48 protein-coding genes (1 of these 48 cut by a window edge) are annotated in these 57142 nt (G+C 64.8%); 29 read left to right on the top strand and 19 right to left on the bottom strand.

Features of this window, described 5'->3' with window-relative positions:
• The 4 genes from ACQRCJ_RS02930 to ACQRCJ_RS02945 all read right to left on the bottom strand — a co-directional run.
• A partial coding sequence (locus tag ACQRCJ_RS02930; protein WP_427799338.1) for a helix-turn-helix domain-containing protein occupies positions 1 to 204 on the bottom strand: 204 nt, incomplete at its 3' end.
• 319 nt (positions 205 to 523) lie between these two features.
• Complete coding sequence (locus ACQRCJ_RS02935) at positions 524 to 1741, bottom strand: hypothetical protein (protein ID WP_304028905.1); 1218 nt, start codon at positions 1739 to 1741, stop codon at positions 524 to 526.
• 11 nt (positions 1742 to 1752) lie between these two features.
• Positions 1753 to 3243, bottom strand: coding sequence for an MBOAT family O-acyltransferase (locus ACQRCJ_RS02940; protein ID WP_427799339.1), 1491 nt, complete (start codon positions 3241 to 3243; stop codon positions 1753 to 1755).
• Between the two features lie 95 nt (positions 3244 to 3338).
• Entirely contained in the window at positions 3339 to 3626 is a 288-nt protein-coding gene (locus ACQRCJ_RS02945) for an integration host factor subunit alpha (protein WP_072335293.1), read from the bottom strand.
• A gap of 133 nt (positions 3627 to 3759) precedes the next feature.
• On the opposite strand from ACQRCJ_RS02945, the gene ACQRCJ_RS02950 reads away from it, so the two are divergent.
• The 4 genes from ACQRCJ_RS02950 to ACQRCJ_RS02965 all read left to right on the top strand — a co-directional run bounded on the left by ACQRCJ_RS02950 (position 3760) and on the right by ACQRCJ_RS02965 (position 8649).
• On the top strand, positions 3760 to 4881 hold the full coding sequence (locus tag ACQRCJ_RS02950; RefSeq protein WP_427799340.1) for a radical SAM protein: 1122 nt from the start codon (positions 3760 to 3762) through the stop codon (positions 4879 to 4881).
• Between the two features lie 53 nt (positions 4882 to 4934).
• Positions 4935 to 5615, top strand: a complete 681-nt coding sequence (locus ACQRCJ_RS02955) for a helix-turn-helix transcriptional regulator (protein ID WP_204625694.1) — start codon at positions 4935 to 4937, stop codon at positions 5613 to 5615.
• A gap of 188 nt (positions 5616 to 5803) precedes the next feature.
• Positions 5804 to 7210 (top strand): L-serine ammonia-lyase, encoded by a 1407-nt coding sequence (locus ACQRCJ_RS02960; RefSeq protein WP_204625693.1) that lies wholly within the window; start codon positions 5804 to 5806, stop codon positions 7208 to 7210.
• Positions 7211 to 7389: 179 nt separating this feature from the next.
• Entirely contained in the window at positions 7390 to 8649 is a 1260-nt protein-coding gene (locus ACQRCJ_RS02965) for an HAAAP family serine/threonine permease (RefSeq protein ID WP_168934679.1), read from the top strand.
• A gap of 958 nt (positions 8650 to 9607) precedes the next feature.
• Here the strand turns inward: ACQRCJ_RS02965 and ACQRCJ_RS02970 are convergent.
• Both ACQRCJ_RS02970 and ACQRCJ_RS02975 read right to left on the bottom strand, forming a co-directional pair.
• The gene (locus ACQRCJ_RS02970) at positions 9608 to 10183 is read right to left on the bottom strand and encodes a Spy/CpxP family protein refolding chaperone (RefSeq protein ID WP_204625692.1); all 576 of its coding nucleotides are present in this window, start codon (positions 10181 to 10183) and stop codon (positions 9608 to 9610) included.
• 332 nt (positions 10184 to 10515) lie between these two features.
• Positions 10516 to 10992, bottom strand: a complete 477-nt coding sequence (locus tag ACQRCJ_RS02975) for a periplasmic heavy metal sensor (protein ID WP_168934681.1) — start codon at positions 10990 to 10992, stop codon at positions 10516 to 10518.
• A gap of 181 nt (positions 10993 to 11173) precedes the next feature.
• Between ACQRCJ_RS02975 and zraS the strand changes: the two genes are divergently transcribed.
• The 3 genes from zraS (at position 11174) to ACQRCJ_RS02990 (ending at position 15091) form a co-directional block, all read left to right on the top strand.
• Positions 11174 to 12814, top strand: a complete 1641-nt coding sequence (gene zraS, locus ACQRCJ_RS02980) for a two-component system sensor histidine kinase ZraS (RefSeq protein ID WP_168934682.1) — start codon at positions 11174 to 11176, stop codon at positions 12812 to 12814.
• Positions 12815 to 14179, top strand: coding sequence for a sigma 54-interacting transcriptional regulator (locus ACQRCJ_RS02985; RefSeq protein ID WP_168934683.1), 1365 nt, complete (start codon positions 12815 to 12817; stop codon positions 14177 to 14179). It abuts the gene before it with no gap.
• Between the two features lie 282 nt (positions 14180 to 14461).
• Positions 14462 to 15091 (top strand): HD domain-containing protein, encoded by a 630-nt coding sequence (locus tag ACQRCJ_RS02990; protein ID WP_168934684.1) that lies wholly within the window; start codon positions 14462 to 14464, stop codon positions 15089 to 15091.
• 344 nt (positions 15092 to 15435) lie between these two features.
• Here the strand turns inward: ACQRCJ_RS02990 and nth are convergent, their stop codons facing one another.
• On the bottom strand, positions 15436 to 16104 hold the full coding sequence (gene nth / locus ACQRCJ_RS02995; RefSeq protein WP_204626418.1) for an endonuclease III: 669 nt from the start codon (positions 16102 to 16104) through the stop codon (positions 15436 to 15438).
• Between the two features lie 113 nt (positions 16105 to 16217).
• Here nth and cutA point away from each other — a divergent pair, with 113 nt between their 5' ends.
• The 3 genes from cutA (at position 16218) to ACQRCJ_RS03010 (ending at position 18112) form a co-directional block, all read left to right on the top strand.
• The gene (gene cutA, locus ACQRCJ_RS03000) at positions 16218 to 16550 is read left to right on the top strand and encodes a divalent-cation tolerance protein CutA (RefSeq protein WP_168934686.1); all 333 of its coding nucleotides are present in this window, start codon (positions 16218 to 16220) and stop codon (positions 16548 to 16550) included.
• Positions 16551 to 16561: 11 nt separating this feature from the next.
• Positions 16562 to 17509 carry a carbohydrate kinase family protein gene (locus tag ACQRCJ_RS03005; protein WP_168934687.1) on the top strand — a complete coding sequence of 316 codons (948 nt, stop codon included), beginning with the start codon at positions 16562 to 16564 and terminating at the stop codon, positions 17507 to 17509.
• A gap of 126 nt (positions 17510 to 17635) precedes the next feature.
• Complete coding sequence (locus tag ACQRCJ_RS03010) at positions 17636 to 18112, top strand: YbaK/EbsC family protein (RefSeq protein WP_204626421.1); 477 nt, start codon at positions 17636 to 17638, stop codon at positions 18110 to 18112.
• Positions 18113 to 18281: 169 nt separating this feature from the next.
• Here ACQRCJ_RS03010 and ACQRCJ_RS03015 read toward each other — a convergent pair whose 3' ends face one another.
• Entirely contained in the window at positions 18282 to 20090 is a 1809-nt protein-coding gene (locus tag ACQRCJ_RS03015) for a 3-phosphoshikimate 1-carboxyvinyltransferase (RefSeq protein WP_320861487.1), read from the bottom strand.
• Here ACQRCJ_RS03015 and ACQRCJ_RS03020 point away from each other — a divergent pair.
• From ACQRCJ_RS03020 to ACQRCJ_RS03050, 7 genes are all read left to right on the top strand, one after another.
• A complete protein-coding gene (locus ACQRCJ_RS03020) occupies positions 20089 to 20592 on the top strand; it encodes a hypothetical protein (protein WP_303933477.1) in 504 nt (167 codons plus the stop codon). The genes ACQRCJ_RS03015 and ACQRCJ_RS03020 overlap by 2 nt on opposite strands.
• Positions 20593 to 20840: 248 nt before the next feature.
• Entirely contained in the window at positions 20841 to 21329 is a 489-nt protein-coding gene (aprB, locus tag ACQRCJ_RS03025; RefSeq protein WP_006008678.1) for an adenylyl-sulfate reductase subunit beta, read from the top strand.
• Between the two features lie 37 nt (positions 21330 to 21366).
• Positions 21367 to 23355, top strand: a complete 1989-nt coding sequence (gene aprA / locus ACQRCJ_RS03030) for an adenylyl-sulfate reductase subunit alpha (protein WP_168934691.1) — start codon at positions 21367 to 21369, stop codon at positions 23353 to 23355.
• 221 nt (positions 23356 to 23576) lie between these two features.
• A complete protein-coding gene (locus ACQRCJ_RS03035; RefSeq protein WP_006008672.1) occupies positions 23577 to 24812 on the top strand; it encodes a CoB--CoM heterodisulfide reductase iron-sulfur subunit A family protein in 1236 nt (411 codons plus the stop codon).
• A 5-nt stretch (positions 24813 to 24817) separates the two neighbouring features.
• Positions 24818 to 27076 (top strand): FAD-dependent oxidoreductase, encoded by a 2259-nt coding sequence (locus ACQRCJ_RS03040; RefSeq protein WP_303876660.1) that lies wholly within the window; start codon positions 24818 to 24820, stop codon positions 27074 to 27076.
• Positions 27077 to 27089: 13 nt separating this feature from the next.
• A complete protein-coding gene (qmoC, locus tag ACQRCJ_RS03045; protein WP_168934693.1) occupies positions 27090 to 28274 on the top strand; it encodes a quinone-interacting membrane-bound oxidoreductase complex subunit QmoC in 1185 nt (394 codons plus the stop codon).
• An 85-nt stretch (positions 28275 to 28359) separates the two neighbouring features.
• The gene (locus ACQRCJ_RS03050; protein ID WP_168934694.1) at positions 28360 to 29079 is read left to right on the top strand and encodes a hypothetical protein; all 720 of its coding nucleotides are present in this window, start codon (positions 28360 to 28362) and stop codon (positions 29077 to 29079) included.
• Positions 29080 to 29761: 682 nt separating this feature from the next.
• Here ACQRCJ_RS03050 and ACQRCJ_RS03055 read toward each other — a convergent pair.
• Together ACQRCJ_RS03055 and ilvD are read right to left on the bottom strand one after the other, a co-directional pair.
• Positions 29762 to 30703: an AEC family transporter gene (locus ACQRCJ_RS03055; protein WP_168934695.1), complete on the bottom strand. Its 942-nt coding sequence runs from the start codon at positions 30701 to 30703 to the stop codon at positions 29762 to 29764.
• A 223-nt stretch (positions 30704 to 30926) separates the two neighbouring features.
• Positions 30927 to 32606, bottom strand: a complete 1680-nt coding sequence (gene ilvD / locus ACQRCJ_RS03060) for a dihydroxy-acid dehydratase (protein ID WP_427799341.1) — start codon at positions 32604 to 32606, stop codon at positions 30927 to 30929.
• Between the two features lie 340 nt (positions 32607 to 32946).
• Here ilvD and ACQRCJ_RS03065 point away from each other — a divergent pair, with 340 nt between their 5' ends.
• From ACQRCJ_RS03065 to thiF, 5 genes are all read left to right on the top strand, one after another.
• Positions 32947 to 34518, top strand: coding sequence for a lipopolysaccharide biosynthesis protein (locus tag ACQRCJ_RS03065; protein ID WP_427799342.1), 1572 nt, complete (start codon positions 32947 to 32949; stop codon positions 34516 to 34518).
• Positions 34519 to 34938: 420 nt separating this feature from the next.
• Positions 34939 to 35139 carry a sulfur carrier protein ThiS gene (gene thiS, locus ACQRCJ_RS03070; RefSeq protein WP_168934698.1) on the top strand — a complete coding sequence of 67 codons (201 nt, stop codon included), beginning with the start codon at positions 34939 to 34941 and terminating at the stop codon, positions 35137 to 35139.
• Between the two features lie 78 nt (positions 35140 to 35217).
• Positions 35218 to 36003: a thiazole synthase gene (locus tag ACQRCJ_RS03075; protein ID WP_168934699.1), complete on the top strand. Its 786-nt coding sequence runs from the start codon at positions 35218 to 35220 to the stop codon at positions 36001 to 36003.
• Positions 36004 to 36016: 13 nt separating this feature from the next.
• Positions 36017 to 37141 carry a 2-iminoacetate synthase ThiH gene (gene thiH, locus ACQRCJ_RS03080; RefSeq protein ID WP_168934700.1) on the top strand — a complete coding sequence of 375 codons (1125 nt, stop codon included), beginning with the start codon at positions 36017 to 36019 and terminating at the stop codon, positions 37139 to 37141.
• 242 nt (positions 37142 to 37383) lie between these two features.
• Positions 37384 to 37995, top strand: a complete 612-nt coding sequence (thiF, locus tag ACQRCJ_RS03085) for a sulfur carrier protein ThiS adenylyltransferase ThiF (RefSeq protein WP_168934701.1) — start codon at positions 37384 to 37386, stop codon at positions 37993 to 37995.
• Positions 37996 to 38416: 421 nt separating this feature from the next.
• Here the strand turns inward: thiF and ACQRCJ_RS03090 are convergent, their stop codons facing one another.
• Genes ACQRCJ_RS03090 through ACQRCJ_RS03100 form a run of 3 tightly spaced genes read right to left on the bottom strand, consistent with a single transcriptional unit; the run spans position 38417 to position 42478 of the window.
• The gene (locus ACQRCJ_RS03090) at positions 38417 to 39067 is read right to left on the bottom strand and encodes a class II aldolase/adducin family protein (protein ID WP_168934702.1); all 651 of its coding nucleotides are present in this window, start codon (positions 39065 to 39067) and stop codon (positions 38417 to 38419) included.
• Positions 39068 to 39069: 2 nt separating this feature from the next.
• Entirely contained in the window at positions 39070 to 40119 is a 1050-nt protein-coding gene (thiL, locus tag ACQRCJ_RS03095) for a thiamine-phosphate kinase (protein WP_304015008.1), read from the bottom strand.
• Position 40120: 1 nt separating this feature from the next.
• Positions 40121 to 42478 carry an ATP-dependent helicase gene (locus ACQRCJ_RS03100; RefSeq protein ID WP_427799343.1) on the bottom strand — a complete coding sequence of 786 codons (2358 nt, stop codon included), beginning with the start codon at positions 42476 to 42478 and terminating at the stop codon, positions 40121 to 40123.
• A gap of 224 nt (positions 42479 to 42702) precedes the next feature.
• Here ACQRCJ_RS03100 and ACQRCJ_RS03105 point away from each other — a divergent pair, with 224 nt between their 5' ends.
• The 6 genes from ACQRCJ_RS03105 (at position 42703) to ACQRCJ_RS03130 (ending at position 49340) form a co-directional block, all read left to right on the top strand.
• A complete protein-coding gene (locus tag ACQRCJ_RS03105) occupies positions 42703 to 43224 on the top strand; it encodes a hypothetical protein (RefSeq protein WP_168934705.1) in 522 nt (173 codons plus the stop codon).
• 2 nt (positions 43225 to 43226) lie between these two features.
• The gene (locus ACQRCJ_RS03110) at positions 43227 to 43976 is read left to right on the top strand and encodes a class I SAM-dependent methyltransferase (protein ID WP_300706061.1); all 750 of its coding nucleotides are present in this window, start codon (positions 43227 to 43229) and stop codon (positions 43974 to 43976) included.
• A gap of 299 nt (positions 43977 to 44275) precedes the next feature.
• A complete protein-coding gene (locus tag ACQRCJ_RS03115; protein ID WP_006008626.1) occupies positions 44276 to 45910 on the top strand; it encodes an L-lactate permease in 1635 nt (544 codons plus the stop codon).
• Between the two features lie 683 nt (positions 45911 to 46593).
• A complete protein-coding gene (gene speB, locus ACQRCJ_RS03120; protein WP_168934707.1) occupies positions 46594 to 47514 on the top strand; it encodes an agmatinase in 921 nt (306 codons plus the stop codon).
• Between the two features lie 667 nt (positions 47515 to 48181).
• Complete coding sequence (gene catB / locus ACQRCJ_RS03125; RefSeq protein ID WP_297139449.1) at positions 48182 to 48823, top strand: type B chloramphenicol O-acetyltransferase; 642 nt, start codon at positions 48182 to 48184, stop codon at positions 48821 to 48823.
• Positions 48824 to 49187: 364 nt separating this feature from the next.
• Complete coding sequence (locus ACQRCJ_RS03130) at positions 49188 to 49340, top strand: hypothetical protein (RefSeq protein WP_168934709.1); 153 nt, start codon at positions 49188 to 49190, stop codon at positions 49338 to 49340.
• Positions 49341 to 49730: 390 nt separating this feature from the next.
• On the opposite strand, the gene cysK is transcribed toward ACQRCJ_RS03130, so the two are convergent.
• Complete coding sequence (gene cysK / locus ACQRCJ_RS03135) at positions 49731 to 50648, bottom strand: cysteine synthase A (RefSeq protein ID WP_006008613.1); 918 nt, start codon at positions 50646 to 50648, stop codon at positions 49731 to 49733.
• Between the two features lie 179 nt (positions 50649 to 50827).
• Here cysK and ACQRCJ_RS03140 point away from each other — a divergent pair, with 179 nt between their 5' ends.
• Positions 50828 to 51286: a nuclear transport factor 2 family protein gene (locus tag ACQRCJ_RS03140; RefSeq protein ID WP_168934710.1), complete on the top strand. Its 459-nt coding sequence runs from the start codon at positions 50828 to 50830 to the stop codon at positions 51284 to 51286.
• Between the two features lie 248 nt (positions 51287 to 51534).
• On the opposite strand, the gene ACQRCJ_RS03145 is transcribed toward ACQRCJ_RS03140, so the two are convergent.
• The 5 genes from ACQRCJ_RS03145 to ACQRCJ_RS03165 all read right to left on the bottom strand — a co-directional run.
• Entirely contained in the window at positions 51535 to 51963 is a 429-nt protein-coding gene (locus ACQRCJ_RS03145) for a TOBE domain-containing protein (RefSeq protein ID WP_006008602.1), read from the bottom strand.
• A 413-nt stretch (positions 51964 to 52376) separates the two neighbouring features.
• Complete coding sequence (locus ACQRCJ_RS03150; protein WP_297139429.1) at positions 52377 to 53237, bottom strand: FAD/NAD(P)-binding protein; 861 nt, start codon at positions 53235 to 53237, stop codon at positions 52377 to 52379.
• Between the two features lie 412 nt (positions 53238 to 53649).
• Positions 53650 to 54702, bottom strand: coding sequence for a 4Fe-4S dicluster domain-containing protein (locus ACQRCJ_RS03155; protein ID WP_320861552.1), 1053 nt, complete (start codon positions 54700 to 54702; stop codon positions 53650 to 53652).
• Positions 54699 to 56147, bottom strand: coding sequence for a hydrogenase iron-sulfur subunit (locus ACQRCJ_RS03160; RefSeq protein WP_303995199.1), 1449 nt, complete (start codon positions 56145 to 56147; stop codon positions 54699 to 54701). Before ACQRCJ_RS03160 ends, ACQRCJ_RS03155 begins: the two co-directional genes overlap by 4 nt.
• Positions 56135 to 57142: the 3' portion of a CoB--CoM heterodisulfide reductase iron-sulfur subunit A family protein gene (locus tag ACQRCJ_RS03165; RefSeq protein WP_006008592.1), read on the bottom strand. It continues 954 nt past the right edge of the window; the window shows 1008 of its 1962 coding nt (coding positions 955-1962); its start codon lies off the right edge, out of view — the gene reads right to left on this strand; it ends in the stop codon at positions 56135 to 56137. Before ACQRCJ_RS03165 ends, ACQRCJ_RS03160 begins: the two co-directional genes overlap by 13 nt.

A 57142-nucleotide genomic window follows, 5' to 3' on the forward strand; every position in this document is an offset into this window, starting at 1 on the left:
ATCCTTCGTGTTCCGCCAGACAGCCTTGCGTTGCGCCATATCCGCCTGATATTTCCCGTCTTTCCCGCTGTTGCGTTTCAGCTCCCTGCTGATGCTGGAAGGCGCGTAGCCCAAGATCCCCGCTATTCTCCGAATGGAAAGATTCCCGGCAATGAGGCTGGCCAGTATTTCCCGATGTGTTTGTGTAAGCTGGTGATGACCCACGACAGTCTCCTCATTGTGAGGTTTGTTTTTTTCCAACCTTGACTGTTGTGGGTCTTCCTGTTTTACGCAAGCCCCGTGTTGCGTTTCAATTTACAATCTGCCAGTTCCCGGCAGTATCCGGCTACGACCCAGCAAAAAAGCCGCGCCATGACAGCGCGGCTTTTTCTGTTGCAAGAAAACTGCGGAAAAGGGCAGCCCAACATACGCCAAACGGCTACCGCCATCGCCTCTCTCAGACCTTGCGTCCAGTGACGGGGCAGCAGTACGGCGCGGCCCTTGGTCCCTTTCCTATCGCTCTCCAATTTGTGCGCCTTCGCGCCTAAAACCGGGGCGTGGCCTCGCCGCGACGCTTTTTGGCGCAATGCAGGCCCAGAAAATCCGCTTCGGGCAGGGCGGTCAGGCGCTCGTCAGGCACGGCCGCCAGACCGCGCCGCTCGCGCAGCACATGGCTCAGGTATTCCCGGTGCAGCATGTCCCGCAGCCAGGGCTGCCGGTCGCCCATGTCGCGCACCAGGCTGGCCCCGATGACGTCCCCGCCGTGCAGGCCGTCCATCATCTCGCAATCGCCGGAGCCGTAGACGCGGGGATCCGAAAAATCCATGCTCTCCACACCGCAGTCCAGCAGGCCCTGCCGCAGGGCCGACAACCAGCCGGCATCACCGCCGTTCCTGTCGGCAAGGGCGCCCAGTACGGGCGTGGCCAGGGGCGGCAGGAAGACGATGGTGCGGATGCCGCGCGAACGCAGGCGGCAGCAGATCTCGGCAAAGGCTTCCAGGCGTTCCCTGTCCGGCGCAAGGCTCCCGGCCCAGACGCCGCTGCCGCTTTCCAGCTCGCGCAGCGTGCGGGCAAAGGCATGGTCCGGCGCAGGCCGGCGGCCATCCAGCACCGCGCCTTCATAGAGCGAGCCGTCCGGTCCGTAGCCCGTATCGCGGAGCTGGGCCTCCAGCCCGTAGCGGTCGGCACGCAGACGATGCTGCAGGGGAGCCAACATGTCCGCCGGGGCGATGCGTCCCTGTACCAGCCAGCGCCAGGGGGCCCGCAGGGTGGACGCATCCAGCAAAGAAGGCTGCACTATCCGCTCAGGGTGCCCGGCCGGAGCGCCTGCCGTCAGCCACCAGAAGTCCAGGCCCAGCAGCACGACCTTGGGCCTGTGGACGGCCAGCATCCTGTCCACCAGAAGGCGCAGGCTCTCCAGATCCGTAGCGGCCCCGGCCATGTTCACGAAGGGGCGCTCGAAAAAGGCCGCGCGCACGTTCCCCGCCCGCGACGAGCCCAGCACCACCACTTCCGGCTTCACGGCCGCATACAGGGCCAGCTTGTAGGCCATGATGTCCTGCGCCAGCCCCGGCCCGAACAGGACGAATTCCCCCTGTGCCTGCCGTGCCACGACTTCTTCCTGATCCAGTTCGCCGCTGGCCGTCAGCCAGCAGACGGCCCAGGGGACCAGCAGCAGCCCCGCCAGCAGGGCCAGGATCACCAGAGAAAGGAAAAAACGTTTCAGCCAGCCGTCAGGGGCCGGATGCGCTATCTCGGACATGAGGGCCTCCGTCAAAAGCGGAAAGAAAGGAAGGCATGGCCCTGCATCAGCAGCAGGGAGACCAGCGCAGGCAGGGCCAGAGCCACGGCCCAGAGCAGGTTCGGCTGCCAGTGCAGCCAGGGACGGCTGCCGTCGGCGCGGCCCAGCATCACATGCTGGCTGCAGGGCAGGGCCCAGACGATGACGGCGCAGACGGCCAGCAGCGGCAGCAACAGCCGGGGCTCCAAGAGGCCGCCGGGCAGCAGGGCCTCCAGCCCCTGTTGCAGGGGCAGGGGATGGCCGTCGCTCCAGAGGAACATGCTCTGCCAGACATGCAGGGCCGTGCCCGTATCCCCGGCGCGGAACAGCACCCAGGCCACGGTCAGGCACAAAAAGGTCACCAGCACGCACAGGGCCCGCAGGGGCGGCAGGGCCAGCACGCGCTCGGCCAGGCTGCCGCGCAGCAGATGCCGGAAGGCGTGGTTGACCAGCAGGAGCAGGCCGTGCAGGGCCCCCCAGAGGAGGAAGGTCAGCCCGGCCCCGTGCCAGACACCGCAGACCAGCATGGTCAGCAGCAAATTGGCGTACTGCCGCGCCCGGCCGTGACGGCTGCCGCCCAGGGGCTGGTACAGGCAGTCATGCAGCCAGCGGCCCAGGGTCATGTGCCAGCGGCGCCAGAAGTCCACGATACCCGTGGCCTTGTAGGGCGCGGCAAAATTCTCCGGCAGGCGCAGGCCCAGCATGAGGGCGGCCCCCACGGCCATGTCCGTATAGCCGGAAAAATCGAAATAGATCTGGAAGGTGTAGCTCAGGGCCCCCAGCCAGGCCTCGGCCGTGCTCAGGGGCAGGCCCTGGGCGGCGGCGTGGAACACGGCATCCGCCGCCGGAGCCAGACTGTCGGCCAGCAGCACCTTCTTGGCCAGGCCCAGCACCATCAGCCCCAGGCCCCGCGCCAGATCCTCGGCCTGCGGCACCTCCAGGGCGTCCAGCTGCGGGCCCATCTCCTCATAACGGACCAGCGGGCCGGACAGGGCATAGGGGAAGCAGGTGGTGAACAGGGCCTGCCGCACGATACCTTCGGGCCGGATGCGGCGCTGGTAGACGCCCAGCAGCCAGGCCAGCTGGATGAGCACGGCAAAGGAGAAGCCCGCGGGCATGGCCGCGGGCGCCAAAACGGGCAGGATGTCCTGCCATTGCGCCAGCCAGGCCGACAGGGCTGGCAGATGGCGGAAACGGCACCAGACCAGCACGTTGGGCAGCACGGCCAGAAGCAGCAGGCCCCGACGGCCCAGTCGACGGCGGCGGTGCCCCTCATCGGCCAGCAGCAGGCCGAACAGATAGTTGACCACGGTCAGGCCCAGCAGGAGCAGCAGGGCCTCCAGCCCCTGGCAGGCCCCAAAGAGCAGCGAGGCCCCCAGCAGGAGCACGGACAGTCGGGCCTTGTCTTCTCCGGCAGTCAGTTTCCAGAGCCAGACGAGGATGGGAAGAAAAAGGAACAGGAAGGGGAAGGAAGCGAAAAGCATAAAAAGAATCTCCCGGCGCGGCACATCTCAAGACGGCCACCCCGGGAGAAAACGAGGAGACTGATACGTGGGATCGTCCCGAATGCCGCGCGATCTCAGGAATTGAGCTCGGCTCTGAACTTGCGGGACAGGCGGAAGACGACGACCTTGCGCGGAGGCAGCGTGATGGCCTCATCCGTTTGCGGATTGCGGCCTTTGCGCGACGCTTTGTCGTAAGCCTCAAACTTGCCGAACCCACTGATCAGAAGAGCATTGTCCTTTTTGATGGCATTCTTCATGATCTCCAGCAGTTTTTCGACCACATTCTTCACGTCAACCCGATTTTTGTCTGTACTCTCGTAGATCCGCTCGACGATGTCAGCTTTGGTCAATGTTTTCTTCATGTCCAATCCTTATGCCACAGGCACGCTTCACATATGCACAACTTTTTTGTAGGATATACTCAACTTGCATTTCCGGCAAGATTTTTGTCTCCGCGCGAAGCCTGCCAAGCCTTGCTACTCCTCGCTTTCTGCCATGTCTCGTGTTTCGCTTACTTTTTTATGGGAGACTCCTGCAAGGGCAATCCCGGTCTTCAGCGTTTTCATCCCGTTTTTCGGCTGCCCCCGCCGCTGTGTTTTTTGTTCCCAGCATGACCAGACAGGCCAGCAGGCCAGTCCTCTGGACGAGATACTGGCCCGTGCGGCCGCCGATCTGCACGCCCGGCGTGCACAGGGCAGGCCGCCGGTAGAGCTGGCCTTTTACGGCGGCACCTTCACGGCCCTGGCGCCCCGCGACCTGGACGCCTGTCTGGACATGGCCGACAGCCTCCGGCGTGACGGCTGCATCACCCGCTTCCGCTGCTCCACCCGCCCCGACCGTCTGGATGCGGCCCTGCTGGCGCGCCTGCGCCGCCACGGCTGCCGCACGGTGGAGCTGGGCATCCAGAGCTTTTCCGATACGGCCCTGCAGGCCAGTGAACGCCATTACAGCGGCCGGCAGGGCACCGAAGCCTGCCGTCTGGTGCGGGACGCAGGCCTTGCCCTGGGCGTGCAGCTGCTGCCCGGCATGCCGGGCCACCAGCCGGAAGACTTTTTGGCCGATGTGCGCCGGGCCCTGGATCTGGGGGCCGACATGCTGCGCTTTTATCCCTGCCTGGTGCTGGCGGGCACGGAACTGGCCCGCCGCTGGCAGCAGGGCCTCTACGCGCCCTGGCCCCTGCCGCGGACCCTGTCCCTGCTGGCGCGCGGCTGGCTGTACGCCCGTCGCGCCGGGGTGCCCGTCATCCGTATGGGCCTTGCCCCCGAACCCGGCATGGAAGCGGCCCTGCTGGCCGGTCCCGCCGACAGGAACCTGGGCGGGCGCGTGCTGGGACGGGCCCTGTGGCTGCATGTCTGCGCCTGCCTGCTGCGGACGCGGGGGGATGATGCCGCCCGCAGCGAGGTACGGGCCGCGGCCCTGCTGGACGCCCTGCTGGCGGGCGGGGAAGCCCCCGCCGGACTGCCCCGGGCACAGGCGCTGTATCTGCCGCGCTCCTGCCAGGGCTTCTTCCGCGGGCCGGGCGACGAGCTGGGCACGGCCTGGGCGGCCCTGGGCATCACGCGCCGCAACCTTGTCTGGACAGCGGGACAGGCCGCCAGCCTGCATCTTGATGCCTGATCCGATCTTTCCTCCAACCTGCGGCACAGCCCGCATCCGACCATGAGGTGACCATGTCCGCCGCCCCTTCCGGGTCCCTGCCGCCGCTCAGTGAAGAAGAACGCGCCATCTTTGCCAATGCCATCCGGCAGGCCCGCATGCTGCAGCGGACCCTGGGGCCGCTGTGCGAGGTCGCCATCCATGATTTCCGCGATCTCGAGCACTCCCTCATCCATCTGGAAGGCAGCCTTACCGGCCGCAAGCTGGGCGCGCCCATCACCAACATCGTGGTCAAGGCCTGGCGCCAGCAGGGCGACGATGTGGCGGACATCGTGGGCTATCCCTCGTCCACGCCGGGCGGCAAATCCCTCAAGTCCTCCACCTCGTTCCTGCGCAGGGCCGACGGCCGGGTCATCGGCGCCTTCTGCATGAACATCGACCTTTCCGACCTGCTGCACTTCCAGGCCGTGCTGCACCCCCTGCTGCACGTGGATCCGCTGGAACGCGACGTGAGCGAGACCTTTGCCGCCTGCACCGGCGATACCAGCCTTGCCATCCTCGAGGCGGCCATCCGGCGCGCAGGCAAACACCCCTCCCTCATGAACCGCGAGGAAAAAAAAGACTTCATCCGCATTCTCGACGAGGAAGGCGCCTTTCTCATCAAGGGCGTGGTCCAGCATGTGGCCAAGGAGATGCAGGTCTCCATCTACACGGTGTACAATTATATGCGACAAATCAAGAAAAATAATGACTAGTCTTACTATTTAAAATATTTTTTAAATTAAAAAATATTGACACATCCCCGTACTCAAGGCAAAAGGGGATGTGCTGCAATGGGGCGCAGCTCCTGTTTCCTTCCTCTCCCTCCCCGGCGCGCTCCGCGCCCGCCCCGCGTCAGGCCTGCGCCTGCGGCCAGCACAGTCATCCCACACAAGGAGACACCATGACTCCCACGCACAAGCCCCTGACGGCCCTGCATGTCCGTCCGGCCATCGAGACCTCGCTCTTCGACTTTTTCAAGATCGGCCCCGGCCCTTCCAGCTCCCATACCATCGGCCCCATGCGCGCCGGTCATGACTTCGTCCAGCGCTGCGATGCCCTCGACCCCGATCTGGTACGCCGCGCCGCCCGCATCCATGTGGTGCTGCTGGGCTCGCTGAGCGCCACGGGCATGGGCCACGGCACCAATACCGCCGTGCTGGCCGGTCTGCTGCGCACCAGCCCCGAGACCTGTCCCGCGGGCCTGCTGGACAGGCTGGGCCGCGAAGCCGACGCCCGGCACGAGCTGCGCATCCACGACGTCCTTTTGCAGGTGGGCCTTGCCGACATCGAACACGGCCCCATCATCCACGACGCCCCCTACAGCAACACCCTGCTCGTCAGCCTTGAGGATGCCGACGGCCAGGCCCTGTTCAGCATGGAATACTATTCCGTGGGCGGCGGCTTCATCCAGTGGAAGGGCTGGACCCCGCCCGAACGCGGCAAGCCCGTGCACCCCTACGGCACCATGCGCCAGCTGCGCGAGCAGCTGGCCAAGACCGGCCTGACCCTGCACGAGCTGATCCTGGACAACGAAAGCGCCATCACCGGCATGTCGCGCCCGGACATCTTCCAGAACCTGGAACAGATCATGGAATCCATGTACGCCAGCGTGCGCCGCGGCCTTGAGGCCGAAGGGCAGCTGCCCGGCACCCTGGGCGTGTGGCGCAAGGGCCATACCCTGCTGGAACGCGCCCGCGAGATGCCCCTGGCCGTGGACCGCTTCCTGGGCCAGGTCAACGCCTATGCCTTTGCCGTGGCCGAAGAGAACGCCTCGGGCGGCGTCATCGTCACCGCGCCCACCTGTGGGGCCGCGGGCGTCATGCCCGCCCTGCTCTACGCCATGCGCTACAACATGAACATCGGTGACCGGGCCCTGCGCGAAGGCGTGCTGGCCTCGGCGGCCGTGGGCTTCCTGGCCAAGCACAACGCCGGTATCGCCGGTGCCGAAGTGGGCTGTCAGGGCGAAGTGGGCGTGGCCTCCAGCATGGCCGCCGCCATGCTGGCCCATGCGCGCGGCTATGCCGTGGATGTGGTGGAGAACGCCGCCGAAGTGGCCCTGGAACACCATCTGGGCCTGACCTGCGACCCCGTGGGCGGCTATGTGCAGATCCCCTGCATCGAGCGCAACGCCGTGGGTGCCATCAAGGCCTACAATGCCTGCCTGCTGGCCACCTGCGAGAAGTCCTCGCAGCATATGGTCAGCCTGGACGCCGTCATCATGGCCATGAACGAGACCGGCCGCGAGATGAACGCCAAATTCAAGGAAACCAGCGAAGGCGGCCTGGCCGTCAGCCTGGTGGAATGCTGATCGGGAGCCGTGCGCTCCCGCGGGGCCGTCTTCGTCCATCCGGCGAAGGCGGCCCCTTCCGTCCCCGGACAGGAACAGGGACGGCATCCGCCGCTGCCGGACGCCCCGCACAGGGCCCTGCCACGGGCCCGGGACCTGTTCCCCTGCCTTTCCAACCCTTTCACCTTCAAGGAACCTTCATGGCACAGACCCCTGAAACCGGCCATGCCGCCTCCGGCCGCTGGACGAAATTCGACGTCGTCTGGATGCTCAACCTCTTCGGCACCGCGGTGGGCGCGGGCATCCTCTTCCTGCCCATCAATGCGGGCATGTCCGGCATCTGGCCCCTGGTCGTCATCACCCTGCTGGTGGGCCCCATGACCTATTTCGCCCACCGGGGCCTGGCCCGCTTCGTGCTGTCCTCCTCCCGCGCCGACAGCGACATCACCGCCGTGGTGGAGGAACACTTCGGCCTTTCCGCAGGCAAGCTCATCACCCTGCTCTATTTCTTCGCCATCTATCCCATCCTGCTCATCTATGCCGTGGGCATCACCAACACGGTGGAATCCTTCATCGTCAACCAGCTGCAGATGGCCGCGCCGCCGCGCCTGCTGCTTTCCGGCGTGCTGGTGGCGGCCCTGATGGCCGTCATCCTGGTGGGCGAGAACTTCATGCTCAAATTCAACGAGTGGCTGGTCTACCCCCTGTGCGGCATCCTCTTCTGCCTGTCGCTCTATCTCATCCCGCACTGGAACACCTCCTCGCTGGGCCAGATGCCTGATGCCGGCAGCTTCCTGGGCACCCTCTGGCTCACCCTGCCGGTGCTGGTCTTCGCCTTCAACCATTCGCCCGCCATCTCGTCCTTTGCCCTGGCCCAGCGCCGCCATTACGGCGACATGGCCGAACAGAAGGCCTCCCAGACCCTGCGCGGCACGGCCTGTATCCTGGTGCTCTTCGTCATGGCCTTCGTCTTCAGCTGCGTGCTCAGCCTCAGCCCCGCCCAGCTGGTGGAGGCCAAGGCCCAGAACATCCCCGTGCTCTCCTATCTGGCCAACCAGTTCGACAATCCCTTCATCTCCTGGTTCGGCCCGCTCATCGCCTTCCTGGCCATCGGCAGCTCCTTCTTCGGCCACTATCTGGGCGCCCGCGAAGGCCTGCACGGCATCCTGATCCAGATGTCCTCCAACCCCGAAGCCACGGCCACCTCGCGCAGCGTGCGCACCGGCATCGCCCTGTTCTTCTTCGTGACCCTCTGGCTGGCCGGCTGGCTCAATCCCGGCATCCTGGACATCATCGAATCCCTCAGCGGCCCGGTCATCGCCATGATCCTGTTCATCATGCCCATGTACGCCGTGCACAAGATCCCGGCCATGAGCCGCTACCGTGGCCAGTGGAGCAATGCCTTCGTGCTGGCCGCCGGTTGCGTGGCCATCTCTTCCCTGCTCTACAAGCTGTTCTGATCCCGCGCGCCGCATCCGTAAAACGACTCCAGACGTCCGCCGGTCTCCATGCCGGTGGGCGTCTTTTTTTGTGCCGCCGGATTACCGCGGGCGATGCGGCCCGTGTGAGCCTTGCCGCTCCCCTGCCGCACAGCAGGCGGACAGCGCACGGCGTCTCCATGATAAGAAAGGAGGATGAAGAAGAGAGGAACGGCGAATTTCCGCGAGCAGACGTGCGCCGTGCCATCTGTGATGGCCGGGCTGCACGAGCATCCTGGCCAAGAGCGGGGAGCGTACGGAGGAGCAAGGCGGCGACACCGGGCCTGCCAAAGCCTGCCGGACAGCGGGCGCATCGCAGAGCGCCGCACACGAAGGCCGTTCTTCCCTGATGGCCGGGGCTCCGTGACCGGACAGGCCGGAGAGCTGCCGCGCCCTCGAAGACCGGGACTCGGAAGGGGAAAAAACTCTCCCCTGTCTCGTGCCCGGCAGAGCGGGCCGCATGGACCACGGTACGGGGCTGTCCCGCCCCTCCCCACCTTGGACAGACCATGCCGTCGGAGAAAAGAAAGGCAGGCCGGACGGACGCCGGACAGCGGACAAAAAAAGACGACCGGCTGCCCAGGGGGAGGAGCAGCCGGCCAAAGAGGGAGGATGTTCTGATGGTTAGAGGTTATGGTGAAGGAGGAGGATGCTCTCGTGAGCCCCGGCAGGACCAAGGGGGATTGCCCTGCCGGATATGTTGTCCGCCTAAGGCGGGGAGGGACGATCTCAGGAGTAAAATCCGTCGTTCTCAGGAAGGCCCGGCCGGGGCCAGGGGAATCCCCGGCCGGGGTAGAAGTTCCAGAGGACTGCATTTTGTAGAGCGGGAGCTCCGGTTAAAGGTGCCTGTCAAAGGAGGTTGCTGTTTTCGGGAGCCTGGCCGGAAGGAGGAGGAGCTTCCGGCCAGATATTTCTTTCTGCCGTTGGCAGGGATCAGCTCTTAGTAGTGGCCGCGATGGGGACCGTCGTAGTAACCGGCGTCACCGCGGGGGCCGTCGCCACGGGGGCAATCCATGGCGGGGCCGCGATCGCCACGGGGACCACGAGGACCGCGGGGGGCATCCTTGAAGCCTTCCGGCACGCCCACTTCGGCAGCCAGCTTGTCGCCCAGGGCGTCATGCAGGTCGGCCATCTCGTTGCGCAGACGGGCCATTTCGGTAGCGGCCTCACGCACGGCCTTCACATCGGGGTTGGTGGCGTTTTCCAAAGCCCGCAGTTCCTGGCGCTTGACGTAGATGCTGTCGCGCAGCTGCTCCATGCGGGGAGCGAATTCTTCCATGATTTTGTCGAACTTGGCACGCTGCGCGTCCGACATGGCCCGGTAACCCCAGCCACGGGCGTGGCCGTGATGTCCCCAGCCGCCTTCCCAGCAGCCGCCGTCGCCGTAACCGTAGCAGGGACCATAACCGTTGCCCTGGCCGCGATGATGGGGGCCGGCGAAAGCGTCAGAGGTCATGGTTCCGCCGATGAGGGCTGCAGCCAGCAGGGCAGGGATCATAACGCGGGAAGTATTCATATATATGCTCCTTTATCTCTTCTCAGAGTGGGTTATCTTTGGGCTTTGGGTCTTGCCCTTTGTGCCCTGTATATAGCAACCCGCGTGCCAAACATTATTTTTCAATATAAATCAATATATTATATTTTTATCCCGGCAAACAGCCCTCCTCCGGCTGCCCTGTGTTCCCCCCGGATGTCCAGTTTTTATGCAGCGGGCCGGCGGACCTGGTCAAAAATTATACAGCAGACAAATTTTCATACACCCCTGACGCTCGGCCCCCAAAGCCGGAGCCGGATACAAAAAAAGCCCCGCCTGAGCGGGGCCTGGATGTTTCGTGCGGGCTGCAGAAGTTACGGGCAGGGTTCGAGGGTCTCCTGCAGGGAATACGTATGGATCACGTCCTGCCGGATCATGCTGTTGCAGCCCCGGCTCTTGCCGGCGCGGCGAAAACTCACGCCCACCTCGTCCAGCAGGCGGCCTTCCAGCTGCGCCAGCTGCAGGCGCAGACGGTCGCGCAGGTCCTGCAGCTCCCAGCCAAGACGGGAGAGCGTTTCGGCGGACGAGTCCTCCGCGTAGTCGAAATGGGCCAGTTCTTCCCGCTTCTGGCGAATGCGCCAGCGGGTGTCTTCGATGGCAGGACGGGCTTCTTCAAGGATGGCGCGGGCCTTGACCTGCTGTTCTTCGGGCAGGCTCTGGAGCCACTGGTCGACATTGCGGTAGCCGCGCGGCCCGTGACCGCCGCCGTGATGCCCCCCGGCAGCCGCCATGAGCGGCAGCAGCAGGAGCGATGTCATGACCAGACCACTGACAACTATATTCTTCCACATAGGCAAACCTTGTTCTGTTGGGCCATGCTTCTGGCATATCAAGCCTGTGTCCGCGGCGCAAGGAAAGGCCGCCGGCAGGCCGTGGCATTTTTTTCGTCTTTCCTCGTTCTTGCAAAAAACATGCAAGCCAAATATCCGACGGCAAGGTGACAGGTGCCCCAACCATGCTTATAGTGCAGGCATGAACTTTATCCGACGCTGCCTTTCCGCTGCTGCCGCCCTGCTGGACCCCCGCCGCCACCGGCTGGCCCGCGCCGCCAACCGGCCCTGCCAGACACCGGGGTCTGCCGCGTCCGGCCGGAACACCGGCGGCATGGTGGCCAATGACCAGGCCGCGCGCGAGAACGACTGCTCCCAGGCCCGTTCACAGCTGGCGCAGCAGCAGAACACCCCGCTGGGCCTGCTGCTGGGCGGGACGGCCTTCGTCCTCATCCTGCTGGTCACCCTGCTGGCCCTGGCCTCCATCGAGCGTAACGAACGGGCCATGTCACGCCTGCTGGCCGAAAAAGGCAGCTCCCTGATCATGGCCTTCGAGAGCATGCTGCGCACCAGCATGCGCGGCGAGGCGCGCGTGCGCCTGCAGATCCTGCTCAAGGAGATGGCCAGCACCTCGGACGTGCAGTTCATCGCCGTCACCATGCCCGACGGCACCATCCTGGCCCACAGCAACGGCAACCGCCTGGGCGAGATCCTGCGCATCAACGGCGAAGAGGCCGACGAAAAGACCATGAAGCTCCTGGCCCCCGGCAGCCAGACACGTTCTGCCATCCTCAATATGGAAGGCCAGCGCGTGTTCGTGGTCTACCGCTATTTCATGCAGCCCCCGCCGGGGCAGGAGCTGCCGCCGGGCCTGCCGCAGCCCATCATCTTCCTGGGCCTCGACCTCTCACCGTTCGAGATCACCCGCGGCCAGGACAGGGACCACGTCTTCATGCTGGCCGGGGTGGCCATGCTGGTGGGCCTGGCCTGTCTGCTGGCCCTGTACTACGCGCAGCGCGCCCGCGAATCCCGCCGCCGCCAGCGCCGGGCCGAAGGCGAGATCCGCCGCCTGGAAGAAGAGATCCGCCGCAAGGAAAAGCTGGCTGCCGTGGGCACGCTGGCCGCCGGGGTGGCCCACGAGATCCGCAACCCGCTCAGTTCCATCAAGGGCTACGCCACCTATTTCGGCATGCGCTTCCCCGAAGGCAGCGAAGACCGCAAGGCCGCGGGCGTCATGGTGCGCGAGGTGGAACGCCTCAACCGCGTCATCAGCGAGCTCATCGGGCTCTCGCGTCCCAGTGACGTGCGTCCCGTGGCCGCCCCGCTGGAAGACAGCGTGGCCCATGTGCTGCGCCTCATCGCCCAGGATGCCGAAAAACGCGGCGTCCGGCTGGTGAACAGCCTTCCGGCCGCCCTGCCCCCGGCCCGCATGGATCCCGACAGGCTGGGGCAGGCCCTGCTCAACATCTGCCTCAACGCCCTGGACGCCATGCCCGACGGCGGCACCCTGACCCTGGGCTGTACGGTGGAGAAGCAGCATCTTGTCCTCTCGGTCACGGACACCGGGCAGGGCATCGCGCCCGAGAACCTCAACCACATCTTCGACCCCTATTTCACCACCAAGGGGCACGGCACGGGCCTGGGACTGGCCACCGTCCACAAGATCGTGGAGGCGCTCGAAGGCGAAGTCTATGTGCAATCCCGTCAGGCCACGGCGGACACGCCCGGCCGGACCACGTTTTTCATACGCCTGCCGCAGGCCGGCAAGGCAGCGGGCCATCCGGCGGACGGCCCGGACAGGCAGGCGGGGGAGCCTGCCGACAGGCAAAAGGGGGAGGATTAGGTGAATACCAGCATTCTCGTGGTTGACGACGACGATGCCCACCGCGGCATGTTGCGCATGATGCTCCAGGCCTGGGGCTACAGCGTGGACGAGGCGGCCGACGGCGATCTGGCCGTGGAGGCCGTGCGCGCCAAGCCCTACGACGTGGTGCTGACCGACGTGCGCATGGGACGCATGGACGGCATCCACGCCCTGCGGGGCATCCTGGACTACAATCCGGCCCTGCCCGTGGTGCTGATGACGGCCTACTCCTCCGTGGAGACCGCCGTGGATGCCCTGCGCCTGGGCGCCTACGATTATCTGACCAAGCCGCTGGACTTCGACGCCCTGCGCGAGACCCTGCAACGGGCCGTGGACCACTCCCGCATGAGCGTGGAGAACCGCGAGCTGCGCCGCCAGCTCAGCGAGGCCGCCGCCGGGCCCGAGATCCTGGGCCGCAGCCCTGCCGTCAGCGCCATGCGCGAGATCATCGCCACCGTGGCGCCCACCGAGGCCACGGTGCTCATCACCGGGGAATCCGGCACCGGCAAGGAACTGGTGGCCCGCGCCGTCCACGGTGCCAGCGCCCGTGCCAACAAGCCCCTGGTCACGGTCAACTGCGCCGCCCTGGCCGAGAACCTGCTGGAATCCGAGCTGTTCGGCCATGAGCGCGGGGCCTTCACCGGCGCCGACCGCCGCCGCGAGGGCCGCTTTCTGCAGGCCGACGGCGGCACCCTCTTCCTGGACGAGATCGGCGAGATGCCCCTTTCGCTCCAGGCCAAGCTGCTGCGCGCCCTGCAGCAGGGCGAGGTGCAACGCGTGGGCTCGGACTCGCCCATCACCGTGGACGTGCGCGTCATCGCCGCCACCAACCGTAACCTGCGCGAAGAGGTGGAGCAGAAGCGCTTCCGCGAGGACCTGTTCTTCCGCCTCAACGTCATCAGCATCGAAGTGCCCGCCCTGCGTGAACGCAGCGAGGACATCCCCCTGCTGGCGGCCCATTTCCTGGAAAAATTCGCGGCCCGCAACCGCAAGAGCGTCAAGGGCTTCGCCCCGCAGGCCCTGGACATGCTGCGCCGCTACTCCTGGCCCGGCAACGTGCGCGAGCTCCAGAACGCCGTGGAGCGCGCCGTGATCCTCTGCACCGGCGACCTCATCACCGGCCCGGAACTGCCCGCCAGCGTCACCGGTGCCGCCGAGCAGGCCGCCCCGGTACCGGAGACCGCCGAGGCCTCCCTGGCCGGTCTGTCTCTGGAAGCTCTGGAGCGCCGCGCCATCGAGGACACCCTGCGCCAGACCGAGGACAACAAGAGCGAGGCTGCCCGCCGCCTGGGCATCACCCGCGCCACCCTGCACAACAAATTGCGCAAGTACGGGCTGGAATAAGAGCGGGCAGGGATTTTCCGGGGGGAAGGGGACCCCCTTGCGCGCGAGCCAAGGGGGGTCCCTTCCCCCCGGCCCCTCATCCCTCCCCCAACGCGCTTTGTTCAGGAGGATGGCGAGGCCCGGAAAAGCCACGGCCTTGCCTGGATGACCGTCCCCCGAACAAACACCGCCCGCCGGCGGTTGGGCAAAGACGGAAAAGAGCAATCAATGGCGTGCGCCGGACAGTTTTCGTACAAATCAGCAACGGAGGGGGCACCGCGCTCCCTCCATGAGGAAACACACATGGCACAGGACAGCCCAAACAAAAGCACGCCCGCAGCGGGCCTGCCTGATGAACAGCAGCTGGAACGCATCACGGACTTTTTCCACGAGGCGGGACATCTGCGCCACACGCCGCGCAGCGGCTATGCCTTCCTGGGCTCCGGCAGCGAGAACGTGGCCGAGCATTCCTACCGTACCAGCGTCATCGGCTACACCCTGGCCAAACTGGCGGGGGCCGATGCCGCCCGCGTGACCTTCCTCTGCCTTTTCCACGATCTGCATGAAGCACGTACCGGCGATTTCAACTATGTGAACCACCGCTACGACACCTGCCGCGACCGCGATGCCCTGCAGGATGCCGTGGACGGCACCGGACTGGAGCAGGACATCCTCGAGGGCTGGGACGAACTGCAGGAGCGCCAGAGCCTGGAGGCACGCCTGGCCCACGATGCCGACCAGCTGGACCTGATCTGCAACCTCAAGGCCGAGCTGGACAAGGGCAACAAATTTGCCGCCGACTGGCTGGAAAGCGCGGTCAAACGCCTGCGCAGCCCGCAGGCCCAGGCCCTGTGCGAGGTCATCCTGCGCACGGACCATAACCGCTGGTGGTACGGCCGCGTGGACAAAAAATGGTGGGTGGACCGCAAGTGAGCCTGTCCCGGCTCTCTCCGGGAACAGCCCTTTCCCGATAACGACAACAGCCCGGTCTCCATGGAGGCCGGGCTGTTTTTTTGTCACGGAGCCGAACGCCCTGCCTTCCCTGCCCCGCTCACCTCAGGCCGGCCAAGACGCTCCAGGAAAAGAAGGCCCCGCGGACCGGGAACTGCTGACATGCGCGAGAGGAGAAGCCGAGGGACTCCGCAAGAGCCGTGTTCGGCGATGATGGAGAGGAACGAATAAAGCGCGTTTGAAGGAGGATGGGGGTGTGGGGGAAGGGGGGAACTTTGTGCGCTAGCCAAAGTTCCCCCCTTCCCCCGCGTTCTTTTCCCCAACAGCTATTTTCCCTTGGGCGGTTCGCGGCGGGGGCAGAAGTCGGCCATCTCGCATTCCGCGCAGCGGGGGCTGCGGGCGTGGCAGACATCGCGGCCGAACCAGACCATGCGGTGATTGACGTCGCCCCATTCGGCACGGGGGAAGAGGCGCATCAGATCCTGTTCGATGTCCACGGGATCGGTGTGGGAGGTAAGACCCAGACGATAGCTGATGCGCTTGACGTGGGTATCCACGGCCAGGCCCTCGTTGATGCCGAAGGCGCCGAACAGCACCACATTGGCCGTCTTGCGGGCCACGCCGGGCAGGGTGATGAGCTCGTCCAGACGGGGCGGCACCTCGCCGCCATAGACGGAGACCACGCGCTGCGCCGCGCCCAGCAGGTTGCGGGCCTTGCTGTGATAGAAGCCCGTGGAACGGATGACGCTTTCCAGCTCTTCCTGCGTGGCCAGGGCCAGCTCGGCCGGGCCGGGCCAGCGCCGGAACAGCTCCGGGGTCACGGTGTTGACGCGGGCGTCGGTACACTGGGCGGCCAGCACCGTGGCCACCAGCAGTTCCCAGGCGTTGTCGGCTTCAAGATGGGTCGCGGGACGGGGATAGCGGGCCTGAAGGGCCGCCAGGACTTTTTCAGCGCGGGCCAGGGCACCGCGCGGCAGGGATTTTTTTACGCTCATGGGCCTGCTATGCCACAGGAAGACAGGGGGAGCAAGGCGGGGCACGCTTGGTTTTTACGGCCCGCTGGTGTATCTTCTGTCCGCTTTTCCCACTTCCCGAACAGGAGGACGCCATGAGCCTGCTTGCCTGTGTCACTGTGCCCGACGGAGCGACTGCCCGAACCCTGGCCCATCTGGTGGTGGAACGACGGCTGGCCGCCGGGGTGAACATCCTGCCCGGAGCCCTTTCCATCTATCGCTGGGAAGGCAAGGTCCGCGAAAGCCGCGAATGCCTGCTGCTGGCCCAGGTCAGCCGGGCAGCGTGGGAAGATTTTCGTGCCGCCGTGGAGGCGGCCCATCCCTATGAAGTGCCCTGTATCGTGGGCATGCCGCTGGAGAAGGGCAACGCGCCCTTCCTGGACTGGATCGCCCAAAACAGCCTGCCCGCAGGGCAGCTCAACGAATAAAAGGAACGAAGATGGCCATTTATGTTTCCGGTTCCCTGGCTTTTGACCGCATCATGACCTTTGGCGGCAACCTGCAGGACCATGTGCTCATGGACAAGCTGCACATGCTGAGCGTCAGCTTCATGGTGGACAGCATGGACGAACGCCGCGGCGGCTGCGCGGGCAACATCGCCTACACGCTGGCCCTGCTGGGCGAAAAACCCATCGTCGTCTCCGCCGCCGGCCGTGACTTCACCGGTTACGCGGCGGCCTGGGAAAAGCTGGGCCTGTCGCTGGAAGGCATCCGGCGCGATTCCGACGTGTTCACGGCCCTGTGCTACATCACCACGGACCAGAACAACAACCAGATCACGGGCTTCTACCCCGGCGCCATGAGCCAGCCCGCCACCTACACCTTCCCCAACCTCGATCCCGCCAAGGACTGGGCCATCGTCTCCCCCGGCAGCGTGGACGACATGCGCCGCCTGCCCGGCTTCTTCCGTGAAAAGGGCGTGCGCTACATCTTCGACCCCGGCCAGCAGCTGCCCGTGCTTTCGGGCGATGACCTCTGCGACGCCATCCGCGGTTCCTATGCCTGCGTGACCAACGATTACGAGCTGGGCATGGTCTGCAAGAAGACGGGCAAGAGCGAGGAAGAACTGGTGGCCATGACCGGCTGGCTGGTGACCACGCTGGGCGGCGACGGCCAGCGCATCCGCAATGCCCAAGGCGTGGACGTGCATGTGCCCGCCATCCCCTGCGACGGCGTCAAGGATCCCACCGGCGCGGGCGACTCCCACCGCGCGGGCCTGCTCAAGGGCCTGGTCTGCGGCCTGGAGATGCCCGAAGCCGCCAAGCTGGGCGCGGTGAGCGCCTGCTACGCCATCGAGCAGCTGGGCACGCAGGAACACCACTTCAGCAAGGACGAGTTCCGCAAGCGCTACGAGGCCAGCTTCGGCCCCCTGCCCATCACCCTGTAACCATACCGGAGGGGCCTGCCCGACAGGCCCCTTTTTTCATCCCCGCCCGGACGGGGAGATCCCGCCTCCGGCATGCTGCCATCACCGGCAACAACGGAGCATGTTTCAGCCAAGGAGCATCCAGCCATGCGCACCGAAGCCGTCAGGGCCCAACTGGCCGCCCACGGTCTGGGCGACCGCTACCGCGAGTTCACCGTCTCCAGCGCCACCGTGGCGCTGGCGGCCGAAGCCCTGCACTGCGAGGCGGGCCGTATCGCCAAGACGCTGTCCATCCTCACCTCCACCGGTCCCGTGCTGGTGGTGGCCATGGGACTGGCCCGTCTGGACAACCGCAAGTTCAAGGATCTGTTCCACGAAAAGGCCCGCTTCATCCCCGTGGAGGACGTGGAGCGCCTGACCGGCCATCCCCAGGGCGGGGTCTGCCCCTTTGCCCTGCCGGAAGGGGTGCGCGTGTTCCTGGACGAGAGCCTCAAGCGCTATGACGTGGTCTACCCTGCCGCCGGTGCGCCCAACAACGCCGTGCAGCTGACCCCGGACGAGCTGGCCGCCGTCACCGGCGGGCAATGGGTCGACCTTTGCAAGCTCCCTGAAGAGCTGGCCTGACGGGCCTATCCTGCAGGCAGGGACGGGCGGCAGACGCTCCGACCGCCGCTTCCCGCAAATGAAAAAGGGCGTCCATCCGCGAAGGATGGGCGCCCTTTTCGTCTTCGATACCGGAAGCCGCCACGGCCCGGCCCTCACGGCCAAGCCGGACGGCGGGAGCTGCCCGGTCCTAGTAATCTTCCTCTTCCAGCGGAGGCGGCACGGCCACGGCGCTGGTGATGACGCGGCGGCGGCTCTTCACCGGCTCGGCGGGCACTTCCTTGTTCTCACGCGTCATGTGCGGTTCGGGCAGGTTGTTGTACAGCACCCAGAAAGGCGGATAGAGCTCGGTCAGTACGCCGGGGTTGCCCAGCTTGAAGCCTTCCTGCTTGCCGCGGGCACAGGCCGCCAGGGCCAGGGCCACGGCCCAGGGAGCGTCGGGGGCGTTCCAGCCGCGGGCCTGCAGAGCGGGACGGGACTTGCGCACGGGGCGGCCTTCCTCGTCCTGTTCTTCGGCTTCTTCCATGTCGTCACCGGGCTTCCAAGCCACCAGGCAGCCTTCGGCATCCAGAGCCAGACCGGCAGCGTGCAGGTAGCTTTCCACCACGTTCTCTTCGGCTTCCAGGCCGGCGGGCAGCACGGCACGACCGCCGCGCAGGGCCGTCATGGTGCTCAGGGCCACGGCCAGCGGACGCCAGGAGGCGGGCAGGCCTTCGGGCAGGGCAAAGGCGGCGGGCAGTTCGGCCAGCGGCTTCAGGCTGCGGGCCAGGATCTCGGTGGCCGAGCATTCGACCTTGGCACCGGTCTGGCGCAGCAGGTCCAGACCGGCTTCGGTGCCGGGCCAGGTGGGCCACTGGCCTTCCAGGCGCACTTCACCGCCCAGTGCGGGGGCGAGGCCCATCAGGAACACGGCCAGTTCCGGTTCCACGGGCAGGGTGGGCTCGGAGGGGATGCTCAGGGCGCAGGGCTGGAAGTGGAGCACGTCGCCTTCGCGGCGCACGTCGGCACCGGCAGCGTTCAGCACGGGCAGGATGCGGGCAAAGGCCAGCGCACGCTCGGGCATGGCGGAAAGGTCCAGGGTGATGGCGCGCTCATAGGAAGGCGCGGCCAGCATGATGCCTTCGGCCAGTTCCACCGGGGCATCGGCGGGGAAGACCACCTTGCCGGGCAGCACGCCGGAGCATTCGATGCGCACCGGGAAGCCGTCGGACTTGGGCACCACATGCACCAGACGCGCGCCCATGAGGGGCAGGAAGCGGCGGGTGGCGCTGAGGTCGGCCAGCTTGAGGGCCGCGCCGCCGGTGAACTTGGTACGCGAAGGACGGCCCAGGTAATGGCCCAGGGCCAGATAGAAGTTCCAGGAGCTGTCGCCCACATGCAGCACCTTGTCCGGGGTGCCCAGGGGCGTGCCGGCGGCCACATGCACGGCACCGTCGTCACGGTTGGCATGGGCGCCCAGCTGGTTGAGCAGCTTGACGCAATCCACGACGGGATCGTTCATCAGGGCGGGGGCGATGCGCACGGCCTGGCCGGTGCAGGCGGCCAGCGTGGCCCAGGCCCGGGTCAGGCGACAGGAACGCGGGGCGGGCATGGACAGGCGCACGGGCATGTCGGCGGGGGCAAGATTGAAGGCGGGGCGCTGGGCTTCGCCGTCTTCACCGGGACGGGGCAGGAATTCCACTTCCTGCATCAGGGTGAAGAAACGGCCGCTCAGGCGCGGGTCGCGGCTGACGCGGGAAACGGCGGCTTCCCAGGACTCGCGGATGCTCTTTTCTTCCGCGGGCTCCAGGAAACCCTTGGCATTGTACATGCGCTTGATGAGATTGTGGCGGCGCATGAGCATGCGCAGGATATCGCGGTCGATGTCACAGACGGTCTCGCGCAGGCTGCGGCGCGGACGCTCGGGCTTGCCGTCGGTTCTGGCCTCGAAACGTCCTTCGGGGCGGTCGCTGCGTTTGTCCGGCCTCTGGGCAGGTCGGAATTCGTGGTGCTCGTTCATGCTGGATGCTCCTCTCGACCGCCGGACGGCGCGTCGCTCTATGAATTTGTGGGGGATGCTGTATCCCGAAACGTCCTCACTGGCAAGCCCCCGGAAAAGACTTTTCCGCCCCCATGTGAAAGAGAGTGCAAGCTCCGGCGAGCACTGGAGGGAGCCTCAAAGAGCGTACCGGATGCCTTACGACGTATTTTTGATAAAAAACCAACTATTCCCAATAGATACAATCAACCATTTGATTTTATTGGATAATTGTTTCAACTTTTGCTTCTTTTTCTCATCAAGATCAGGGCGACACCGGAACGTCATAAAAAAGCCGCCCGTCCGGCATGGAAAGCATCGATATATTAACTATTTGAAATTAAATGATTTTACTAAAGCGTTTCATGAGCAGGAACAGGGAAATATTCAGGATAACCGGCTGATAAACATGCCTTTTCCTGGCCCAACACAAATCTTGGACATGGAAGCCGTCCAAAACGCGGAGCATCTTTACACAGCATAAAAATTATGCTAGGAAGAATGTGAAAGGATTATAGTGGCTTGTGCCGTTTTCCACCGAGAGTTTCCACGAATTTTTCAAAAGGGGGCTTGACGTGAAGAGGGGTAGCTTGTTACTAAATACACAAGCGCACGACCTGAGCGCTGTTGCCCAGGGTCGTGACCCCAATCAAGACGGCACTCGGGCGGCCCGAGTGGCTGCCCATACGGTCAAAATTGACCTGAAACACTTTAAGAGTTGGAGGATACGTTATGCCTACGTTTGTCGATCCGTCCAAATGCGACGGCTGCAAGGGTGGCGAAAAGACGGCCTGCATGTACATCTGCCCGAACGACCTGATGATCCTCGATCCTCAGGAAATGAAGGCGTACAACCAGGAACCCGACGCCTGCTGGGAATGCTATTCCTGCGTGAAGATCTGCCCCCAGGGCGCCATCACCGCTCGTCCCTACGCCGACTTTGCTCCCATGGGCGGCACCTGTATCCCCATGCGCTCTGCCGACTCCATCATGTGGACCGTGCAGTTCCGCAACGGCAGCGTGAAACGTTTCAAGTTCCCCATCCGTACCACTCCTGAAGGCTCCATCAAGCCCTTCGAAGGCAAACCGGAAGGCGCCAACCTCGACGACGAACTGCTGTTCACCGAAGAAAAGCTGGCCACCCCCATCGAAGTCCTGGGCAAGAAGTTCGAAGTGACTGAAGCCGACAAGGTCTTCACCGCTATGGAACAGGGCCGCTAGAGAGCAGTAACCGCGTAGAGCTTAAGGAGAAATCACTATGCCTATGATTCCCGTCAAGGAAGCGATGAAAGGCGTTGCCATTGCTGAACCTGAAGTGAAGGAACATGACGTCGACCTGCTGATCGTGGGCGGCGGTATGGGTGCCTGCGGTGCCGCTTTCGAAGCCGTGCGCTGGGGCGACAAACACGGTCTGAAAATGATGCTGTGCGATAAGGCCGCCCTCGAGCGCTCCGGCGCCGTGGCCCAGGGCCTGTCCGCCATCAACACCTACCTCGGCAAAAACACCGCCGACGATTACGTCCGCATGGTCCGCACCGACCTTATGGGTCTGGTCCGCGAAGACCTGATCTTCGACGTGGGCCGTCACGTTGACGACTCCGTGCATCTGTTCGAAGAGTGGGGCCTGCCCTGCTGGATCAAGGACGAAAACGGCCACAACATGAACGGCGCCGCCGCCAAGGCCGCCGGCAAGAGCCTGCGCAACGGCGACGAGCCCGTCCGCTCCGGTCGTTGGCAGATCATGATCAACGGTGAATCCTACAAGTGCATCGTGGCCGAAGCTGCCAAGAATGCCCTGGGTGAAGACCGTATCATGGAGCGTATCTTCATCGTGAAGCTGCTGCTCGACAAGAACACCCCCAACCGCGTCGCTGGTGCCGTGGGCTTCAACCTGCGTGCCAACGAAGTGCACATCTTCAAAGCCAACGCCATCATGGTGGCCGCCGGCGGTGCCGTTAACGTGTACCGTCCCCGTTCCACCGGTGAAGGCATGGGCCGCGCTTGGTACCCCGTGTGGAACGCCGGTTCCACCTACACCATGTGCGCTCAGGTCGGCGCCGAAATGACCATGATGGAAAACCGCTTCGTGCCCGCCCGCTTCAAGGACGGTTACGGCCCTGTGGGCGCCTGGTTCCTGCTGTTCAAGGCTAAAGCCACCAACTGCAAGGGCGAAGACTACTGCGCCACCAACCGCGCCATGCTGAAGCCTTACGAAGATCGCGGCTACGCCAAGGGTCACGTGATCCCCACCTGCCTGCGTAACCACATGATGCTTCGTGAAATGCGCGAAGGCCGCGGCCCCATCTACATGGACACCAAGACCGCTCTGCTGACCACCTTCGCCACCCTGACCGAAGAACAGCAGAAAGACCTCGAGTCCGAAGCTTGGGAAGACTTCCTGGATATGTGCGTTGGTCAGGCCAACCTGTGGGCCGCCACCAACACCGCTCCTGAAGAACGCGGTTCCGAAATCATGCCCACCGAACCTTACCTGCTCGGCTCTCACTCCGGCTGCTGCGGTATCTGGGTTTCCGGTCCCGACGAAGCTTGGGTGCCCGAAGACTACAAGGTTCGCGCTGCCAACGGTAAGGTCTACAACCGCATGACCACCGTGGAAGGCCTGTTCACCTGCGCCGACGGCGTGGGCGCTTCCGGCCACAAGTTCTCCTCCGGTTCCCACGCTGAAGGCCGTATCGCCGGTAAGCAGATGGTGCGCTGGTGCATGGACCACAAGGACTTCAAGCCTGAGTTCAAGGAAACCGCCGAAGAACTGAAGCAGCTGATCTACCGTCCTTACTACAACTACCTGGCCGGCAAGGACGCCTCCACCGACCCCGTGGTGAACCCCAACTACATCACGCCCAAGAACTTCATGATGCGCCTCGTGAAGTGCACCGACGAATACGGCGGCGGCGTGGGGACCTACTACACCACCTCCAAGGCTCTGCTGGACACCGGCTTCTATCTGCTGGGCATGATGGAAGAAGACTCCGCCAAGCTGGCCGCCCGCGACCTGCACGAACTGCTGCGTTGCTGGGAAAACTACCATCGCCTGTGGACCGTGCGCCTGCACATGCAGCACATCGCCTTCCGTGAAGAGTCCCGTTACCCCGGCTTCTACTACCGCGCTGACTTCCTGGGTATCGACGACAGCAAGTGGAAGTGCTTCGTGAACTCTAAGTACGATCCCGCCACCGGCGAAACCAAGATCTTCAAGAAGCCCTACTACCAGATCATCCCTGACTAGTAGGCGGAAGAACATCCCTGGGGTGGCCGCCTAGGCCACCCCATTTTTTTCGGCGCGGCGGGTGTGCGACATGCAAGCTCCCCGCCGCGCCTTGGAATATGCGCCGCGCGGCAGGGCCCTTGGCTCTCAATTGCGCCGCCCGGCAATCCCATACAACCGGGCAGGCGTGCGCGCCGCCCCGCAGAGGGGCCACGGCGCTGCAACGCAGGAGGATATCCAGGATGTCCAACTCCATTCTCGTCGTGGGCGGCGGCTTTGCAGGCCTTACTGCCGCCATCGAAGCGGCGGAACTGGGCCACGATGTGTATATCGTGGAAAAGTCGCCCTACTTGGGCGGCCGTGTGGCCCAGCTCAACAAATATTTCCCCAAACTTTGTCCCCCCTCCTGCGGTCTGGAAATCCAGTTCCAGCGCATCAGGAAGAACCCCCGCATCAAATTCTTCACCATGGCCGAAGTGACCAAGCTGGTCGGCTGTAAGGGTGACTACACCGCCACCGTGAGCATCAAGCCCCGCAAGGTGGCCGCCCACAACGTGGACTTCACCCTCCTCGCTTCCAGCCTGGAAGGCACCGTGCCCAACGAATTCGACTTCGGGCTGTCCCAGCGCAAGGCTCTGTACAAATCCATGCCTTTTGCGTTCCCCAACCGCTTCGTGCTGGACACCGACGCCCTGAGCAAGGCTGACGCCGCCCGCGTCGCCGGCCAGAAGTTCCTGGACCAGAACGAACCCGCCCGCGAGATCGAACTCAATGTGGGCGCCATCGTGGTGGCCACCGGCTGGAAGCCCTACGACGTCACCAACCTGGCCAACCTGGGCGCCGGCAAGGTCAAGAACTGCGTGACCAACATGCAGCTCGAACGCCTGGCCTCCCCCTTCGGCCCCACCGGCGGCAAGATCGTCCGTCCTACCGACGGCCGTCGTCCCAAACGCATCGCTTTCGTGCAGTGCGCCGGTTCCCGTGACCAGAACCACCTGAACTACTGCTCCTACATCTGCTGTATGGCCACTCTCAAGCAGTGCCAGTACATCTGCGAGCAGTACCCCGAGACCCAGATCTCGGTGTTCTACATCGACCTGCGCGCTCCGGGCCGCTACGTGAAGGTTCTGGACAAGGTGAAGGCCGCCCCCAATGTGCGCTTCATCAAGGGCAAGGTGGCCGACGTGGCCCAGGCCGCTGACGACAACGTCACCGTGACCGTTGAAGACGCCATCCGCGGCGAAAAGCTGCATCTGGATTATGACATGGTGGTGCTGGCCACGGGCATGCAGCCCAGCCTGGCCACCGACAGCCTGCCCCTGCCCCTGCCCCTGGACGAAGACGGTTTCGTCATGGGCGGTGAAGAGGCTGGCATTTTTGCCGCCGGTTGCGCCCGCATGCCGCTGGACGTGATGCGTACCGCGCAGTCCGGCACGGCCGCCGCTCTCAAGGCGGTGCAAACGGTGAAAGGGAGGTAGGCGGCATGGCCAGCAAGATCGGCGTCTATTTTGACGTACAGAACATCGGCGGCGGCCTGGATGTGGAAGCCCTGGCCGAACAGGTCCGCAGCAAATGGAGCGACCTCACCCCTGTGGTAAAAGTGCTGCCCATGCTGAGCGTGGCCGAAGACGAAGTGCGTGCCGACATCGAAGCCAACGGCCTTGACGGCGTGCTCTTCTGCGGTGCCAGCCCCCGCGACGAAGCTACCCCCTGGCAGCTGCCCGTGCAGGTGGAACACGTGAACCTGCGCGAACAGTGCGTGCTCGCCTACAAGAACCCCGACGGTTCCGCCGTCAGCGGCGCGGCTCCCGCCCTGCTGACCCAGATGGCCACCGACTACGTGAACATGGGCGTGGTCAAACTGCAGAAGAGCAACATGCCCGAATCTGCGGCCATCGAAGGCATCAAGCGCATCCTGGTCATCGGTGGCGGCTGGACCGGCCTCACCGCCGCCCAGGAAGCCGCCAAGACCGGCTATGAAGTCATCCTGGTGGAAAAGGCCGACAAGCTCGGCGGCGCGGTCAACAACATGCCCATGGGCTCGCCCCTGCAGGCTCCCTGGGAAGACCGCCAGCCCACCAACCTGGCCGAAAAGATCGCCGCTGTGACCGGCAACAGCAGCATCACCGTGCTGCTGAACTCCCACATGGCCAAACTGGAAGGCCAGCCCGGCGAGTTCAAGGCCACCGTGGCCACCGCCAACGGCGAACAGACCTTCGACATCGGCTCCGTGGTCCTGGCCACCGGCTGGGTGCCGCTGGCTGAAAAGTATCTGGAAAGCATGGGCCTGGGCGTGAACCCCAAGGTCGTCCATGCCGCCCAGTTCGCCAAGATGCTGGGCGAAGGCAAGGTCGACGCCCGCCGCATCGCCTTCGTGCTCGACACCACCATCGCCGAAGAAGCCCTGCAGAAGGCCGCTGACGAAGCCGCCGCTGCCGAGGCCGAAGCCCCCGCCGAAGCTCCCGCCGAGGAAGAAGAAAAGGGCTTCGTCAAGGAGAACCTGGAAAGCATCAAGCACCTGCGTTACTCCAACGCCGTCAACAGCGTGGGCATGCTGCGCATGGCCAACATCATCTGTGACAAGACCGATGACGCCGTGCAGGCCTTCGTGCTGTACAAGGACATGACCATCCCCGGCATCCTGGAACGCTTCTACAAGAAGATGCAGGACCGTCTGGGCCTGATGATGACCAAGGCCGACGTGACCGACATCCGTGATGCCGGCAACCACATGGTGGTCAGCTGCAAGAACACCCTGCTGGGCATGGACTTCGATCTGGATGTGGATCTGGTGGTGCTGCCCACGGGCGTCGTGCCCACGACCGCCAAGGACGTGGTGGTGGAATTCGACTACCGTCAGGGCCCCGACTTCCCGGATCTGCAGCTCTTCGACGGTTTCGCGGACTCCAACTACATCTGCTTCCCCTACGAAACCCGCCGTACCGGTGTCTACGCCGCCGGTTGCGTGCGTCAGCCCCAGACCCTGGACGCCTGTGAAGAAGACGCCCGCGGTGCCGTGCTCAAAGCCATCCAGTGTGTGGAAGCCGCTTCCCACGGTGTGGCCGTGCATCCCCGCTCCGGCGACAATTCCTACCCGGTGTTCAACTTCGTGCGCTGCACCCAGTGCAAGCGCTGCACCGAAGAATGTCCCTTCGGCGCCCTGGACGACGACGAAAAGGGTACGCCCAAACCCAACCCGGCCCGCTGCCGTCGTTGCGGTACCTGCTTCGGCGCCTGCCCCGAGCGCGTGATCTCCTTTGCCAACTACAACATCGACCAGATCGGTTCCATGATCCGCGAAGTTGTGGTGCCCAAGGACTTCAAGAAGGAAGGCCCCCGCATCCTCATCCTGGCCTGCGAAAACGACGCCTACCCCGCCCTGGATATGGCCGGTATGCGCCGCAAGGCCTGGAGCCCGTACTGCCGCATCATCCCCGTGCGCTGCCTCGGCTCCGTCAACGCCATCTGGGTGTCTGACGCCATGAGCAAGGGCTTCGACGGCGTGCTGCTGCTGGGCTGCAAATATGGCGAAGACTACCAGTGCCACTTCATCAAGGGTTCCGAGATCTGCAACCGCCGCAAGGAAAACATCGCCGAGACCCTGAACCGTCTGGGCGTGCAGCCCGAGCGCGTTGACCAGCTCGAAGTGGCCATCGACGAATATGACAAGGTGCCGGACATGATCGACGAATTCGTCGCTCGCATCGTGGAACTCGGCCCCAACCCGTTCAAGGGCATGTAGGAGGAAGGCTGCAATGGCACAGAATATTCTCAAGCCGGATTCCACCTTTACGCGGGAGCTGATGGAAGCGGGCGGCGAAAGCCTGAAAAAATGCTATCAGTGCGCCACCTGCTCCGTGGCCTGCCCCATGGCTCCGGAAAACGCTCCCTACCCCCGCAAGGAAATGGTGTGGGCGTCCTGGGGCCTCAAGGAAAAGCTGGCCACCGACGTGGACCTGTGGCTCTGCCACAACTGCGGCAACTGCGCGGACCTCTGCCCCCGTGGTGCCCGTCCCGCCGACGTCATGGGCGCTGCCCGCAACATGGTCTACCGCGATCTGACCGAGCCCACCATCGTGGGCAAGTGGATGAGCAAGCCCTCCGGTCTGCCCTTCCTCTTCGCCATCCCGGCCCTGCTGTGGCTCTTCATCTGGTGGATCCGCGCCGGCTTCAATGACGGCAACTGGTTCCCCCGCGCCGCCGACGGCCGCATCGTGTTCGGTCAGGTGTTCTATGGTGACTACACCATCGACCCCATCTTCATGATCACCTTCTTCGGGGCCTGCTTCATCCTCTACAAGGGCGTGCGCAAGCTCTGGGGCATGTTCAAGCCTGAAGGCCGCCTGACCGTGCTTGGCAAGACCAAGGCCTGGTACTGGCACCTGCTGGACGTGCTCATCGACGAAGTGGTCACCCACCGCAAGTTCGACGACTGCGAAGCTGGTCCTAAGACCGGTACCTATGTGCCCAACCGCAAGGCCGGCCACATGATCCTGGTCTACAGCTTCGTCATCCTGGCCTTCGTGACGGCCGTTGTGGCTCTGGGCCACTGGGGCGGCAAGATCATCCCGCTCATCAAGATCGAGACCCCCATGCCGCTGCTGTACCCTGTGAAGATCCTGGCCAACCTCGGCGCCATCATGCTGGTCTGTGGCCTGGCCATGCTCACCGCCCGCCGTCTGAAGCTGAACCCCAAGCATCAGGGTTCGAGCTGGTATGACTGGTACCTGCTGGGCATCATCTGGCTGGTGGCCGTGACGGGCATCCTGTCCCAGGTCTTCCGCCTGGCCGATGCCATCCAGCCCGCCTTTGTGGTGTACTATCTGCATCTGGTCTTTGTGTGGATGCTCTTTGCCTACCTGCCGTGGTCCAAGCTCGGTCACTTCGTGTACCGCACCGCGGCCCTGCTGTTCGTCCGCATGTACGGACGCGGCTACTAGGATGGTCTTCCGGGCCGTCGCCCCGTGACGACGGCCCGCACAGGCTCACACTGCAAAACACCGTTCTCCGAGGAGGAGGCCGAAAATGTCTGATACCGCTCGCAAAATGTTCCCTGTGGAAACCGTCCTGGCCCTGGCCGTCGCCAAGAAGGGCGCGGACGTGAAAGATATCGCCGGTTACATCACCGGTCGCAGCATCGTCTGTGACGCCTGCGCCGCCGCCGTGGCTCCCTTCGCCGCTGCCTGGCTGGCCAAGCTGTCCCCCAAGTTCCTGGACATGAACTACAAAGACGGTGACAACTGGGGCGACTTCGTCAACCAGGGTGCCCGTCTGCTGGGCGACACCATCTCCCTGACCCCCATGGATGACTGCCTGAAGAACGCCGTCGCCACCGTGCTCGACATGATGGACGACATGCACGGCACCATGGTCAGCCAGCGCGCCGAGATCGCCACCCTGCGCCAGCAGGTGGAGACCCTGGCCCCCTATCAGGGCAAGGCTGAAGAACTGCAGAAGAAGTGCGACAAGCTGGAAGACACCATCAAGACCATGAAGACCGACATGGGCGGTCTGCGCCGTCAGGTGGCCGAATTCCAGGGCAAGGTCGCCATCAACCATGACGAACTGATGCAGAGCATCAAGGACGCCATCAAGGACAACCTGAAGAACATCACCGTGGGTGTGGCTGCTGCCGGCGTGGCCGGTGAAGCCGCCGCCGAAGAACCCGCCCAGGAAGAAGGCGGCGTGCCGGACGATTTCGGTTTCGGCACCAGCGGCGCCAACTCCGACGGCTTCGGCTTCTAGTCCCAAGTCAAGGCATCGCCTTTCAAGGCGCGTCCGTTCCGGCGGGCGCGCCTTTTTTCGTGGTCGCCCAGCGCGGAGTAAAAGGGGCAGTGCCCCCTGCCCGGGATTAGGAGGAGCCATAGCGCGACAGCCAGCCGTCCAATGGACGGCCGCGGCCCGGGCCCAGGGCCTGGTCGCCTGCGCGGCGAAGCGGCAAGGGGGGGGGCCTGCGCGGCCCCAGCCCTCCTGCCCCGCCGTGCCCCGCGTCAGGTCCCCGGTTTCATCACGGCGCGCCGTAGGCGGGGCGGCACCACGCCTTCGGCGTACGCCGCCAAAGCGGCGAGCTCAATGGGGGGAGAAGGGCGTTGGAGAAATCGTGGGGCAGTCTGCTGGATGAGGAACAAGGGAATGAAAAGCCTAGGAACGGGGGCTCGATGGAGGGGATGACGACCTTGCCCAAGCGGCGCGCTCAATACATAGAGAAGACAGGCCATACGTGGCAGGGCCGGGCAGAAGCAGGAGTGATGGTCCAGCCGGAGAGAAAGCCGGGCCGCTCCTGATGGAGCGGCCGGCCAATAAAGCACGTTTGGAGGAGGATGGAGGGAGCTTGAGGGGGGAAGGAGGGACCTTTAGCTCGCGCGTAAAGGTCCCTCCTTCCCCCCTCAAAAAATCCGGTTCCGCTCTTGCCAATATCCCTTTGCCGCTACAGCGAAAGCAGCGTCATGGCTATGGGGATGGTGATGACGGAAAGGATGGTCGACAGGCTGACCATCAGGGCGCCGAATTCGGCATCGGTCTTGTAATAGGCGCTCAGGATGGAGATCTGCATCATGCAGGGCAGGCCGGACTGGATGATGAACACCTTTTCCATAAGCTCGGGCAGCTCAACGAAATACAGCATGCCTGCCAGGATGAGGGGGCAGGCCACCATCTTGCCCAGCAAGGCCAGCATCAGGTCCCGCGAAAGGCGCAGATGTCGCAGATCCATCTTGTAGAGGCAGATGCCGATGAATATCAGGGCCAGCGGCGTGGTAAGATTGCCCAGATAGCGGGCGGCATTCTGGACGAAGCCCGGCAGCCGGAAATCCAGCAGGGTCAGGGCCGCCCCGGCCAAAAAGCCCAGCATGGGCGGCGAGAACACGTGGCGTACGTTGTCCAGCACGCTGTCATGACCGCGCAGTTCCTCGTTGTCGTGACTTATGGCATAGTTGCCGATGGTCCAGAAAAAGGTGGTGTTGGCAAAGAAATACAGCAGCACATAGGGGGCCGCAGCCTCGCCGAACAGGGCCATGTTGACCGGCAGGCCGATGAAGACCGTATTGGACGTGGCGAAGCTGGTACAGAACAGGCCCAAGTGCCGCCGCTCCACGCGTGTGGCCCTGGCCACCAGCAACGCCACGCCAAAGGTCATCAGGATGCTGAGCAGCGGAAAGAACGAGCCGTAGAGCAGATGGACAAGGTCGTCCCGACCGAAAGAATGGGTGATGGTATAAAAGAGATAGGGCGGCAGGGCCACGGAGGAAACCAGCCGGGGCAGCAAGATCTGGGTCTCGGGTGTGAACCAGCCCTTGCGGGCCAGCACATACGCCAGCGAGACGATGAGCAGCAGGCCAAAGATACTCTGAAGAGCGTGGAAGAAAACCATGATGGCACCTGTACGGCAGGAAACTCCTGCCTGAAAAAACGGTCCCGCACTGCAGCGGCGGCAATGCGGGACCATCGGAGAACGGACGGCCTCCGGCTTTCCGGCCATCACACCGGTCCCGGAGAGCCGGACGGATGCCCGGGAGGAACAGGCACGGCATCACAGGGGATGACGGCACGGCGCCGTCCCTCCTGCGGGCGCCTGGTCTGGCCGGGAAAACGTCCTAGACCTTCTTGTACATGGCGCCGCTGTCAGCGGAGCTCACCATGCTGGCGTAACGGCGCAGCACGGGATAGGGGCATTCCTTCTGCGGCGGCACCAGCTCGGCGCGACGGCGGGCCAGTTCGGCCTCGTCCACCAGCAGGTCCAGCTTGCGGTTGGGGATGTCCACCAGGATGCGGTCACCGTCACGCACCAGGGCGATGGGGCCACCGTTGGCGGCTTCGGGCGAGATGTGGCCGATGGCCGCACCGTTGGTACCGCCGGAGAAGCGGCCGTCGGTGAACAGGGCCACGTCCTTGCCCAGGCCCATGCCGGTGATGGCGGCGGTGGGGGACAGCATCTCGCGCATGCCGGGGCCGCCCTTGGGACCTTCGTAACGCACCACCACACCGTCGCCGGGCTTGATCTTGCCGTCGAGGATGGCGTGCATGGCGTCTTCTTCGCTCTCGAACACGCGGGCGGTCACTTCGCGGCGCATCATCTCGGGCGCCACGGCGGACTGCTTGACCACGGCGCCGTCAGGGGCCAGCGAGCCGCGCAGGATGGCGATGCCGCCCTCCTTGGAGTAGGCATTGTCGATGGTGTGGATCACGTCCGTATCCAGGATGCGGGCGTTGCGTTCCTTCAGGTTCTCGCCCACGGTCTTGCCGGTGACGGTCATGCAGTCCTTGCGGATCAGATCCAGCTTGTCCAGCTCGCTCATGACGGCCGGGATGCCGCCGGCGTTCTCCAGATCCACCATGTAGTGGTGGCCGGCGGGGGAAAGCTTGCAGAGATTGGGGCTCTTGCGGCTCACTTCGTCGAAGACGGACAGGTCGATGTCCAGACCGGCTTCATGGAAGATGGCGGGCAGGTGCAGGGTGGTGTTGGTGGAGCAGCCCAGGGCCATGTCCACGGCGATGGCATTTTCCACGGCGCCGCGGGTGACGATGTCGCGGGGACGGATGTTGCGCTTCACCAGATCCATGACGCGCATGCCGGCCTGCTTGGCCAGACGCACACGGGCCGCATGCACGGCCGGGATGGTGCCGTTGCCGGGCAGGGCCACACCGATGGTCTCGGCCAGGCAGTTCATGGAGTTGGCCGTGAACATGCCCGCACAGGAACCGCAGCCGGGGCAGGCGCGTTCTTCCCACTGGGTCAGTTCTTCTTCGCTCATCTGGCCGTTGCGCACGCGGCCCACGCCCTCGAACAGGGTGATGAGGTCGCCCTGCTTGCCGGGGGTCAGGGTACCGGGCAGCATGGGGCCGCCGGAGACCAGCACCGAGGGGATGTTCAGGCGCATCATGGCCATGAGCATGCCGGGCACGCACTTGTCGCAGTTGGGGATGAAGACCAGGGCGTCGAAGGCATGGGCGCGGGCCATGATCTCGATGGAGTCGGCGATGAACTCGCGCGAAGGCAGGGAGAAGCGCATGCCTTCGTGGTTCATGGCGATGCCGTCGCACACGGCGATGGCGGGGAATTCCAGGGGGGTGCCGCCGGCCATGCGCACACCGGCCTTGACGGCCTCGGCCAGCTTGCCCAGGTGCAGGTGGCCGGGCACCACTTCACTGGCGGCGTTGACCACGCCCACCAGAGGACGTTCCATTTCCTCGTGGGTCAGGCCCAGGGCATAAAGCAGGGAACGGTGAGGGGCCTTTTCCAGGCCGGATTTCATTTTTTTGCTGTTCTCTTCCATGACGGTATCCTTTGGACGTTTGTCAGCGGCCCGCGCGGCGGCAGAAGGCCGCAAAAGGATCGCGCGGGGATCTTGTGCATGGGCGTCACGGGGGCAGCGGCGCGGCAGCCCGCCGCATGGTGGCGTTGAGGGCGGGGCGGGACCGCCGGTAAGGCGGCCGCTCCCGGAGCGGCTGGGCCGCGTCCTCCGGTGCGCTGTTTGTGCGTGCGCTCAATGTTTTTTCATACGCAAAAAGCCGGAGGCCGTAAACACTTGTCCCCGGCAGACAGCCGGTCCGCAGGGCACGCCGCGCCCCATTCCCGGCTTGTGGCACGCCGCAAAGTGGGCTAGGTTTTCCCGCATGGAAAACAGGACGACTCCCCCCTCCACGCCAAGCCTGGCGCGTCGCTATATATGCAAGCTGCTGGCCAACGTGGCTTCCGTGCCGGTCTATCTGGCCATGGAAGCCATCCTGCCCCGTGCCCTGGGCCCGGCCATGTACGGCAATTACAGTTTTGCCACCAACTTTTTCCAGCAGCTGTTCATGTTCCTGGACATGGGCACGTCCACCTGCTTCTACAATGCCCTGTCCCGGCGCCAGTCCGAAACGGGCCTCATCAGCTTCTACATGCGGCTCAGCCTGCTCATCGCCGTCATCAGCCTGCTCATCGCCGGCGCCATGCAGGTGCCCCTCGTCGGCAACTGGCTCATGCCCGACGTGCCCCTGTGGCTGGCCCCGCTGGCCGCCATCTGGGCCTTTCTGACCTGGTGGGGCCGCGTGCTCCGCTCCATGAACGATGCTGTGGGCGCCACCGTGCAGTCCGAGATGGTGCGCACCGTGGTCTCGCTCTCGGCCGTAGTCCTGCTCATCGGCCTGTTCCTGCTGGACTGGCTGAACATCTTCAGCCTTTTCGGCCAGCAATACGCCATGCTGGGCGTCACGGCCCTGGGCTACTGGATCGTCACCCGGCGCCACTGGGAGCGCTGCTATGGCGGCCCGGACGCCACCTTCTGCCTGCGCCTGAGTGCCGACAGCAACAAGGCCTACCGTCACGAATTCTTCACCTACAGCCATCCGCTCTTCGTCCAGGCCCTGCTCATCTTCCTCATGGCCGCCGCGGAACGCTGGCTGCTGCAGTGGTTCGACGGCAGCGCCGAGCAGGGCTATTTCGCCCTGGGCCACAAGGTCTGTCTGGCCTGTCTGATGTTCGTCTCGGCCATGACGCCGCTGGTCATGCGCGAGCTCTCCATCGCCTGGGGGCAGCGCGACCTCCAGCTCATGGGCCGCCTGGTCAACCGCTTCGCCCCCCTGATCTATGCCGTGGCCGCCTACTTCGCCTGCTTCAGCATGGCCGAGGGCCCGGCCCTGGTGCGCATCTTCGGGGGCGCGGAGTTCACCGCCGCCATCCTGCCCGTGCAGATCATGGCCCTCTACCCCCTGCACCAGTCCTATCTGCAGCTGGCCAGCTCCGTGTTCCACGCCTCGGGCCGTACCCGCGAACTGCGCAACCTCACCCTGCTGGAATGCGTCTACGGCATGACCACGGCCTGGTTCCTGCTGGCGCCCGAAGCTTACGGCGGCCTGCATCTGGGGGCCGTGGGCCTGTCCATCAAGACCATCGCCGTGCAATGCGTGACCGTCAACATCTGCCTCTGGCGCGCCTCGCGCTTTGTGCCCATCCGGCTGCTGCCCATCATGCTGCACGAGATCTGGTGTGTGCTGGTGCTGGCCGCCGTGGCCTTTGCCTGCCGCGAGCTCACCCTCATGCTGGGCCTGGGCGGCATCGACTCCCTGCTGCGCTTCCTGATCTCCGGCGTCGTCTACACCCTGGCCGCCGCGCTTACGGCCCTGCTCATCCCCCAGCTGCTGGGCATGAGCCGCGCCGAGATGCGCGAAAAGATCCGGAAGCTGCGTGCCCGCCTGGGACGCTGACAGCTACGGCAGCAAGAGAAGAGACGCCCCGGGACAACGGTCTCTGAAGGCTGAAGATACAGGCCGCTGCCCCTGTGGGAGACAGGACGGTCTGCCGGGCTCCTGCCAGCAGCAGAGCATGATACAGAGAAGCAGATGGCCCGGGCATAGTCTCTGGCAGGGCGGACACCGGGAAAATCGGCAAGCCGGGGCCATCCCCCTTGCAATATTTCTGTCCCGGGACTAGTTTTTTGCTTCCGGCTGGGGGAGCCTACGGGCTGAGAAAGGGTGCAAGGACCCTGACCCCTAGGGCCGCCGTGCGGTCCTGCACCTGATGCAGATAGTGCTGTCGAAGGGAAGCTGGCAACGTGCGCTCTTTTTGCGCCCAACGTGCCCGTTTCGCCCTCTTGCAAGGTGGACGGGTTTTTTTGTGGAGGCAGTATGCAACTCACCATCAATGGCGAAGCCTGTACCTGTGCCGAAGGCCTGACCGTGGCGGCCCTGCTGCGGGAGCGGGAACACGATGCCACCGCCGTGGTCGTGGAACACAACGGCCAGATCGTGCCCGCCGCGGACTTCGCGGCCACCGCCCTGAACGAGGGCGACGTGCTGGAGATCGTGCAGTTCGTGGGCGGCGGTTAGCCGCCGGCACGACGACGTTTTTTTCTTCCTCTGCGCCCAGTGCGCACCGCGCGGCCCGGTCGGCCGCAGGAGACCATCATGAGCGATTTTCAGAACAACGATCCCCTCATCATCGGCGGCGTGGAACTGCAGAGCCGCCTGTTCATCGGTACCGGCAAATACAGCAATGACGCCCTCATCCCCGACGTCTGCGCCAGCAGCGGCGCGCAGGTGATCACCGTGGCCATGCGCCGCGTGGAAAAAGGCCAGCAGGGCATCGTGGGCCACATCCCCTCCCACATGCGTCTGCTGCCCAACACCTCCGGCGCCCGCACCGCCGAAGAGGCCGTGCGCCTGGCCCGTCTGGCCCGCGCCGCCGGTTGCGGCGACTGGATCAAGATCGAAGTCATCTCCGATACCCGCCACCTGCTGCCCGACGGCTACGAGACCGCCAAGGCCACCGAGATCCTGGCCAGGGAAGGCTTCACCGTGCTGCCCTACATCAACCCCGACCTCTATGTGGCCCGCGCCTGCGCGGATGCCGGTGCCGCCGCCGTCATGCCCCTGGGCGCGCCCATCGGCACCAACCGCGGCCTGCGCACCCGCGAGATGATCGGCATCCTCATCGAAGAGATCGACCTGCCCATCGTGGTGGACGCCGGTATCGGCCTGCCCTCCCATGCCTGCGAGGCCATGGAGATGGGCGCCGCCGCCTGCCTGGTGAACACCGGCATCGCCTCGTCCACCGATCCGGTGCTCATGGGCCGTGCCTTCCGTCAGGCCGTGGAAGCCGGTCGCGCCGCCTGGCTGGCCGGTCCCGGTGCCGTGCGTGCCTGCGGCGAAGGCGCCCAGGCCTCCTCTCCGCTGACGGGCTTCCTGCGCTAGGTCGGGGGCGGACATGGAAAACTTTCAGCAATATCTGGAAAACAACTGGCCGCGCGAACGCCGCAGCCAGATAGCCGCCAGCGCCACCGAAGACCAGGTGCGCGCCGTGCTGCGCAAGGACTACCTGCAGCCCGCCGACTTCCTGACCCTGCTCTCGCCGGCGGCCGCGCCCCTGCTGGAGCAGATGGCCCAGCGCGCCCATGAGCTGACCCTGCGCTACTTCGGCCGGGCCGTGAACCTGTTCACGCCGCTCTACGTGTCGGACTACTGCACCAACCAGTGCCGTTACTGCGGCTTCAACGCCAACAACAAGCAGCCGCGCCGCCACCTGAGCCCCGAAGAGGCCTACGACGAAGCCAAGGCCATCGCGGACATGGGCCTGCAGCACATCCTGCTGCTCACCGGCGATGCCCGCAAACTCTCCTCGCCCGAGTACATCGCGGAGGTCGCCCGCCGCATCAAGCCCCTGTTCGCCAGCGTGGGCATCGAAGTCTACTCCATGACCGAGGACGAATACCGCCTCATGGTGGAAAGCGGCGTGGACAGCATGACCATGTTCCAGGAGACCTACAATCCCGAGCTCTACGACTGGCTGCATCCGGTGGGCCCCAAGAAGGACTACGCCTTCCGTCTCAACGCCCCCGAGCGCGCCGCCCGCGCGGGCATGCGCTCCCTGGGCCTGGGCGCCCTGCTGGGCCTGGACGAGTTCGAACAGGACGCCTTCGCCACCGGCCTGCACGCCTGGTGGCTGCTGCGCCATTACCCCGGCGTGGACGTGGGCCTGTCCATCCCCCGCATCTGCTCGCACGAGGGCAGTTTCGACATCCCGCACGCCCTCGATGACCGCCGCTTCGTGCAGTATGTGACGGCCCTGCGCTGCTTCCTGCCGCGCTCGTCCATTACCTGCTCCAGCCGCGAGAGCGCCTTCATGCGTGACCACCTGATCCCGCTGGGCGTGACCCGCGTCTCGGCCGGTGTGTCCACCGCCGTGGGCGGCCGCAAGACCCACGCCGACAACAGCGGCCAGTTCGACATCACCGACCACCGCAGCGTGGAACAGATGATCGCCGACCTGACCAAAAACGGCTATCAGGCCGTCATCAAGGACTGGGAAGACCCCACCCTGACCCACGCCTAGGCTGAGTGTTGTGAGGGGAGGGGGCCCCCTCCCCAGCGCGCTTTATTCGGGAGGGACGTCTTTCCGCCGGAAAGACGTCCCTCCTTTTCATACGGGGGCGGGGCAGTCCACCTCTTCATGTGGGCCGGGTTCGCCCGTTGTGGCCGGGTCCCTGTCCATTCCGTGGATGCGGCCCGGAAAGGGCTGTTTCAGGATGAAGTTTGGACGCATCCATCCGTAAACCGTTTTTCAGGGAGTCTGCCATGAGTGAGAACGTATTGCGTCAGGGCCTGACGCGCTATCTTTCCCCGGCCCGGCTGGAGGCCCTGCGGACCGCCCGGGTGGGCGTGGCCGGTGCGGGCGGTCTGGGCTCCAATGCCGTCCTGATGCTGGCCCGCAGCGGTGTGGAACATTTCCTGCTCATCGACGATGACGTGGTGGACGCGTCCAACCTCAACCGGCAGCAGTTCTGGCCCCGGCATCTGGGCCGTCCCAAGGTGGAGGCCCTGGCCGAACTGGTGCGGGAGCTGAACCCCGACGCCCGGGTGGAGACCTGTCGCCTGCGTATCGACGCCGCCAACGTGGACGAGCTGGTGACCCGCTGCCCCCTGTGGCTGGAAGCCATGGACGGCGCGGCGGACAAGCGCCTGCTGGTGGAAAAGGTCATGCTCTCGGGCCGCCGCATCACCAGTGCCTCGGGCATGGGCGGCTTTGGCGGCAAGCCCATGCAAAAACGCGTGCTGGGCAATCTGGTGCTGGTGGGCGACTTCGAGACCGACATCCTCGAATATCCGCCCCTGGCCCCGCGCGTGACCGAGGCCGCGGCCCTGCTGGCCGACGCCATGCTGGAATTCATCCTCACCGGCGTGGAATAGGCCTTTTCTGAGAGGCTCCTCCCCCTGATGCCTTGCGCCTGACGCTGCCCGGCAAGGAAGACGTGCCCACGCCCACAGCTGCCTGTGTCGCCAGAGGGTACGGCTGGCGGCTGCCTCACCGCTACGGACAAAGGGATGGCCCGCCCCTTTTTCTCCATGTCTCCCCATAACGACAGGATGCCCCTTGTCGGCACCTGCCCAGAGCCATGACGAACGTACGGCCCCGGACTGCATGGCAGTCCGGGGCCGTACGTTCTGATAAAGCGCGCTGGGGAGGGGATGGGGAGCTTGAGGGGAGGGGGGACCCCTCTCGCGCCAGCAGAGGGGGCTCCCCTCCCCTCAAAATATGGCCCGCAGGGCCGTGCCCGTTAGCGACAAAGGAAGCTACGGGCATCGACAGCGAAGGGGCCCCCTCAAACAACTAACACGATCCGGCCAGCAGCTGGATGGCGGCCAGATGTTCCAGTTCTTCGCTGAGGGTGAGGGCCTGGCCCAGGCAGGGGGCCGAAGCGCACAGGCCGTGGCGGGTCATCCACACAGCCTCGAAGTCACGGGCTGCCTGTCCCACGGCCTCGGCCAGCTCGCGGGTGCCGGGCTCGAAGGCCGGGGCGTAGCCCAGCCGGGCCCGCCAGACACCGGACTCGAAGACCGGCAGTTTCAAAAAACGCTCCTGCCAGCCCGGCTGGCATTCCAGTTTCAGGGCCAGGGCCAGCAGCTGCCGGGGGTGGGTGTGCAGGATGGCCCCGCACCGGGGCCGGGCCGCATAGACTTCCAGATGCATGAGGCCTTCGCTGGACGAAGGACCGCCGTACAGGGTGGCGCCGCTCCGGGCATCCAGCACGCACAGGTCCCGGAGCGTCAGGCGCCCCTTGGCCGCGCCGCTGCGGGTGATGACGATGCGCTCGCCTTCGGGGCTCTGCCAGCGGCAGCTGGCGTTACCGTTGCAACCGGCCAGCATGCCGCCGTGCCAGGCTTCACGGCAGACTTCGGCCAGCTCCCGGACGATGGACGACGGCAGGGCGGCCAGGGCGATGTCCCGGCCCTGACGCTGATGGAAACAAGGAAAGGGCACGGCTAGGCCTCCGTGGATACGGCAAAATGGTCAAAGCCCTGGAGTGCGTCCAGCGGCTCGTTGTTGCAGGTCAGCTCCCCGTCATCGGTGATGGTGCCGATGCTCATGAAGCCGGGGATGGCCGCATGCAGGATGGGCAGCATGTCCGGGGCGCAGGAGCCCAGCAGGGCGTAATCCTCGCCGCCCAGCAGGGCTTCGTGCACGGGATTGAGCCCGTTCTCGCGGGCATGGCGCACCACTTCGGGATGGAGCATGCCCTGCGGCAGCAGGATGGCCGCGCCCAGGCCGCTGTCCGTGGCGGTGCCCGTGTCGCCTTCGCGCCGGGCCCGGCTCTCGCCGGTGCGGCCCAGCAGGCGCGGCAAATCGCGCATGATGCCGTCGGAAAGATCCATCAGTGCCGGGGGCCGGGCATTGGCGCCCGCACGGGCCAGCATGAGCCCGGCATCCACCTGCGGCACGGGCAAAAGATGCGCGGCGCAGGCAGCGGGCCAGTGCTCCAGCGCGGCCCGGCCTTCCTTTTCCAGTACCTGCAGACCCACGCGGGCCAGGCCCGGACGGCCCACCACGAACAGGCTGTCCCCGGGCATGGAGCCGCCCCGCACGAGGAAGTCCCCGCCCGTGTAGGACTCGCCCCAGATGGTGATGCTCACGTGCAGGAAGGGACTGCGGGACAAGTCGCCGCCCGCCAGGGCCAGACGCTGTTCCTGCGCCAGAGCGGCCATGCCGGAGAAAAAGCGGTCGAGCCACAGCGCATCCACGTCATCGGGCAGGCCCAGGGCCAGGGTGAAGGCCAGCGGGCGGCCGCCGCAGGCCGCGATGTCGCTCACATTGACGGCCAGGGCCTTGTGGCCGATCTCTTCGGGCGTGAAATAGGAGCGCCGGAAGTGGACATCCTCCAGAAAAAGGTCGCTGCTCACGCACAGGGGCGTGCCGGCCTTGAGCACGGCGCAGTCGTCGCCCCTGCCCAGCAGCAGGGAAGGATGCGTGGCCGGGAAATGCCGGGCCAGACAGGCAAGGATGCTGTCTTCAGAAGCGCGCGAAGGCTGGGACATATCAGTCCTCCAGTTGCAGATAGTCGGCCAGGATGACCTTGATCCCGAAACCGGCAAAACTCACCTGTACTTTGTTCGGGGGCATGAGGCCGAGGATCTTGCCCCGGCCGAAGATCTTGTGGCGACAGAAGCAGGGGCGCTTGCCCGCGGCCACGGCCCCGGCGGCCGCCAGCACCGAACCTCCGGCAGCGTCAGCGGCGGGAGCGGCAGGCGCAGCAGCCGGACGCCCCCCCGCGGTGCCTCCCGGCCGTTCGTCCGGGGGCAGCTGGCAGTCATCGGCATCCTGCAGGGCGCGGGTGGCGGCCAGACGCTGGGCCGGGCTGAGCCCGGCAGGGGCGGCAAGGCCCGCATGACGGCCGCGACCAAAGCCCGCGCCGGGGCCGGACGGGGCCGGACGGCCGCCAAAGGGATCGGCGAACATGCCGCCGCGCGCCCGTTTGCTCAGGCCGCCGCCGTAACTTTCCACCCACTCCTCGGTCAGCCCGGCGGGCAGCTCGCGCACGAAGGGGCTCTGGGCCACATGCTGCGTGCCCTGCTCGGCCTTGCTGTAGATGGTGGCCGGCGAATACAGGTCCAGCTCCTGCCGGGCGCGGGTGCAGGCCACGTACATCAGGCGGCGTTCTTCTTCGAAATCTTCGGGCCGTGCCAAGGCGTGGCGCGAGGGGAAGCGGTCCTCCACCAGGTCGATGATCAGCACGGCGTTCCACTCCAGGCCCTTGGCCGAGTGCACCGTGGAGAGGGTGATGCGGCCCTCGTTGTCCTCGTCTTCCTCGTCGGGGGAATCCAGGGCCAGATCGGCCAGGAACAGATCCAGATCGTTGTAGCCCGAGGCCATCTGCAGGATCTCTTCCAGTCCCTGCTGGCGGCGGGGCCAGTCTTCGGGATAGCGGCTCTCCAGCACGGGGCGGTAATGGTCCACGATGAGCTCCAGCGCCGTCACCGGATGCAGCGGGCGGGCGCGCATCTCGGCGATGAAGCGCAGGTCCTCGCGGAAGGAGGGGAAGCGGGCACAGGCCTTGTCCAGGGCCGGGCCGTCGGCGCTCTGGGCCACGTTATAGAGCTTGAGCACGGTCTTGGGGCCGATGCCCTCGTGCAGCTCGGCCACGCGCGAGAAGGCGGGCATGTCCAGCGGGTTGAGCAGCAGGCGGGCGTAGGCCATGACGTCCTTGACGTGGGCCGCCTCGGTGTAGCGCAGGCCGCCGTACTTGCGGAAGGCGATGCCCGCCTGGTTGAGGGCCATTTCCAGATGGTAGGAATGGAACCCCGCCCGGAAGAGCACGGCGATCTCGTGCGGCAGGTGCCGGGTCAGCAGGTCCTCGATGCGGCGCACCACCAGCTTGGCCTGGCTCATGTCGCTGAGGGGCGTCACCAGGCGTACCGGCACGCCGCCCTCCTTGCGGGTGAACAGTTTTTTGCGGAAGGATTCCGTGGCGTTTTCCAGCAGGTTGTTGGCCACGTCCAGGATGGGCTTGGTGGAGCGGTAGTTCTCCTCCAGCCGGATGATGCGGGCCCCGGGGAAAAGCTTGGGAAAATCGAGGATGTTGCGCACGTTGGCGCCACGGAAGGCATAGATGGACTGGGCCTCGTCGCCCACGGCCATGACGTTGCCCGGCGGCATGCCTTCGCCCTCCGGCCCGGCCAGCAGACGCACGATGCGGGCCTGAACCAGGTTGGTGTCCTGATATTCGTCCACCAAAATGTGCGTGTAGCGGCGGCGCAGGTTCTCGGCCGCGCGCTCGTTGGTACGCAGCAGATGCTCCAGCTCAAACAGCAGATCGTCGTAGTCCAGCAGGCCCTTTTCCTTGCGGTAGGCATCGTAGGCCTCGCCCAGCTGCATCAGCGGCTCGGCATAGGGCAGCAGGTGGAAGGCCTCGCGCTGCAGGACCTCGTCCAGGCGCATCTCCTTGTTCCGGGCCTTGCTCAAAAAGCCCACGATGGCCTGGGTGCGCGGGAAGGAGCGGTCGCCCTTGCCCAGCCGGAGATCGTCCTTGCAGGCCTTGACCGCCGCGTTGATGTCCGCGCTGTCCATGACCGTGAAGGGGCGGTCCTCCAGCCAGTCGGGACGGTAACGGCGCAGCACGCCGAAAGCGAAGGAGTGGAAGGTCCCGCCCTGCACCAGGCTCAGGGCATGGTCGGACAGGGCCGCGGCCCGCTGCAGCATCTCCTGCGCCGCCTTGCGGGTGAAGGTGAGCAGCAGCATGGATTCCGGCGGGACGCCGTGATCCGCCAGCCAGGACAGGCGGTAGGTGATGGTGCGGGTCTTGCCGGAACCGGCGCCGGCCACTACCAGGACCGGCCCGTCGCCACAGGTGGCGGCCTCGTATTGGGCGCTGTTGAGCGCGTGCGCGTAATCAATCATCGTTACAGATTAGCATAAAGGCGCTGGGCAGGCCAGAGGAGCCCACAGGGCCATCCCGCCGGGGGGGACCGCGGTGGGTCGTCCCTCCACAGGCTCCAGCCCTCGGCGCATCCTTCCCCTATCCGGTCTCCCCTTCAGTAAAAAAAGGAAAATTCCTCCACCAGTTGACGCCGCCGGACGGGAATCGTAAAGTAGCTTGAAATTTTTTGCACAAAGGATTTTCCATGCCTACGCCTCAAGAAGAATTCCAGAATGCCGTCCTGCGCATCCTGGAAACCGTGATGTTCGAGAACTGGATCCGTTTCTATTTCCTCACTGAAAAGCTGGATGCGCCGGTGGAAGAAGGCGCGGAAAAGCCCCTGTTCGTGGCCATCCCCGAGCAGGGCATGCAGCGCATCAAGGAGCTGTACCCCGATCTGCTGCCCCTGGCCGAGAGCCTGAACGGCAAGGAGATCAGCTTTGCCCTGTCGCAGCAGGCCGTCTGTTCCTTCGTCATGGAACACCTGGACGGCAAGGTCATGCCCCAGCGCATGGCCGAGACCGTGTTCGACAGCACCACCTTCCAGACCCGTATGCAGCTGTTCAACGCCTGGGTACAGATGCACGAGAACCAGCTGGACCAGAACTTCATGGAGTTCGGCAGCTGGCGCGAACTGTTCGCCCAGTGGTGTTCCACGGACCAGGTGAAGGAACTGGCCACCCGCATGGCCGCGCCGCGCGCCGAAGGTAACGGCACCACCCACTAGTCATGGCAGATCCTGTGGCCGCCTCCGGGGCGGCAAGCCCATTCCGCGCCGGGACGGTCCTGCGACCGCCCCGGCCTTCGCTTCTGGACGCCGTGGCGCACAGCGCCGTGCTCCGGGCCCTGGCGGCCTGGCGCGACAACGGCGGCGGGCAGCCCCCCCTGCTGCTGGACGGTACGGCCGGCAACGGCCACGACTGCCTCTTCCTGGCCCGTCAGGCCCCGGCGGGCAGCCTGCTGCTGGCCCTGGACATCCAGGAGGCCGCCCTGCAGGCCAGCCGGGCACGACTGGAGCAGGCAGGCATGGCGGCGCGCTGCTGTGTCTCGGCAGCGGCGGCCTGCGCCCTGTCCCCCCTCCCTTCCGGGACGACGGACATCCGTCTCGTCCTCCATTCCCATGCGGGCCTGCCGGAGCTGCTGGACGCCCTGCCCGAAGCGGACAGGCAACGCCCCCTGCTGGCGGGCATCTTCAATTTCGGCTACCTGCCGGGCACGGACAAACGCTGCACCACCACGGCGGCGGGCAGTCTGGCGGCCGTGGATGCCCTGCTGGAGCGGCTGGCCCCGCAGGGCTGCCTGAGCCTGCACTGCTATACCGGCCATGAAGGCGGCGCCGCCGAAGAGGCCGCCCTTGCCCAACGACTGGCCCGTCTGGAGCCGCGGCGCTGGCGTGTGTTGCACTGCCGGGACGCCAACCGGGAGACCCACGGCGAAAGTATTTTGCTGGCCGAACGCCTGCCGGTACGGCAGCGCTGATCCGCAGACAGGAAGAGCCCCGGAAAGGGCTTTTTTTACAGGATTTTCCTGTCAGAAAAAGCTTGAAAAAATATTTCATGAACTATTTCATAACATAAAAATAGCTATTAAATTCAATAAATTAAAAAAATCGGCCAAGCCTGAAAATAACGGAAATAACCCCCCTTTTTATCCCTAACCTATTGCATTTTCATCATTGCCAGCATAATCTTAGCGTTAAGGATGTATTTGTGTCGCCTGTCCTCGGGCAGGGGCCGGACGGACCGACGGCACGCTTTTCTAGTAGAAGGGAGAGAAAGATGGCTTGGACTCAGGTTTACGAACCTCTGGGAGGCATCGGCCTGTCGGCACTGGCGGCATCCGTACCGCTGATCATTCTGTTCTACATGCTGGCTTTCCGGCAGGCGAAAGGTCATATCGCCGCCGTGGCCGGTCTGGTGGGCGCCCTGCTGGTGGCCATCCTGGTCTGGAAAATGCCGGTAGGCCTGGCAGTCAACTCCGTGGCACTGGGGGCCTGCTTCGGCCTGTTCCCCATCGTCTGGATCGTCATCACGGCCGTGTGGGTCTACAACATGACCGTGGAATCCGGTGAGTTCGAGATCATCAAAGACTCCCTGGCCCGCCTGACGGACGACCGTCGTCTGCAGGCCCTGTTCATCGCCTTCGCCTTCTCCTGCTTCATCGAAGGCACCGCCGGTTTCGGCACCCCCGTGGCCATCGCCGCCGCCATGCTGGTGGGCCTGGGCTTCACCCCGCTGTGGGGCGCCGGTATCGCCCTGATCGCCAACACCGCCCCCGTGGCCTTCGGCGCCATCGGTGTGCCGCTGATCGTGGCCGCCCAGGTGTCCGGCCTTGACCAGATGACCGTCTCCGCCATTGCCGGTCGTCAGCTGCCCCTGCTGTCCCTGATCGTGCCCCTGTGGGTCTGCGTGGTCATGTGCGGCTTCAAGCGTTCCATGGAAGTGCTGCCCGCCATCATCGTGGCCGGTGTGGCCTTTGGCGGCGCCCAGTTCCTGCTGGCCAACTTCCACGGCCCGACCCTGCCCGACATCGGTTCCGCCATCGCCACCATCGTGGCCCTGATGCTGCTGCTCAAGGTCTGGCAGCCCAAGAGCATCTTCCGCTTCGAAGGCGAAGCTCCCTCCAACCTGGAAGGCCAGGGCTATCCTCTGGCCGTCGTGCTGCGCGCCTGGGCCCCGTACCTGGTGCTGGCCGTGTTCGTGTTCTTCTGGGGCCTGGGCTCCTTCAAGGCCATCCTCAACGGCCTGCCCGGCACCGTGTTCAACATCTCCTGGCCCGGCCTGGATGGCGAAGTCATGAAGACCGCCCCCATCGTGCAGGCTGACGCCGTGTACGGCGCCAAGTTCACCTTCAACTGGCTGTCCGCTGGCGGTACCGCCATCCTGCTGTCCGGTCTGGTGTCCGTGCCCTTCATGCCCAAGTACGGTTACGGCAAGGCCATCGCCTGCTTCATGCGTACCCTGAAGCAGCTGACCTTCCCCATCCTGACCATCGCCATGATCCTGGGCCTGGCTTACCTGATGAACTACTCCGGCATGAGCTCCACCCTGGGTCTGGCCTTCACCCACACCGGCTGGCTGTTCCCCTTCTTCTCTCCCCTGCTGGGCTGGCTGGGCGTGTTCCTGACCGGTTCCGACACGTCCTCCTGCGCCCTGTTCGGCGGCATGCAGAAGGACACCGCCCTGGCCGTGGGCATGCGCCCCGAACTGGCCGTGGCCTCCAACGCCTCCGGTGGCGTGACCGCCAAGATGATCTCGCCCCAGTCCCTGTCCGTGGCTACCGCCGCCACCAACAATGCCGGTCAGGAAGGCAAGCTCTTCCGCTTCACCATCGGTCACAGCATCGGCATGACCCTGGTGCTCTGCGTGCTGGCCTACCTGCAGGCTGGTCCCCTTTCCTGGATGCTGCCCTAACGGGTATGGCCCAGGCCTGAGGGCCTGACAGACCAACGTCGGCAAGGGCCCCGGTCTTCCGGGGCCCTTTTCCTGTGTCTGGCGGCCTTCTGCCGCGATGGGCTCCCCGCTGCCGTCCGGCGGCTATGGCAGCTCTGCCCGGACAGGGCCCAGACCGCTTCCGCAAGCGTCTTTCCCGCCCGCACGCCTCTCCCAAAACATGGCCGGTCCAGGGACAAAATCCCTGAACCGGCAAGGCGATGCTACCGCGCCCGAAGCCAGCTTTTTTGACCGCTCCCGCTTTTTTCTTGCAGCGGCCCCGCTCCCCATAGTATGGGAGGCAGGACGGCGTGCCCCCAGGGCCCGACCTGCCCGGAAAGGGCAAAAAAACGCCCGGAAAGCACCGCAGCCGGCGGCCGTACCGGATCGCCGCAGCCCTGACCGGCCACCCCCTGGAAAGGGGAGTGTGCAATATTTTTGTCCCCCCGTATGGCTTCGGCAGGGCTTATGTAAAAAAAATTAAACGGCCTTTTCGCTCATAGCGAACAATAAAAACAATAAAAACAGCAAGATAGAAAAACATTCCTCGCTGGATATTTTGGCACGCCTTATGCAGTAAGCTAAGTACCTTCCTTTCTTACTGACAGTTCAACCTAAACGGCCTGCCCCCCCAGCAGGCCGTTTTTCTGTCTGGAGACACGAGCATGTCCAGCCCCGTCACCGTCTGTCATCAGGAATTCGACGAAAGCCATTTCCTGGCCTCGGAATACGAACCGGCCCGGCCGGAACAGGCCGCCTTCCATATCATCCCGGTCCCGCTGGAGCAAAGCGTCTCCTACGGGGGCGGCACCGCCCACGGCCCGGCCGCCATCCTTTCCGCCTCGCAGCAGCTGGAGGCCTGGGACGGCATCAGCGCCCCGGGAGAAGCGGGCCTGTACACCGCCCCTGCCGTGGACTGTGATGCCCCCATCGAGACCGTGCTGGACCGCATCGAAGCCGCCACGGCCCACGCCCTGCGCTGCAAGGCCCTGCCCGTCATCCTGGGCGGTGAGCATACCGTGAGCCTGGGCGCCCTGCGTGCCCTGGCCGCCGAGGCCGCACATACGGGCGAGCCCTTTGGCGTGGTGCAGTTCGATGCCCATGCGGACCTGCGTTCCCAGTATGAAGGCTCCATCTATTCCCACGCCAGCGTCATGCACCGGGCCGTGGCCGACCTTGGCCTGCCGCTGGCCCAGTTCGCCATGCGCGACTTCTGCCGCGAAGAAGTGGAGGTGCGCCGCCAGTACAATGTCTTGCACTATGACGCCGACGTCCTCTTCCGCCAGGGCCTGCCGGAACAGCCCCTGCCCGCGGACTTTCCCCGCCGCCTCTACATCACCTTCGACGTGGACGGTCTGGATGCCTCGCTGATGCCCGCCACGGGCACGCCTTCGCCCGGCGGCCTGTTCTGGCATCAGGCCCTGCTGCTCATCGAGCGCTGCCTGCAGGGCCGCAGCATGGTCGGCATGGACGTGGTGGAGCTGGCTCCCCTGCCGGGCCTGCATCATGCGGACTTCACCGCCGCCAAGCTCACCCACGCCCTCATGGGCTTTGCCCAGCGCGCCGGCCTGCCCCGCAAGGCATAACGGCCGGGGCATCCTGCTTTGGAGGAAGAAAGGCTACCCCGCATCCTGCCGGCGATGTCCGTCGGGCCCGTATCGCCAACGGCGCTGACTTTCAGGGCCCCTCCTCGTTGCCGGTGATCCCGTGCGGCGTCTTTCTCGCTAACGGGCACGGCCTGCGGCCTCCATCCGGTCGCATCTCTGCTGTCGATGCGAGAGGGCTTCCCCCAAAAACTCCCCCTTCACCAGCCTGCTTTTCCTGCCTGTGTCCCCAAAGGGGGCACAGGTTTTTTTTTTGCTTTGGCCATCCTCGCACAGAGGAGCGATTTCAGAGAGCCCGTCCGCTGCGGCCCTGTTCCGATACGGCAGGCTGGCGTGCCCTGCGGCATGCTCTGCGTGCATGGATACGCCGCTTTCCCATGGCCCATCCGGCCACAGCCATTGCATCCTCCACAGGCCCCGGCTACCATGCTCTCCCAACTCCCGGCCCGCCCGCGGCAACGCACGACGACAGCCCCGCTGCCCGAAGACGGGACCGCCATACGCAACCGGATAAACGTATTGGGGAGGGGGAGCTGACCGGATGGTGGCCGCAAGACCGTGGCCGTCAGGAACGGCGATGCTCCGGGAAAAGGAACGAAATGCTTCAAAAAGGTCCTTCTCCCCGCCTGCCCTCCCGCAAGGAAGCGCCATGAATCTCTTTGAAAGTCCCTTCAAGGGCGTCCCTCTGGACCAGCAGATCCGCAACCCCAACATCCGTGCGGGCCGCTACAGCTATTACTCCGGCTATTACCACGGCCACAGCTTCGACGACTGCGCCCGCTATCTGAGCCCGGAACGCGATGACGTGGACAAGCTCATCATCGGTTCCTTCTGTTCCATCGGCAGCGGCGCCAGCTTCATCATGGCGGGCAATCAGGGCCATCGCATGGACTGGATCGCCACCTTCCCCTTTTTCTACATGCCGGAAGAGGCGGGCTTCCAGGGGGCCGTAGACGGCTTCGTCCGCGCCGGGGACACCGTGGTGGGCAACGACGTCTGGATCGGTACGGAAGCCATGATCATGCCCGGCGTACGCATCGGAGACGGCGCTGTCATCGCCGCACGCGCCGTAGTGACCGCGGACGTGGAACCCTATGCCGTGGTGGCCGGCATGCCCGCCCGTCAGCTGCGCCGACGTTTCAGCCAGGAACGGATAGCCATGCTGCTGGAGATGCGCTGGTGGGACTGGCCGCTGGAGCGTATCAACGCGGCCATGCCCCTGCTCTGCTCCGGCCAGGTGGAACGGCTCCACGAGTTCTGGCGCAGCGGCCGGAATGCCGTGCAGGACTAAGGCTGCCGCCTGCCGCTCTTGCAGGATGCCTGCCCGGACAAACAGGCCTCTCCCTGTCCGGGCAGACGCCGCAGGCCCTGGCTTCCGGCCGGAGAACACGCATGCGACGGAAAGCCCCCTGCAGCCCTGCGCCGTGACGACATTTTTGTGACGTCATCGCTATCCCGGCTTTTTTGCTGGACTTCTATTCCTATCTGTACCATAGGAAACGGGCCGTCGAGCTGACGGCCATGTCACGCAAGGAGTTCCCATGTCATCTGACAGTCCCATCCCTCCCAGTATCCAGGTATCTGTCCCGTCACGCTGATCGCCTGCCTTGCGTCCACCTTCCCGCAGGCGGCACCAGCCCTGCGAGGAGGTCTCCATGTCCCGTTCCCGTCTTTTTCCGCCGTCTGTCTTCCAGTACGGCCCCGTCCGTGACCGGATCATCTTCCGGACACGCCGTCATGTCCTGCATCCTTCCCGCTCGTCCATCCCCGTCATGGGCCGGACGTCTGTGATGCGCGCTGCCTGCTGACAGGCCGTCACGTCCCCTTTGCCGTATCCTGCCGGGCCCTGCCCTGCGGGATGGCCTTCCGTCATCGTTTATCTTCGCCTACGCCTTCCTGGGCGATCTGCTGCAGCAGGCGGGCTAAGAAGGATCCGGTGACGCCCAACGGGGGAAGGCCTCGGCTGTGCCCTGGTGAGGTCCCCCGGCGTTGGCGCAGATGCCGCAAAAGACCCCGTATCCCTCCAGATACCCTTGCGGACTGCCCGGCGACGGCCCTGAGGCAAGGGCCCTCCCTGGCCCCCCGGCGCGTTGTACCCGGCCATGCATGGTCGTCACCAAGGCCACAAAAAAAGCCCCCTCATGGAGGGGGCTTTTTTACAGCTCGTCATCAGGAGGCCCCGGGGCCTCCCGCAAAAACTAGTCCTGACGGAACAGGGGCGTGGACATGTAACGTTCGCCGGTATCGCAGGCGAAGGTCACGATGTTCTTGCCCTGCATCTCGGGACGGGCGGCCACGCTGAGGGCGGCCAGCACGTTGGCGCCGGTGGAGATGCCCGCGCACACGCCCTGCAGGCGCATCAGGCGGCGTGCCGTAGCCATGGCCTCCGCCGTGGGCACCTGGATGATCTCGTCCAGCAGGCTGCGGTCCAGGATGGAGGGCACGAAATTGGCCCCGATGCCCTGGATGCCGTGCTGTCCGGCCTGTCCGCCGGAAAGGACGGGGGATTCCGCCGGTTCCACGGCCATGACCTTGAAGCCGGGGATGTTCTCCTTGAGGAAGCGGCCCGTGCCCGTGATGGACGAACCGGAACCCACACCGGCCACCAGCACGTCCATATGGCCCACGCTGTCGGCAAGGATCTCGGGGCCGGTGGTGAGGTAATGGGCCTCCACGGCCAGCGGGTTGGAGAACTGCCCGAACAGCAGGCCGTTGCGCTCTTCCGCCAGTTTTTCCGCGACCTTGATGGCCCCCTTCATGCCTTCGGCGGCCGGGGTCAGCACCAGTTCCGCGCCCAGGGCATGCAGCAGGTTGCGGCGCTCCACGCTCATGGAATCGGGCATGGTCAGCACGCAGTGCAGGCCCCGCACGGCAGCCACCAGGGCGATGCCGATGCCCAGGTTGCCGCTGGTGGCCTCAACGATGGTGCCGCCGGCTTCGATGTCGCCCCACTCCATGGTCTTGTCGATCACATGGAAGGCCACGCGATCCTTGATGGATCCCCCGGGATTGCGGTTTTCGAGCTTGAGCCAGACCGTACCGGGCAGATCTGCGCCGAGAGCGTTCAGACGCAGCAAAGGTGTTCTGCCGATGCTTTGCAGAATATTGGTGAGCATGCTGTATCCTTGCTAAAAGTCAGGGAATAAAAAGAAGAACATCAATATATGCCAGCCGGGCATGTTTTGCAAATCGGCGCCGGGCCTGACAAGGGACGCAGCTTGACAGCTTTCATGATGCCCCGTATCGTTTTTTATAACAGGTACCGTCCATCCCTAGCTCCAAAGGAGGATGCATCATGAAGCTGTTCCGTATGTTCCTTGTATCGCTGGCCCTGAGCCTGATCTTTGCCGGTGCGGCCCTGGCCAAGGCTGATGTGACCGAACTGTATGCCGAGGCCCTCATGACCGGTGATGTGGAGTCCCTGGACAAGCTCCTGGCCCCCAATTACTGGCATGTCAGCGCCAACGGGCATATCCAGGACAAGGAACACTTCCTGGCGAGCCTCAAGGAAAGGAAGCTGGTCATCGACCGTATCCGCCTCAGCAACATGCGCAGCACCGTCATGGGTGACGTGACCCTGGTCACGGCCAACGGCGAGCTCAAGGGCTCGGCCACGCCCCCCCTGCCCCAGGGCCTGATGCGCTATACCATGGTCCTGAACAAGGTCGGCAAGGAGACCAAGATCGTCCTCTTCCAGGCCACGCCCGTGGTCCCCTCGCAGGATTGCCGTGACGGCAACTGCGCCATCCGCTGATCCCTTCCCGGATTCGACATTTCAAGGCTGCCCGCGGGCAGCCTTTTTTTGTGGCCCCGGGCAGCACTACCGTCCCTGCCCAGGCGCCTTTCCTTTTCCGGGCCTCCCCGACCTTTCCCGGCCGGGCAAGGCCGGGGGCACGGGCACGCCCTCTTCCCTGACAACAGGACATCTGGCGTCGCAGCGAACATGAAAAAAGGGCCGCCTCCCTGCGGAGACGGCCCTCGGATATCGCGTAGCGACAGGACTTACTTCTTGACGGCCATGATCACGTTGGTGGCCTTGACGATGGCGGTCACCTTGCTGCCTTCGGCCAGGCCCAGCTTGCTGATGCTGCCCATGGTGATGATGGAGGTCATTTCGCCGTCAGCACCCAGGTCCACCACCACTTCGCCGTTGACGGCGCCGGGGGTCACGCTCTTCACGGTACCGCAAAACTGGTTGCGGGTGGAGAGGATGTACTGGTCGGCATCGTTCATCAGGATGACCATGCTGGCCTTGACCAGGGCGCAGGCTTCCTTGCCTTCGACCAGGCCCAGACGTTCGGTGCTGGCCTTGGTGATGGAGGCCACCAGTTTGGTGCCGGAAGGCATGGTCAGTTCGATCTCGTCATTGACGGCGCCGGGACGCACGGAGCTGATGGTGCCCCAGAAAGTATTGCGAGCGCTGGTTTCCATATTTTTTCTCCTTATGTCGGTGGGAGGTTGAGTACTTACGCAAGGGGGATATACGCACAAGGAAAGGGGCTGTAAAGGGTACGAAAACGTCCCCGGATGAAAATTCACGCTTTTTGACAGACAATTTTCAGGAAAATTTACCAGTTAAAAAAAATAAATTATTTCATCATGTTTAAAAAAGATAATCACGATTGATTGTCACAAAATAGTGACTTTTAAGTCATTAAATCGTGATATAGTACATCTTGCCCAGCGGAATCACGGCATTTCTTCCCCGTGCCCGGCAGGGGGGACGGACACCTCTCCCGGACAGGCGTTTTTGCCGCCGTCGTACCGGGACGCTCCCCGGTCAGGGCACAAAAAAAAGAAGGGGCCCGAAGACCCCTTCCTTCAAACGCAGCAAAGATGCCGGCCTACAGTTCGGGCGGCAGTTCCTTGAGCTGGGCCATGGTGAACACCGGGCCGTCCACGCAGACATAGTGGCTGCCGATGTTGCAGCGGCCACAGATGCCGATACCGCACTTCATGCGCTTTTCCAGCGTGGTCACGATGTTCTCGGGCTGGAAACCCAGTTTTTCCAGGGCCTGCAGGGTGAACTTGATCATGATCGGCGGGCCGCAGAGCACGGCCACGCAGTTGTCCGGGCTGGGGTTCAGCTCGGTCAGCACGTTGGGGATCAGACCCACCTTGTGCGGCCAGCCTTCGTAGGGATTGTCGATGCAGAGCGTGCAATCCAGGTCGGGGTTGGCCAGCCAGCCCTCCAGCTCGTAGCTGAAGGCCATGTCGCGCGGCGAACGGGCGCCGTACAGCAGGCTCACCTTGCCGTAGTCGGCCTTGTGCTCCAGCACGTGCAGCATGATGGTACGGATGGGGGCCATGCCGATACCGCCGCCCACGAAGAAGATGTTCTTCCCCTTCCAGTCATTGTAAGGGAAGAAGTTGCCCAGGGGGGCGCGCACGCCCACCTTGTCGCCGGGGCTCAGGCGATGGATGGCGGAGGTCACTTCACCGGCCTGCATGACGGAGAACTGCAGGTACTCCTTCTGCGAAGGCGGAGTGTTGATGACGAAGGTGGATTCACCGGCGCCGAACACCGAGAGCTGGCCCACCTGGCCGGGCTCATAGGTGAAGTTGGCCATCTGATCGGGATCGTCCAGGACCACGCGCAGGGTCTTGATGTTGCCGGTCTCCTGGATGGTCTCCACCACCGTGGCCAGCATGGGCTTGTAGGGGTTGCCCGCCTGCTGGGGACGGGGCGTGATCTCGCGCAGCATGCCGCCGTCGGCACGGGGCTTGAGGACGGCAGGCTTGGCGGCCGGTTTGGCTTCCGCCGCGGGGGCGGGAGCTTCGGCGGGCTTGGCAGCGGCCTTGCTCTTGCGGGTACGGGCGGGTTTTTCTTCAGCCACGGCGGGAGCCTGGGCGGGTTCGGCCACGGCGGGAGCCTGGGCGGGTTCGGCCACGGCGGGGGCTTCGGCCTTCACGGCTTCGGCCGGCACCGGGCTTTCCTTGACCACGGGCGCATGGCTTTCCTTCAGCACGGGGCTGTCCGTGCCGCGCACGGCCACTTCCGCGGCTTCTGCCGGGGCAGCCGCAGCGGCAGCCTTCTTGGTCTTGGCTGCGGGCTTGGCGGCAGGCTTCGTGCTTTTGCTCCGGGTGGTAGTTTTCTTGGTAGCCATGAACGAACTCCTACTTGTTGATGGCGTCGAGCACGATGGCGCGGATATCCAGATGCACGGGGCAGTTGCTCACGCAGCGGCCGCAGCCGTTGCAGGAGAAGGCGCCCCAGTTCTCGGGATAGGTGGCAAACTTGTGCGACACGCGGTTGCGCATGCGCAGGGCCTTGGCCGTACGGGGATTGTGCCCGCTGGCTTCACGCGTGAACAGGGGCGACATGCAGTTGTCCCAGCTACGCAGACGGCGGCCCTCACGGCCGTTGAGGCCGTCGCCTTCGTCGGTGATGTTGAAGCAGTAGCAGGTGGGGCAGAAGTAGGTACAGGCCCCGCAGGACAGACAACGGTCGGTCTCCTGCTGCCAGAACTCCACATCCTCGAAGCGGGCGGCCACCTTGGCCGGAGCTTCGGCCAGGCTGGGCGCCTTTTCCAGGCTGGCCCAGGCGGCCTTGCGGGCGGCCTCGGCATCGGCAAAGCGGTCGGCGCCGTCGGCCAGGCTGCTGCCTTCCAGCAGGGCCGCGCCCTTGTCGGTCATGGCCTGCAGCACATAGCCGCCTTCCACTTCGGTCATCAGCACGTCGGAACCTTCCGGCGAGGTGGGACCGCCGCCCACCCAGTGGCAGAAGCAGGTGCTGCAACCGCTGGGGCAGGTCAGGGTGATGACGGTGAGCTGGTCACGACGGGCCTTGTAGTACGGGTCCGCGAAGGGGCCGTGCAGGTAGGGCCGGTCCAGGGTCACGTAGCCGCGGGCGTCACAGGGACGGCTGCCGAAGACCACGGTGGGCTCGGCCTGCGGCGTATCGTCCAGGGTCATGGTGCATTTGCCCGGATCATTGGGATCCTTGGTCTTGCTGTAGCGCACCAGCACTTCGCACTGGGGCAGCACGGCTTCCTTGGCGGGCACGGTGGCCTTGGCCAGGGTGAAGGGCTTGCCTTCCTTCCAGGGCTCGAACACGACCGCGGTCTTGTTGCCCGGCTTCTCTACCGGGGCCAGCACGCGGGCGCTCTTGGAGAGGTGAGCCAGAAAGGCGGGCAGGCCGTCAGCGGTGACGAAACGGGTTATGCTCATTTCCACTCCCTCTCATGGATGTTCTTTTCTTCCAGCTCATAGCCCAGCAGCGGCGGCACGGCCTCGGAGTCCATACCGGCCTTGTAGCCGTCGAAGAGCTGGCTCACGGCACGACCGATCTGCTGGCGCAGGGCCAGGATCGGGATGCCCACGGGGCAGGCCCGCTGGCATTCGCCGCAACCGGTGCAGCGGCCGGCCAGGTGCAGGGCGTGGATGGTCTGGAAGTACAGTTTTTCGCGCACGCTGTCTTCCTGGGTCATCCAGTGGGGATCACGGCTCTCGGCCACGCAGTAGTCGCGGCACACGCACATGGGGCAGGCGTTGCGGCAGGCGTAGCAGCGCAGGCAGCGTTCCATCTGGCCGCGCCAGAAGGCCATGCGTTCGGGCAGGGTCATGGAGTCCAGCAGGGCCAGCTCGGGCGGCGTGCCGGGGGTGCCTTCCACCGTGGTGGGCGCACCGGCCAGAGTATCGGCCAGCTGGGCCGTGGGCATGGTGCAGCCGTAGCATTTGCCCTGGGCGCATTCGGTCATGCAGAAGCGGTGTTCCTTGCCGTCGGCGGTGACGGTCACGCCGGCCTCGTCATAGACCACGCTGTCGATCTTGTTGTAGCGGCCCAGCTCCTTGTCCACGCGGGCCATGTCCAGGGTGCCTTCGCAGGGCATGGCGAAGATGGTCACGTCGTCGCGGTTGATGAGGTTTTCCTGCAACAGTTCCACCACGGAGCGGGAGTCGCAGCCCTTGACCACGATGCCCACCTTCTTGCCCTTGAAGCTGGGCAGGTAGGTGGCGGGGTTGTTGACGTTGAAGGGGCCCCAGACCAGCTTGTCCACGTCTTCGGGCGTGCGCATGAACAGCGGCACCGTATGCACGGCGTCGTAGCCCTGCTGCCAGCCGATGACGCAGTCCAGTTCGGGCAGCTTGGCCTTGATGGCGGCCTTGAGCTCGTCCAGTTTGGCGTTCTGGCCGGTACCCAGCGGACGCAGGGACGTGAGGGCCATGTCCACCACCTTGAGCAGCGGCTCGGGATCCTCGAAGCGGGGCGCGGGGCCCAGCTTGTGGATGCGGTCGGTGAAGGTGGTCACCACATGCTGCCAGCGCTGGCCTTCGGAAGCCGAGACCCAGGTGTACTCGAAGCGGCGCTCGTCGATGCCCAGCACGGGCAGGAACTGCTTGAGCACTTCCAGACGGCGGCGGGCATAGTAGTTGCCGGCGGAATAGTGGCAGTCACGCGGGTGGCAGCCCGACACCAGCACACCGTCCGCACCGTTGAGCAGGGCGCGCACGATGAACAGCGGGTCGATGCGGCCCGAACAGGGGACACGGATGATACGCAGGTCGGTGGGCTGGGTGGCACGGGCGACCCCGGCGGTGTCGGCACCGCCGTAGGAACACCAGTTGCAAAGAAAGCCTACGATCCGCAGTTCTTTGCCATTCAGCACTGGCATAAGGCATTCACCTCCGCAAGGATCTGATTGTCAGTAGCGTGCGAAAGCTGGATGGCCCCCTGCGGACAGGTGGAGGTACACACACCGCAACCCTGACATACGGTTTCGATAACCTGCGCCTTCTTCTCGCCGCGGAATTCCACTTCCGTGATGGCGCCGAAGGGGCAGCAACGGATGCACTTGCCGCAGGCCACACAGCGCTTGTTGTCCACCTGCGCGATCTGCGGGTCATTTTCAAGTTTGTCGCGGGCAAAGAGCGCCAGCACCTTGGCCGCGGCGGCCGAGCCCTGGGACACCGACGAGGGGATGTCCTTGGTGCCCTGGCAGACACCGGCCAGGAACACGCCGGCGGTGTTGGTCTCCACAGGCTTCAGCTTGGGATGGCTCTCCATGAAGAAGCCGTAGCTGTCGTAGGAGATGCGCAGCTTCTCGGCCAGCTGCGGGGAGCCCTTGCTGGCTTCGATGCCCACTGCCAGGACCACCAGGTCGGCGCGGATCTCCACGGGCTGGCCCAGCAGGGTGTCCACGCCCTTGACGATGTACTGGCCATTGCCGTCGGGGTAGATCTTGGACACGCGGCCGCGGATGTATTCCGTGCCGTATTCCTCGATGGCCCGGCGGGTGAACTCGTCATAGAGCTTGGATGGGGCACGGATGTCCATGTAGAAGACGTAGGACTGCGAAGTGGGGATGTGGTCCTTGGTCAGCACGGCCTGCTTGGCGGTGTACATGCAGCAGAAGCCCGAACAGTAGGGACGGCCGATGGACTTGTCGCGCGAGCCCACGCACTGGATGAAGACCACGCTCTGGGGCTCCTTGCCGTCGGAAGGACGCTTGATGTGGCCTTCGGTGGGGCCGGAGGCGGACAGCAGGCGTTCGTACTGCAGGGAGGTGATGACGTCGGGGTACTTGCCGCCGCCGTACTGCTCGTAGATGGTCCAGTCCATGAGGTCGTAACCGGTGGCGGCCACGATGCAGCCCACTTCCTCGGTGAT

The organism is Desulfovibrio sp. SGI.102, assembly GCF_050314315.1.
In the GTDB taxonomy this organism is placed as follows: domain Bacteria; phylum Desulfobacterota; class Desulfovibrionia; order Desulfovibrionales; family Desulfovibrionaceae; genus Desulfovibrio.

Excerpts from the sequence above, each read along its gene's own strand:
- ACQRCJ_RS02935 (WP_304028905.1), bottom strand. The coding sequence starts at position 1,741 with ATGTCCGAGATAGCGCATCCGGCCCCTGACGGCTGGCTGAAACGTTTT.
- ACQRCJ_RS02940 (WP_427799339.1), bottom strand. The coding sequence starts at position 3,243 with ATGCTTTTCGCTTCCTTCCCCTTCCTGTTCCTTTTTCTTCCCATCCTC.
- ACQRCJ_RS02945 (WP_072335293.1), bottom strand. The coding sequence starts at position 3,626 with ATGAAGAAAACATTGACCAAAGCTGACATCGTCGAGCGGATCTACGAG.
- ACQRCJ_RS02950 (WP_427799340.1), top strand. The coding sequence starts at position 3,760 with ATGTCTCGTGTTTCGCTTACTTTTTTATGGGAGACTCCTGCAAGGGCA.
- ACQRCJ_RS02955 (WP_204625694.1), top strand. The coding sequence starts at position 4,935 with ATGTCCGCCGCCCCTTCCGGGTCCCTGCCGCCGCTCAGTGAAGAAGAA.
- ACQRCJ_RS02960 (WP_204625693.1), top strand. The coding sequence starts at position 5,804 with ATGACTCCCACGCACAAGCCCCTGACGGCCCTGCATGTCCGTCCGGCC.
- ACQRCJ_RS02965 (WP_168934679.1), top strand. The coding sequence starts at position 7,390 with ATGGCACAGACCCCTGAAACCGGCCATGCCGCCTCCGGCCGCTGGACG.
- ACQRCJ_RS02970 (WP_204625692.1), bottom strand. The coding sequence starts at position 10,183 with ATGAATACTTCCCGCGTTATGATCCCTGCCCTGCTGGCTGCAGCCCTC.
- ACQRCJ_RS02975 (WP_168934681.1), bottom strand. The coding sequence starts at position 10,992 with ATGTGGAAGAATATAGTTGTCAGTGGTCTGGTCATGACATCGCTCCTG.
- zraS (WP_168934682.1), top strand. The coding sequence starts at position 11,174 with ATGAACTTTATCCGACGCTGCCTTTCCGCTGCTGCCGCCCTGCTGGAC.
- ACQRCJ_RS02990 (WP_168934684.1), top strand. The coding sequence starts at position 14,462 with ATGGCACAGGACAGCCCAAACAAAAGCACGCCCGCAGCGGGCCTGCCT.
- nth (WP_204626418.1), bottom strand. The coding sequence starts at position 16,104 with ATGAGCGTAAAAAAATCCCTGCCGCGCGGTGCCCTGGCCCGCGCTGAA.
- cutA (WP_168934686.1), top strand. The coding sequence starts at position 16,218 with ATGAGCCTGCTTGCCTGTGTCACTGTGCCCGACGGAGCGACTGCCCGA.
- ACQRCJ_RS03005 (WP_168934687.1), top strand. The coding sequence starts at position 16,562 with ATGGCCATTTATGTTTCCGGTTCCCTGGCTTTTGACCGCATCATGACC.
- ACQRCJ_RS03010 (WP_204626421.1), top strand. The coding sequence starts at position 17,636 with ATGCGCACCGAAGCCGTCAGGGCCCAACTGGCCGCCCACGGTCTGGGC.
- ACQRCJ_RS03020 (WP_303933477.1), top strand. The coding sequence starts at position 20,089 with ATGCTGGATGCTCCTCTCGACCGCCGGACGGCGCGTCGCTCTATGAAT.
- ACQRCJ_RS03015 (WP_320861487.1), bottom strand. The coding sequence starts at position 20,090 with ATGAACGAGCACCACGAATTCCGACCTGCCCAGAGGCCGGACAAACGC.
- aprB (WP_006008678.1), top strand. The coding sequence starts at position 20,841 with ATGCCTACGTTTGTCGATCCGTCCAAATGCGACGGCTGCAAGGGTGGC.
- aprA (WP_168934691.1), top strand. The coding sequence starts at position 21,367 with ATGCCTATGATTCCCGTCAAGGAAGCGATGAAAGGCGTTGCCATTGCT.
- ACQRCJ_RS03035 (WP_006008672.1), top strand. The coding sequence starts at position 23,577 with ATGTCCAACTCCATTCTCGTCGTGGGCGGCGGCTTTGCAGGCCTTACT.
- ACQRCJ_RS03040 (WP_303876660.1), top strand. The coding sequence starts at position 24,818 with ATGGCCAGCAAGATCGGCGTCTATTTTGACGTACAGAACATCGGCGGC.
- qmoC (WP_168934693.1), top strand. The coding sequence starts at position 27,090 with ATGGCACAGAATATTCTCAAGCCGGATTCCACCTTTACGCGGGAGCTG.
- ACQRCJ_RS03050 (WP_168934694.1), top strand. The coding sequence starts at position 28,360 with ATGTCTGATACCGCTCGCAAAATGTTCCCTGTGGAAACCGTCCTGGCC.
- ACQRCJ_RS03055 (WP_168934695.1), bottom strand. The coding sequence starts at position 30,703 with ATGGTTTTCTTCCACGCTCTTCAGAGTATCTTTGGCCTGCTGCTCATC.
- ilvD (WP_427799341.1), bottom strand. The coding sequence starts at position 32,606 with ATGGAAGAGAACAGCAAAAAAATGAAATCCGGCCTGGAAAAGGCCCCT.
- ACQRCJ_RS03065 (WP_427799342.1), top strand. The coding sequence starts at position 32,947 with ATGGAAAACAGGACGACTCCCCCCTCCACGCCAAGCCTGGCGCGTCGC.
- thiS (WP_168934698.1), top strand. The coding sequence starts at position 34,939 with ATGCAACTCACCATCAATGGCGAAGCCTGTACCTGTGCCGAAGGCCTG.
- ACQRCJ_RS03075 (WP_168934699.1), top strand. The coding sequence starts at position 35,218 with ATGAGCGATTTTCAGAACAACGATCCCCTCATCATCGGCGGCGTGGAA.
- thiH (WP_168934700.1), top strand. The coding sequence starts at position 36,017 with ATGGAAAACTTTCAGCAATATCTGGAAAACAACTGGCCGCGCGAACGC.
- thiF (WP_168934701.1), top strand. The coding sequence starts at position 37,384 with ATGAGTGAGAACGTATTGCGTCAGGGCCTGACGCGCTATCTTTCCCCG.
- thiL (WP_304015008.1), bottom strand. The coding sequence starts at position 40,119 with ATGTCCCAGCCTTCGCGCGCTTCTGAAGACAGCATCCTTGCCTGTCTG.
- ACQRCJ_RS03100 (WP_427799343.1), bottom strand. The coding sequence starts at position 42,478 with ATGATTGATTACGCGCACGCGCTCAACAGCGCCCAATACGAGGCCGCC.
- ACQRCJ_RS03105 (WP_168934705.1), top strand. The coding sequence starts at position 42,703 with ATGCCTACGCCTCAAGAAGAATTCCAGAATGCCGTCCTGCGCATCCTG.
- ACQRCJ_RS03110 (WP_300706061.1), top strand. The coding sequence starts at position 43,227 with ATGGCAGATCCTGTGGCCGCCTCCGGGGCGGCAAGCCCATTCCGCGCC.
- ACQRCJ_RS03115 (WP_006008626.1), top strand. The coding sequence starts at position 44,276 with ATGGCTTGGACTCAGGTTTACGAACCTCTGGGAGGCATCGGCCTGTCG.
- speB (WP_168934707.1), top strand. The coding sequence starts at position 46,594 with ATGTCCAGCCCCGTCACCGTCTGTCATCAGGAATTCGACGAAAGCCAT.
- catB (WP_297139449.1), top strand. The coding sequence starts at position 48,182 with ATGAATCTCTTTGAAAGTCCCTTCAAGGGCGTCCCTCTGGACCAGCAG.
- ACQRCJ_RS03130 (WP_168934709.1), top strand. The coding sequence starts at position 49,188 with ATGTCCCGTTCCCGTCTTTTTCCGCCGTCTGTCTTCCAGTACGGCCCC.
- cysK (WP_006008613.1), bottom strand. The coding sequence starts at position 50,648 with ATGCTCACCAATATTCTGCAAAGCATCGGCAGAACACCTTTGCTGCGT.
- ACQRCJ_RS03140 (WP_168934710.1), top strand. The coding sequence starts at position 50,828 with ATGAAGCTGTTCCGTATGTTCCTTGTATCGCTGGCCCTGAGCCTGATC.
- ACQRCJ_RS03145 (WP_006008602.1), bottom strand. The coding sequence starts at position 51,963 with ATGGAAACCAGCGCTCGCAATACTTTCTGGGGCACCATCAGCTCCGTG.
- ACQRCJ_RS03150 (WP_297139429.1), bottom strand. The coding sequence starts at position 53,237 with ATGCTGCGCGAGATCACGCCCCGTCCCCAGCAGGCGGGCAACCCCTAC.
- ACQRCJ_RS03155 (WP_320861552.1), bottom strand. The coding sequence starts at position 54,702 with ATGAGCATAACCCGTTTCGTCACCGCTGACGGCCTGCCCGCCTTTCTG.
- ACQRCJ_RS03160 (WP_303995199.1), bottom strand. The coding sequence starts at position 56,147 with ATGCCAGTGCTGAATGGCAAAGAACTGCGGATCGTAGGCTTTCTTTGC.